The organism is Pseudomonas putida (assembly GCF_002906855.1).
Lineage (GTDB): Bacteria > Pseudomonadota > Gammaproteobacteria > Pseudomonadales > Pseudomonadaceae > Aquipseudomonas > Aquipseudomonas putida_N.
Genome location: NZ_MINI01000038.1, coordinates 226,144 through 282,610, shown reverse-complemented (window position 1 = coordinate 282,610; position 56,467 = coordinate 226,144). Strand labels below are relative to the sequence as shown.

Annotated in this window: 53 protein-coding genes (2 of these 53 running past the window's edge); 23 read left to right on the top strand and 30 right to left on the bottom strand. The window is 61.7% G+C overall.

The features are described from left to right. Nucleotides 1-19, top strand: partial view of a hemolysin family protein gene (locus tag BGP85_RS13780; protein ID WP_103448452.1) — the 3' end only. The gene continues 1,322 nt to the left of window position 1, outside the view; 19 of the gene's 1,341 nt are visible here — the last part of the coding sequence; its start codon lies off the left edge, out of view; the stop codon is at nt 17-19. A 2-nt stretch (nt 20-21) separates the two neighbouring features. Here BGP85_RS13780 and BGP85_RS13775 read toward each other — a convergent pair whose 3' ends face one another. The 8 genes from BGP85_RS13775 to BGP85_RS13740 all read right to left on the bottom strand — a co-directional run bounded on the left by BGP85_RS13775 (nt 22) and on the right by BGP85_RS13740 (nt 10,481). Beyond that, complete coding sequence (locus BGP85_RS13775; RefSeq protein WP_103448451.1) at nt 22-924, bottom strand: peptidoglycan DD-metalloendopeptidase family protein; 903 nt, start codon at nt 922-924, stop codon at nt 22-24. A 174-nt stretch (nt 925-1,098) separates the two neighbouring features. After that, a complete protein-coding gene (locus BGP85_RS13770) occupies nt 1,099-1,998 on the bottom strand; it encodes a response regulator (RefSeq protein WP_103448450.1) in 900 nt (299 codons plus the stop codon). A 164-nt stretch (nt 1,999-2,162) separates the two neighbouring features. Further along, nucleotides 2,163-2,930, bottom strand: a complete 768-nt coding sequence (phoU, locus tag BGP85_RS13765) for a phosphate signaling complex protein PhoU (protein WP_103448449.1) — start codon at nt 2,928-2,930, stop codon at nt 2,163-2,165. Nucleotides 2,931-2,995: 65 nt separating this feature from the next. Then, entirely contained in the window at nt 2,996-3,829 is an 834-nt protein-coding gene (gene pstB / locus BGP85_RS13760) for a phosphate ABC transporter ATP-binding protein PstB (RefSeq protein ID WP_103449859.1), read from the bottom strand. 73 nt (nt 3,830-3,902) lie between these two features. After that, nucleotides 3,903-5,573: a phosphate ABC transporter permease PstA gene (gene pstA / locus BGP85_RS13755; RefSeq protein WP_103448448.1), complete on the bottom strand. Its 1,671-nt coding sequence runs from the start codon at nt 5,571-5,573 to the stop codon at nt 3,903-3,905. Between the two features lie 17 nt (nt 5,574-5,590). Further along, a complete protein-coding gene (locus BGP85_RS13750; protein ID WP_103448447.1) occupies nt 5,591-7,879 on the bottom strand; it encodes an ABC transporter permease subunit in 2,289 nt (762 codons plus the stop codon). A gap of 139 nt (nt 7,880-8,018) precedes the next feature. Beyond that, nucleotides 8,019-9,017 carry a phosphate ABC transporter substrate-binding protein PstS gene (locus tag BGP85_RS13745; RefSeq protein ID WP_103448446.1) on the bottom strand — a complete coding sequence of 333 codons (999 nt, stop codon included), beginning with the start codon at nt 9,015-9,017 and terminating at the stop codon, nt 8,019-8,021. A 174-nt stretch (nt 9,018-9,191) separates the two neighbouring features. Beyond that, nucleotides 9,192-10,481 carry an MFS transporter gene (locus tag BGP85_RS13740; RefSeq protein WP_103448445.1) on the bottom strand — a complete coding sequence of 430 codons (1,290 nt, stop codon included), beginning with the start codon at nt 10,479-10,481 and terminating at the stop codon, nt 9,192-9,194. Between the two features lie 359 nt (nt 10,482-10,840). On the opposite strand from BGP85_RS13740, the gene BGP85_RS13735 reads away from it, so the two are divergent. Together BGP85_RS13735 and BGP85_RS13730 are read left to right on the top strand one after the other, a co-directional pair. Next, nucleotides 10,841-11,239 (top strand): acyl-CoA thioesterase, encoded by a 399-nt coding sequence (locus BGP85_RS13735; RefSeq protein ID WP_027917060.1) that lies wholly within the window; start codon nt 10,841-10,843, stop codon nt 11,237-11,239. Between the two features lie 72 nt (nt 11,240-11,311). Beyond that, nucleotides 11,312-12,208: a D-hexose-6-phosphate mutarotase gene (locus BGP85_RS13730; RefSeq protein ID WP_103448444.1), complete on the top strand. Its 897-nt coding sequence runs from the start codon at nt 11,312-11,314 to the stop codon at nt 12,206-12,208. A 62-nt stretch (nt 12,209-12,270) separates the two neighbouring features. On the opposite strand, the gene BGP85_RS13725 is transcribed toward BGP85_RS13730, so the two are convergent. The 4 genes from BGP85_RS13725 to purE all read right to left on the bottom strand — a co-directional run bounded on the left by BGP85_RS13725 (nt 12,271) and on the right by purE (nt 14,781). Then, nucleotides 12,271-12,804: a DUF3299 domain-containing protein gene (locus BGP85_RS13725; RefSeq protein ID WP_181004525.1), complete on the bottom strand. Its 534-nt coding sequence runs from the start codon at nt 12,802-12,804 to the stop codon at nt 12,271-12,273. Nucleotides 12,805-12,853: 49 nt separating this feature from the next. Then, nucleotides 12,854-13,099: a GlsB/YeaQ/YmgE family stress response membrane protein gene (locus tag BGP85_RS13720; RefSeq protein WP_060507722.1), complete on the bottom strand. Its 246-nt coding sequence runs from the start codon at nt 13,097-13,099 to the stop codon at nt 12,854-12,856. Between the two features lie 97 nt (nt 13,100-13,196). After that, nucleotides 13,197-14,279, bottom strand: coding sequence for a 5-(carboxyamino)imidazole ribonucleotide synthase (locus BGP85_RS13715; RefSeq protein ID WP_103448442.1), 1,083 nt, complete (start codon nt 14,277-14,279; stop codon nt 13,197-13,199). 10 nt (nt 14,280-14,289) lie between these two features. Next, a complete protein-coding gene (purE, locus tag BGP85_RS13710) occupies nt 14,290-14,781 on the bottom strand; it encodes a 5-(carboxyamino)imidazole ribonucleotide mutase (protein ID WP_103448441.1) in 492 nt (163 codons plus the stop codon). Nucleotides 14,782-15,051: 270 nt separating this feature from the next. Between purE and BGP85_RS13705 the strand changes: the two genes are divergently transcribed. Beyond that, nucleotides 15,052-15,669, top strand: a complete 618-nt coding sequence (locus BGP85_RS13705) for a hypothetical protein (RefSeq protein WP_103448440.1) — start codon at nt 15,052-15,054, stop codon at nt 15,667-15,669. A 10-nt stretch (nt 15,670-15,679) separates the two neighbouring features. On the opposite strand, the gene BGP85_RS13700 is transcribed toward BGP85_RS13705, so the two are convergent. Further along, the gene (locus BGP85_RS13700; RefSeq protein WP_103448439.1) at nt 15,680-16,585 is read right to left on the bottom strand and encodes a LysR substrate-binding domain-containing protein; all 906 of its coding nucleotides are present in this window, start codon (nt 16,583-16,585) and stop codon (nt 15,680-15,682) included. 182 nt (nt 16,586-16,767) lie between these two features. Between BGP85_RS13700 and aspA the strand changes: the two genes are divergently transcribed. The 4 genes from aspA to BGP85_RS13680 all read left to right on the top strand — a co-directional run bounded on the left by aspA (nt 16,768) and on the right by BGP85_RS13680 (nt 21,631). Continuing rightward, nucleotides 16,768-18,192, top strand: coding sequence for an aspartate ammonia-lyase (aspA, locus tag BGP85_RS13695; protein WP_027917067.1), 1,425 nt, complete (start codon nt 16,768-16,770; stop codon nt 18,190-18,192). A gap of 182 nt (nt 18,193-18,374) precedes the next feature. Then, nucleotides 18,375-19,367 (top strand): AraC family transcriptional regulator, encoded by a 993-nt coding sequence (locus tag BGP85_RS13690; protein WP_103448438.1) that lies wholly within the window; start codon nt 18,375-18,377, stop codon nt 19,365-19,367. A 117-nt stretch (nt 19,368-19,484) separates the two neighbouring features. Further along, a complete protein-coding gene (locus BGP85_RS13685) occupies nt 19,485-20,525 on the top strand; it encodes a histone deacetylase family protein (RefSeq protein ID WP_103448437.1) in 1,041 nt (346 codons plus the stop codon). Nucleotides 20,526-20,527: 2 nt separating this feature from the next. Continuing rightward, entirely contained in the window at nt 20,528-21,631 is a 1,104-nt protein-coding gene (locus tag BGP85_RS13680; RefSeq protein WP_103448436.1) for a polyamine ABC transporter substrate-binding protein, read from the top strand. 31 nt (nt 21,632-21,662) lie between these two features. On the opposite strand, the gene pdxR is transcribed toward BGP85_RS13680, so the two are convergent. After that, nucleotides 21,663-23,192, bottom strand: a complete 1,530-nt coding sequence (gene pdxR, locus BGP85_RS13675) for a MocR-like pyridoxine biosynthesis transcription factor PdxR (RefSeq protein WP_103448435.1) — start codon at nt 23,190-23,192, stop codon at nt 21,663-21,665. A gap of 89 nt (nt 23,193-23,281) precedes the next feature. Between pdxR and BGP85_RS13670 the strand changes: the two genes are divergently transcribed. The 3 genes from BGP85_RS13670 to BGP85_RS13660 are packed head-to-tail and all read left to right on the top strand — an operon-like array spanning nt 23,282 to nt 25,047. After that, on the top strand, nt 23,282-23,911 hold the full coding sequence (locus BGP85_RS13670) for an FMN-binding negative transcriptional regulator (RefSeq protein WP_103448434.1): 630 nt from the start codon (nt 23,282-23,284) through the stop codon (nt 23,909-23,911). Nucleotides 23,912-23,923: 12 nt separating this feature from the next. Next, nucleotides 23,924-24,370, top strand: a complete 447-nt coding sequence (locus BGP85_RS13665) for a GNAT family N-acetyltransferase (RefSeq protein ID WP_103448433.1) — start codon at nt 23,924-23,926, stop codon at nt 24,368-24,370. Nucleotides 24,371-24,375: 5 nt separating this feature from the next. After that, nucleotides 24,376-25,047 carry a GNAT family N-acetyltransferase gene (locus BGP85_RS13660; RefSeq protein ID WP_103448432.1) on the top strand — a complete coding sequence of 224 codons (672 nt, stop codon included), beginning with the start codon at nt 24,376-24,378 and terminating at the stop codon, nt 25,045-25,047. A gap of 50 nt (nt 25,048-25,097) precedes the next feature. Here the strand turns inward: BGP85_RS13660 and BGP85_RS13655 are convergent, their stop codons facing one another. The 4 genes from BGP85_RS13655 to BGP85_RS13640 all read right to left on the bottom strand — a co-directional run bounded on the left by BGP85_RS13655 (nt 25,098) and on the right by BGP85_RS13640 (nt 30,150). Next, a complete protein-coding gene (locus BGP85_RS13655; protein WP_103448431.1) occupies nt 25,098-25,376 on the bottom strand; it encodes a helix-turn-helix domain-containing protein in 279 nt (92 codons plus the stop codon). Next, nucleotides 25,373-26,698: a type II toxin-antitoxin system HipA family toxin gene (locus tag BGP85_RS13650; RefSeq protein WP_103448430.1), complete on the bottom strand. Its 1,326-nt coding sequence runs from the start codon at nt 26,696-26,698 to the stop codon at nt 25,373-25,375. The genes BGP85_RS13655 and BGP85_RS13650 overlap by 4 nt, the downstream gene beginning before the upstream one ends. A 216-nt stretch (nt 26,699-26,914) precedes the next feature. Continuing rightward, complete coding sequence (oadA, locus tag BGP85_RS13645) at nt 26,915-28,723, bottom strand: sodium-extruding oxaloacetate decarboxylase subunit alpha (RefSeq protein WP_103448429.1); 1,809 nt, start codon at nt 28,721-28,723, stop codon at nt 26,915-26,917. 11 nt (nt 28,724-28,734) lie between these two features. Continuing rightward, complete coding sequence (locus tag BGP85_RS13640) at nt 28,735-30,150, bottom strand: acetyl-CoA carboxylase biotin carboxylase subunit (RefSeq protein WP_016489867.1); 1,416 nt, start codon at nt 30,148-30,150, stop codon at nt 28,735-28,737. A gap of 189 nt (nt 30,151-30,339) precedes the next feature. Between BGP85_RS13640 and BGP85_RS13635 the strand changes: the two genes are divergently transcribed. After that, complete coding sequence (locus tag BGP85_RS13635) at nt 30,340-31,302, top strand: LysR family transcriptional regulator (protein ID WP_103448428.1); 963 nt, start codon at nt 30,340-30,342, stop codon at nt 31,300-31,302. Here the strand turns inward: BGP85_RS13635 and BGP85_RS13630 are convergent. Both BGP85_RS13630 and hexR read right to left on the bottom strand, forming a co-directional pair. Continuing rightward, on the bottom strand, nt 31,244-31,462 hold the full coding sequence (locus BGP85_RS13630) for a PA3496 family putative envelope integrity protein (RefSeq protein WP_103448427.1): 219 nt from the start codon (nt 31,460-31,462) through the stop codon (nt 31,244-31,246). The genes BGP85_RS13635 and BGP85_RS13630 overlap by 59 nt on opposite strands. Before the next feature lie 131 nt (nt 31,463-31,593). Next, complete coding sequence (hexR, locus tag BGP85_RS13625; protein WP_103448426.1) at nt 31,594-32,460, bottom strand: transcriptional regulator HexR; 867 nt, start codon at nt 32,458-32,460, stop codon at nt 31,594-31,596. A gap of 103 nt (nt 32,461-32,563) precedes the next feature. Here hexR and zwf point away from each other — a divergent pair, with 103 nt between their 5' ends. Continuing rightward, nucleotides 32,564-34,006: a glucose-6-phosphate dehydrogenase gene (gene zwf / locus BGP85_RS13620; RefSeq protein ID WP_103448425.1), complete on the top strand. Its 1,443-nt coding sequence runs from the start codon at nt 32,564-32,566 to the stop codon at nt 34,004-34,006. 13 nt (nt 34,007-34,019) lie between these two features. Here the strand turns inward: zwf and BGP85_RS13615 are convergent, their stop codons facing one another. Beyond that, entirely contained in the window at nt 34,020-36,248 is a 2,229-nt protein-coding gene (locus BGP85_RS13615) for a putative bifunctional diguanylate cyclase/phosphodiesterase (RefSeq protein WP_374755327.1), read from the bottom strand. A gap of 367 nt (nt 36,249-36,615) precedes the next feature. On the opposite strand from BGP85_RS13615, the gene uvrD reads away from it, so the two are divergent. From uvrD to BGP85_RS13600, 3 genes are all read left to right on the top strand, one after another. Beyond that, nucleotides 36,616-38,802 (top strand): DNA helicase II, encoded by a 2,187-nt coding sequence (gene uvrD / locus BGP85_RS13610; protein WP_103448423.1) that lies wholly within the window; start codon nt 36,616-36,618, stop codon nt 38,800-38,802. 110 nt (nt 38,803-38,912) lie between these two features. Then, nucleotides 38,913-39,770: a Tim44 domain-containing protein gene (locus BGP85_RS13605; RefSeq protein ID WP_103448422.1), complete on the top strand. Its 858-nt coding sequence runs from the start codon at nt 38,913-38,915 to the stop codon at nt 39,768-39,770. A 114-nt stretch (nt 39,771-39,884) separates the two neighbouring features. Then, nucleotides 39,885-40,292: an SMI1/KNR4 family protein gene (locus tag BGP85_RS13600; protein ID WP_103448421.1), complete on the top strand. Its 408-nt coding sequence runs from the start codon at nt 39,885-39,887 to the stop codon at nt 40,290-40,292. Between the two features lie 89 nt (nt 40,293-40,381). Here BGP85_RS13600 and BGP85_RS13595 read toward each other — a convergent pair whose 3' ends face one another. Next, a complete protein-coding gene (locus BGP85_RS13595; protein WP_103448420.1) occupies nt 40,382-42,142 on the bottom strand; it encodes a cation:proton antiporter in 1,761 nt (586 codons plus the stop codon). Between the two features lie 332 nt (nt 42,143-42,474). On the opposite strand from BGP85_RS13595, the gene BGP85_RS13585 reads away from it, so the two are divergent. Then, nucleotides 42,475-42,960, top strand: coding sequence for an acyl-CoA thioesterase (locus BGP85_RS13585; RefSeq protein WP_103448418.1), 486 nt, complete (start codon nt 42,475-42,477; stop codon nt 42,958-42,960). Here BGP85_RS13585 and pdxY read toward each other — a convergent pair. Further along, a complete protein-coding gene (gene pdxY, locus BGP85_RS13580) occupies nt 42,957-43,829 on the bottom strand; it encodes a pyridoxal kinase PdxY (RefSeq protein WP_103448417.1) in 873 nt (290 codons plus the stop codon). The genes BGP85_RS13585 and pdxY overlap by 4 nt on opposite strands. Nucleotides 43,830-43,949: 120 nt before the next feature. Here pdxY and BGP85_RS13575 point away from each other — a divergent pair, with 120 nt between their 5' ends. Then, nucleotides 43,950-44,342 (top strand): DUF3301 domain-containing protein, encoded by a 393-nt coding sequence (locus tag BGP85_RS13575; RefSeq protein WP_103448416.1) that lies wholly within the window; start codon nt 43,950-43,952, stop codon nt 44,340-44,342. Between the two features lie 3 nt (nt 44,343-44,345). Here the strand turns inward: BGP85_RS13575 and BGP85_RS13570 are convergent, their stop codons facing one another. From BGP85_RS13570 to zigA, 3 genes are read right to left on the bottom strand one after another with little or no spacing between them, the layout of a single operon-like run. Next, nucleotides 44,346-45,314, bottom strand: a complete 969-nt coding sequence (locus tag BGP85_RS13570; protein WP_103448415.1) for a CobW family GTP-binding protein — start codon at nt 45,312-45,314, stop codon at nt 44,346-44,348. A 39-nt stretch (nt 45,315-45,353) separates the two neighbouring features. Then, complete coding sequence (locus tag BGP85_RS13565) at nt 45,354-45,980, bottom strand: DUF1826 domain-containing protein (protein ID WP_103448414.1); 627 nt, start codon at nt 45,978-45,980, stop codon at nt 45,354-45,356. Then, a complete protein-coding gene (gene zigA / locus BGP85_RS13560) occupies nt 45,977-47,185 on the bottom strand; it encodes a zinc metallochaperone GTPase ZigA (RefSeq protein WP_103448413.1) in 1,209 nt (402 codons plus the stop codon). Before zigA ends, BGP85_RS13565 begins: the two co-directional genes overlap by 4 nt. Before the next feature lie 112 nt (nt 47,186-47,297). On the opposite strand from zigA, the gene BGP85_RS13555 reads away from it, so the two are divergent. After that, nucleotides 47,298-47,678, top strand: coding sequence for a glutamine synthetase (locus BGP85_RS13555; RefSeq protein WP_103448412.1), 381 nt, complete (start codon nt 47,298-47,300; stop codon nt 47,676-47,678). 22 nt (nt 47,679-47,700) lie between these two features. Further along, complete coding sequence (folE2, locus tag BGP85_RS13550; RefSeq protein WP_103448411.1) at nt 47,701-48,588, top strand: GTP cyclohydrolase FolE2; 888 nt, start codon at nt 47,701-47,703, stop codon at nt 48,586-48,588. A 3-nt stretch (nt 48,589-48,591) separates the two neighbouring features. Here the strand turns inward: folE2 and BGP85_RS13545 are convergent, their stop codons facing one another. Further along, complete coding sequence (locus BGP85_RS13545; protein ID WP_060483822.1) at nt 48,592-49,119, bottom strand: DUF3617 domain-containing protein; 528 nt, start codon at nt 49,117-49,119, stop codon at nt 48,592-48,594. A 130-nt stretch (nt 49,120-49,249) separates the two neighbouring features. Here BGP85_RS13545 and cls point away from each other — a divergent pair, with 130 nt between their 5' ends. Next, entirely contained in the window at nt 49,250-50,689 is a 1,440-nt protein-coding gene (cls, locus tag BGP85_RS13540) for a cardiolipin synthase (protein ID WP_103448410.1), read from the top strand. A gap of 47 nt (nt 50,690-50,736) precedes the next feature. Here cls and cfaB read toward each other — a convergent pair whose 3' ends face one another. Further along, nucleotides 50,737-51,921 carry a C17 cyclopropane fatty acid synthase CfaB gene (gene cfaB, locus BGP85_RS13535; RefSeq protein ID WP_103448409.1) on the bottom strand — a complete coding sequence of 395 codons (1,185 nt, stop codon included), beginning with the start codon at nt 51,919-51,921 and terminating at the stop codon, nt 50,737-50,739. Between the two features lie 219 nt (nt 51,922-52,140). On the opposite strand from cfaB, the gene lpdA reads away from it, so the two are divergent. Next, complete coding sequence (gene lpdA, locus BGP85_RS13530) at nt 52,141-53,541, top strand: dihydrolipoyl dehydrogenase (protein ID WP_103448408.1); 1,401 nt, start codon at nt 52,141-52,143, stop codon at nt 53,539-53,541. A 74-nt stretch (nt 53,542-53,615) separates the two neighbouring features. Next, nucleotides 53,616-54,524, top strand: coding sequence for a LysR family transcriptional regulator (locus BGP85_RS13525; protein ID WP_103448407.1), 909 nt, complete (start codon nt 53,616-53,618; stop codon nt 54,522-54,524). Here BGP85_RS13525 and BGP85_RS13520 read toward each other — a convergent pair. Together BGP85_RS13520 and BGP85_RS13515 are read right to left on the bottom strand one after the other, a co-directional pair. Beyond that, nucleotides 54,510-55,268, bottom strand: a complete 759-nt coding sequence (locus BGP85_RS13520) for a substrate-binding domain-containing protein (RefSeq protein ID WP_374755317.1) — start codon at nt 55,266-55,268, stop codon at nt 54,510-54,512. The two genes, BGP85_RS13525 and BGP85_RS13520, sit on opposite strands and share 15 nt — an antisense overlap. A gap of 8 nt (nt 55,269-55,276) precedes the next feature. Then, nucleotides 55,277-56,467, bottom strand: the 3' portion of a protein-coding gene (locus BGP85_RS13515) for an MFS transporter (RefSeq protein ID WP_103448405.1). The gene runs 108 nt beyond the window's last position; the window shows 1,191 of its 1,299 coding nt (coding positions 109-1,299); its start codon lies off the right edge, out of view; the stop codon is at nt 55,277-55,279.

The following is a 56,467-nucleotide window of genomic DNA, read 5'->3' as shown; positions in this document are numbered from 1 at the left end:
GGTTCTGAAACTCGACTGACCCTAGGGGTTGCCGGCGGTGAAGTCCGGCAACCCGCCAAGCGGCCGGTCGAACTGGAACGGTATCGATTCCAGCGCCAAGCCCACATTGCGCTGCACCACGAAATGCAGGTGGGGGCCGGTGCTGTTACCGGTATTGCCTGATTTGGCCAGGGCCTGCCCGACCACCACCTGCTGCCCTTCGCGCACCGCCACCGAACCACGCATCAAATGCAGATACACGCCCATGGTGCCGTCGGGGTGCAGAATCCGCACGAAATTGCCCCCTGGGTTGGTGCCCCGTCCACTCTGGCCATTCTCGACCTTAACCACCATCCCACCTCGGGCGGCGATGATCGGCGTGCCCTCCGGCATGGCGATGTCCATCGCATAGCGGCTCCTGGGGCCGAAGTGGCTGAAACGTCCGTTGGGCCCCTGGGTCAGGCGAAATGGCCCGCCCTTCCAGGGAAACGGGTAGCGGTAAGCCAAAGAACGCTGGCCAGGGTCGCCCATGGCGTACTGGAAGCTTGTGGCGTACTGCAACTTGCCACCGGGCGCGGCCAGCACCGAACTCAGCACCTTGCTCGAACGCGGCCCCACCACGGCGCGGATGTTGCGCGGCTGGTTGCCACCGAAAGCGTTGGTCAGCTTGTCGATACGCAACTCGACCTGCATCGGCACATACAAGTCATTGCGCACCATGAAGCGCACGCCGCCCGGGAAGGTTTCGGCCTGCAAGCGCACCTTGCCATCGATGTGATCGAGGATCGGCTCGCTGAGCTCGAAGGTTTTCGCCCCCGGGCTGTAGCGGTCGGAGTACGAGACCACGCCGGAGTTGTCGACGGTCTTGTAGATCGTCTTGCCCATGCTCGACGCCGAAGCTGAAAGCAAGGCACAGAAAAGCAGCAAGCGGGCGGCGGCTGGCATGATGGTGGCTTTTTGACAGGTATGGTCTGTCGAAGACTAGCAGCGGGATTTGGGAGCGGTATTGCAGCTGGTCGGAAGAACCCTGTAGAAGCGGGCAGCGCGGTGACTGGCACCGGCTTTGCCGGTGTTCGCGGGGCAAACACGCTCCTACAAGGGATCTGTTTATGGCCTTGATCAAGCGCCGGGGGTGAAGTGCTTCTGCTGGGTCCCGCGGGCAATCAGGCGCGACAGGTAGTCGAGTTTCTGCGCATCCTGGTCGACGAACTTGAAGGTCAGCTGCAGCCAGTCACTTTCTGGCTTGGGCTCCAGCGCCGCGATGGCGTGCAGATAGCCGTTCAGGCGCGCCACTTCGGCATTCTCGCCCTGCTCCAGGTCGAGCACTGCGCCCTCCAGCACCTGTGGCAACGCGGCACTGCGACGTACCACCAGCAACGCTTCCTTGAGGCTCAGCGCCTTGATCACGCAGGGCTGCGTGCCGCTGGCCAGGCGCAACTGGCCCTGCCCCCGCCCGGCCTGGGCCGCAGCCGCCGCAGTCTGCGGCTTCGGCGCATTGAGCAAAGGCTTGGCCGGCGCGGCAGCAGGGGCCGCCACCTTGGCCGCTTCAGGCTTGCCACCGGTCAGTGCACTCAGCGAGTCGTTGGCAAATGCCGAATTCACCCGTGCCGGTGCACCGGCCATCAGGCTTTCCAGCTTGCCGATCTTGCTCAGGGCTTTTTTCACCTTGGTCAACAGCTGTTCGTTGGTGAACGGCTTGCCGACAAAGTCGGAGACGCCGGCCTGGATGGCCTGGATCACGTTCTCCTTGTCACCACGGCTGGTCACCATGATGAATTGCAGGTCCTTCATCTCCGGCTGCTGACGGCACCAGGTCAGCAGTTCGAGGCCAGACATCTCTGGCATCTCCCAGTCGCACAGCACCAGGTCGAACGGTTCCTTGCCCAGCATGGCCATGGCCTTGCGACCGTTGACCGCGTCTTCGATGACCATGCCCGGGAAGGCATTGCGCAGGCACTTCCTCACCAGGTCACGAATGAACGGTGCGTCATCCACGACCAGCACATTGACTTTACTCATCGATACTCCTCTTGTACCCGACTAGCCTACCGCGCAATGGTGGCCACTTGCCAACTCTAGGGTCACGCCGGGACTTCTTCGCATCGTTCGCGGGTGCCTGCTGATTGCTCTGCCACACACGAAAACGCCCGGCACGGGCCGGGCGTCGATGCTCGGGAGCAATCTTATTTATCGTCAGGTTTGCCCGGAACATTAGCAATTTCGGCGTCACCCACAGTGCCTTCGACCTCTGCCTTCATGCGCTTGAGGCCCATGTGACGTACGTCGGTACCGCGCACCAGGTAAATCACCAGCTCCGAGATGTTGCGCGCGTGGTCGCCGATGCGCTCCAGCGAACGCAACACCCAGATCACGCTGAGCACCCGCGTGATCGAACGCGGATCTTCCATCATGTAGGTGACCAGTTCGCGAAGGGCGGTCTTGTACTCGCGGTCGATGGTCTTGTCGTACTGGGCCACCGCCAGCGCCAGGTCGGCGTCGAAGCGGGCGAAGGCATCGAGGGCGTCGCGCACCATATTGCGCACCTGGTCGCCGATGTGGCGCACCTCGACGTAGCCACGCGGCGACTCGCCTTCCTCGCACAGCTGGATGGCGCGGCGGGCGATCTTGGTCGATTCGTCACCGATACGCTCAAGGTCGATCACCGACTTGGAGATGCTGATGATCAGGCGCAGGTCGGAGGCCGCCGGTTGGCGGCGGGCGAGGATGCGCAGGCACTCCTCGTCGATGTTGCGCTCCATCTGATTGATCTGATCGTCGACTTCACGCACCTGCTGGGCCAGACCCGAGTCGGCCTCGATCAGCGCGGTAACGGCATCGTTCACCTGCTTCTCGACCAGGCCACCCATGGCCAGCAAGTGGCTGCGCACCTCTTCGAGTTCGGCGTTGAACTGCTGGGAAATATGGTGCGTCAGGCTTTCTTTGTTGATCATGTGTTCGCTCCGCGAAGCAGCTGCAAGCTTCAAGTAGTTCGTATCGTTCCCAGGGCAAAGCGGCCTTAGCCGTAACGACCGGTGATGTAGTCTTCGGTCTGCTTCTTCGCCGGGTTGGTGAACAGGGTGTCGGTATCACCGAATTCGACCAGTTTGCCCATGTACATGAACGCGGTGTAGTCCGAAACACGGGCCGCCTGTTGCATGTTGTGGGTCACGATGACGATGGTGTACTTGGATTTCAGTTCGTAGATCAGCTCTTCGACCTTCAGCGTCGAGATCGGGTCCAGCGCCGAGCAAGGTTCGTCGAGCAGCAGTACTTCCGGCTCGACGGCAATGGTACGGGCGATCACCAGGCGCTGCTGCTGGCCGCCGGACAGGCCCAGGGCGGACTCGTGCAGGCGGTCCTTGACCTCCTCCCACAGGGCGGCGCCCTTCAAAGCCCACTCTACGGCCTCATCGAGCACGCGCTTCTTGTTGATGCCCTGGATACGCAGGCCGTAGACCACGTTCTCGTAAATGGTCTTGGGGAACGGGTTGGGCTTCTGGAACACCATACCCACCCGGCGACGCAGCTCGGCCACGTCTTCGCCCTTGCGGTAGATGTTGTTGCCGTACAGGTTGATGGCGCCTTCCACGCGGCAGCCGTCGACCAGGTCGTTCATGCGGTTGAAGGTGCGCAGCAGGGTCGACTTGCCGCAGCCGGACGGGCCGATGAAGGCGGTCACGCGCTGCTTGGGGATGTTCATCTGCACGTCGAACAGGGCTTGCTTGTCACCGTAGAACAAGCTCAGGCCCGGCACTTCGATGGCCACGGTTTCTTCGGCCAGGCGCAGGCCCTGCTTGTCGCGACCCAGGGCAGACATGTCGATGCTGCGGGTGTGGGATTCGTTCTGCATGGTCAACTCCATACGCTTTCAATTCGTTTCAAAGGGCCGCCCGGCTGGCAGGCGGCACGCTTGCAATTCAGGTTCAGCTGTCGAGCGCCTTGTACTTCTCGCGCAGGTGGTTACGTATCCACACCGCCGACAGGTTGAGGGTGGCGATCACCAGCACCAGCAGCAGCGCGGTGGCATATACCAGCGGGCGCGCCGCTTCGACGTTCGGGCTCTGGAAGCCGACGTCGTAGATATGGAAGCCCAGGTGCATGATCTTCTGGTCCAGGTGCAGGTACGGGTAGTTGCCGTCCAGCGGCAGCGATGGCGCCAGCTTCACTACACCCACCAGCATCAGCGGCGCCACTTCACCGGCGGCGCGGGCCACGGCGAGGATCATGCCGGTCATCATGGCCGGGCTGGCCATCGGCAGAACGATCTTCCACAGGGTTTCGGCCTTGGTCGCACCCAAGGCCAGGGAGCCTTCACGCACGGTCCGCGGGATCCGCGCCAGGCCTTCCTCGGTGGCCACGATCACCACCGGAACGGCCAGCAGCGCCAGGGTCAGCGAAGCCCACAGCAGGCCTGGGGTACCCAAGGTCGGTGCCGGCAGCGCTTCAGGGAAGAACAGGCGGTCGATCGAGCCGCCCAGCACATAGACGAAGAAGCCCAGGCCGAACACGCCGTAGACGATCGCCGGTACGCCGGCCAGGTTGTTCACCGCGATACGGATCAGGCGGGTCACCGGGCCTTGCCTGGCGTATTCGCGCAGGTAGACCGCAGCCAGCACGCCAAACGGCGTGACGATCACGGCCATGATCAGGGTCATCATCACGGTGCCGAAAATCGCCGGGAAGATACCACCCTCGGTGTTGGCCTCACGCGGGTCATCACTGAGGAAATCCCAGACCTTGGTGAAGTAGGTGCCCATCTTGCTGAAGCCAGACATGCCGTTCGGCTGGATGGCGTGTACCACCTTGCTCAGGTTGATTTCCACTTCACGGCCGTTGCCGTCGCGGGCCACCAGGCTATCGCGGGCGAAGGCCTGGTGCAGGCCCAGCAGGCGGTCCTCGATGGCCTTGTAACGGCTGTTCAGTTCGGCGCGTTCGGCGTCCATGTCGGCCTGGGCGGCGGCGTCCAGCTTGCCGTCCAGTTCCAGCTTGCGACCGTGCAGGCGCAGGCGTTCGAGGCCATGGTTGATGGCACCGATGTCTTTCTTTTCGAGGGTTTGCAGTTCGCTGTTGAGCTGGTTGGCACGCTTGAGACGGGCTTGCAGCTCGCTCCAGGCCTCCGGGCCTTGGGCAACCACGCGGCCCTCTTCCTTGACGCTGACCAGGTAGCCGTAGTAGTTGCCCCACTCGCGGCGCTCCAGGGCGATCAGGTCGGCCGGGCTCTGCTCGTCGACCAGCCAGTCGCCGACCACCCAGGTGAAGTCGTTGCCATTGAGGTCACGGTTACCCACCTTGATCAGCTCGCGGGTCATGAACTCCGGGCCGTCGTCCGGCACCGGCAGGCCGGCGCCCTTGAGCCGGGCACGCGGCACTTCTTCCTTCTGCACCACTTCGCCGATGACGACATGGTCGGCCTGGCCAGGCACCTTGTAGGTGGCCTGGATCAGGTCGGCCGGCCAGAAGTGGCCCAGGCCGCGCACGGCGATCACCGCCAGCAGGCCGACGGTCATGATCACCGCCATGGCCACCGCGCCACCGCTGATCCAGACGCCTGGGGCGCCGCTCTTGAACCAGCCTTTGAGGGAATCCTTTTTCACGGATCGCTACCTTTCTATCAAAGCGACGAGTATTTCTTGCGCAGACGCTGGCGAATCAGCTCGGCCAAGGTGTTCATGACGAAGGTGAACATCAGCAGCACGAGGGCGGCGAGGAACAGCACGCGATAGTGGCTGCCGCCGACTTCCGACTCAGGCATTTCCACCGCCACGTTGGCGGCCAGGGTGCGCATGCCTTCGAACAGGTTCAGTTCCATCACCGGGGTATTGCCGGTGGCCATCAGCACGATCATGGTCTCGCCCACCGCACGGCCCATGCCGATCATCAGCGCCGAGAAGATGCCCGGGCTGGCAGTGAGGATGACCACGCGGGTCAGGGTCTGCCACGGCGTGGCACCCAGGGCCAGAGAGCCCAGGGTCAGGCTGCGCGGCACGCTGAACACGGCGTCTTCGGCGATCGAGTAGATGTTCGGGATGACCGCGAAGCCCATGGCGATACCTACCACCATGGCGTTGCGCTGGTCATAGCGCAGGCCGAGGGTGTGCTCGATCCACAGACGCATGTCACCGCCGAAGAACCAGCTTTCCAGGTACGGGCTGACAGCCAGGGCCATCCAGCCGATCGCCAGGATCACCGGGATCAAGATTGCCGCTTCCCAGCCATCCGGGATGCGCAGGCGGATCGACTCTGGCAGGCGGCTCCAGGTATAGCCTGCCAGCAGAATGCCGATGGGCATGATCAGGAACAGGCTGAATACGCCGGGCAGGTGGCCTTCCAGGTACGGGGCTAGGAACAGGCCGGCGAAGAAGCCGAGGATCACCGTCGGCATCGCTTCCATCAGTTCGATCACCGGCTTGACCTTGCGGCGCATGCCCGGGGCCATGAAGTAGGCGGTGTAGATGGCAGCGGCAATGGCCAGCGGGGCCGCCAGGATCATTGCGTAGAACGCGGCCTTGAGGGTACCGAAGGTCAGCGGCGACAGGCTCAGCTTAGGCTCGAAGTCGGTGTTCGAGGCGGTCGACTGCCAGACGTATTTAGGCTCGTCGTAGTTTTCGTACCAGACCTTGCCCCACAGCGCACTGAAGGAAATTTCCGGGTGCGGGTTGCGCAGGCTCAGCGGCAGCAGCTTGCCGCCTTCTTCGATGATGATGCGGTTGGCTCGCGGCGACAGGGCCAGGATGCCTGCACCTTCGGCAGCCTGCTCGACCAGCAGTGTGCGGTGCGCGGTACTGTGGAACACGCCGAGCTTGCCGTCGGAGTCCAGGGCGATGAAGCCCTTGCGGCGCTCTTCGGCGTCGATCTGCGCGATCGGTGCCTTGCCCAACTGGAAGGTCCGGATCTGCTTGAAGCGCTGCTCGCCATCCGGGTCGCGGGCCATGAACCACTGGGCCAGGCCGCCCTTGGAGTCACCGATGATCAGCGAGATGCCGCCCACCAGCTGGGCGGTGGCGGTGACTTCGGTGTCGGCGCTTTCGGCCAGCTTGTAGCGGCCATTGAGGCTCTTGTCGCGCAGGCTGAAGACATCGGCGGTGGCGCGACCGTTGATCACGTACAACCACTGCTGACGCGGGTCGATGAAGATGTTCTTCACCGCTTCGGTCATCTGCGGCAATTCGATGCGGTTCTGCTCAGTGCTGGTCTCACCGGTCAGCATGTTTTCAGTCTGCGACAGCTCGACCACTTGCAGGTGCGCACCGGTGGAACCGGCCAGCACCAGGGTTTCGCCGTTGACGTTGACGCTCACGTGCTCCAGCGCACGGCCCTGCTCATCGAGCACGAACGGCGCCTGGCCGTACGGGTAGTCGATACCTGGGGTGATGGTCTTCTTGTTGTCCGGGTAGGTGATCTTGTAGGTGTGGTGGAACACCAGTGCCTGACCATTGGACAGGCCGAGCACGATCAGCGGGCTACCCGGCTGGTCGGCGCTGATCGAAGTGACCTGGGTACCTGCCGGCACTGGCAGATCGACATGCTTGAGTTCTTTACCGCCTTTGGTGTCGAAGAAAATGGCCTGACCCTTGTCCGAAACGCGCATGCCAACCAGGTTCTGCTCTTCAAGGGCGATCATCAGTGGCTTGCCGGCATCCTGTTGCAACCAGGTCGGCTCCAGGGCTTTTTTGCTGGTCAGCTCGGCACCCTGGAACAGTGGCAGCACCACATAAGCCAGGTAGAAGAAGATCAGCGTGATAGCTGCCAATACGGCTAGCCCGCCCACCAGTACATACCAGCGGGTCAGGCGATCCTTGAGGGCGCGCATCCGGCGCTTGCGTTGCAGCTCGGGCGTATTGAAGTCAATCCGCACGGGCGGGGAGTTTGGGGTCATTGTGGAATTGGCCAGATCATTCATGCGCACACCCTAGCGGTCCCGTATGACAAAAACATGACAGTGAGTTGACGCAAAAAAGCCCGCCGCACAGGAACCCTGGCACCGGACTGGAAAGTCGTGGAAGAGGCCGGGCATCAGCACCGGCCTCATCCTCAGTTAGTTACTTCTTTGCAACATTGTCCGAGTGGGACAGGCCCAGGTCAGCCAGGGTCTTGTCGACCACTTTGGCCGGCAGCGGGATGTAGCCATCCTTCACCACGACCTGCTGGCCAGCTTGCGACAGCACCAGCTTGACGAACTCGGCTTCCAGCGGGGCCAGAGGCTTGTTTGGCGCCTTGTTGACGTACACATACAGGAAGCGCGACAGCGGGTACGAGCCGTTCAGGGCGTTGGCTTCGTTGTCTTCGATGAACTCGCCGCCTTCTTTCTTGGCCAGGGCCACGGTCTTGACGCTGGCAGTCTTGTAACCGATGCCCGAGTAGCCAATGCCGTTCAGCGAGGAGCTGATCGACTGCACGACCGAAGCCGAGCCAGGTTGTTCGTTGACGCTAGGCTTGAAGTCGCCTTTGCACAGGGCTTCTTCCTTGAAGTAGCCGTAGGTGCCCGATACCGAGTTGCGGCCGAACAGCTGAACCGGCTTGTTGGCCAGGTCGCCGGTCACGCCCAGGTCACCCCAGGTCTTGACTTCGGCTTTGGCGCCGCACAGGCGGGTGGACGAGAAGATGGCATCAACCTGGGCCATGGTCAGGCCTTTGATCGGGTTGTCCTTGTGCACGAACACAGCGAGGGCGTCGACGGCAACCGGGATGGCGGTTGGCTTGTAGCCGTACTTCTGCTCGAAGGCCTGCAGCTCGACATCCTTCATCTTGCGGCTCATCGGGCCGAGGTTGGCGGTGCCTTCGGTCAGCGCGGGTGGCGCAGTCGAGGAACCGGCAGCCTGAATCTGGATGTTTACGTTCGGATATTCCTTTTTGTAGGCCTCAGCCCACAGAGTCATCAAGTTCGCGAGCGTGTCGGAACCGACGCTGGAGAGGTTGCCCGATACACCGGTGGTCTTGGTGTAGGTCGGGATTGCAGGGTCGACAGCGGCTACCGCGTTGGCGGTCGCAACGCCAGCGGCGACAAAGGTCAGGGCCGCCATCAAACGCTTCAGTTTCATGCCTTGCTCCTAGCAGGAATATTTGGGGTGTTGGATGGAACGGGGCCAAGTATCTGCAGGCCGCATGAATACGATATGACTCAAATGTGACAAATGGATGAAAGGCCATCACTGAAAACAGGAGTGGCCTCTTCGCGACTGAAGCCGCGAAGAGGCCAGCAGTCTCGGTGCAGATCAGCGCTTGTTGGCGAGCAGGTACAGACCCACCATCAGACCAACGGCACAAAGACCTGCCACATAGTAGGCAGGTGCCATCGGGCTCACCTTGAGGAGCGCCGTCACGACCATCGGCGTCAGGCCACCAAAGATGGCGTAGGCCACGTTGTAGGAGAACGACAACCCGCTAAAGCGCACCACCGCCGGGAACGCCTTGACCATCACGTACGGCACCGCGCCGATCACACCCACGCACAAGCCGGTCACTGCATACAGCGGGAACAGCAGCTCAGGATGGGTCGGCAGGCTGTGGTAGAAGGTCCAGGAGCTGGCCAGCAGCAGCAGGCTGCCGATCACGAACACCCGGCCCGCACCGAAGCGGTCGGCCAGGCTGCCGGCGCCGATGCAGCCGAAGCTGAGCAGCACGATTGCCAGGCTGTTGGCCTTGAGCGAATCGGTGGGGCTGACGTGGTAGATGCTCTGCAGCAACGCCGGGGTCATCAGGATCACTACGACGATGCCGGCAGACAGCATCCAGGTCAGCAGCATCGACAGGATGATCGGGCCACGGTGGTCGCGCAGCACCGCGCGCAGCGGCAGCTCTTCGGCCAGGGCCTTGCGCTGCTGCATCTCGGCGAACACCGGGGTTTCGTGCAGCCAGCGGCGCAGGTACACCGAGAACAGGCCGAACACACCGCCGAGCAGGAACGGGATACGCCAGGCGTAGTCAGCCACTTCCTCGGCGCTGTAGAGGGTGTTGATCAGGGTCGCCACCAGCGAACCGAGCAGGATGCCCGCCGTCAGGCCCGCGGTCAGGGTCCCGCAGGCGTAGCCGGTGTTGCGCTCCGGCACATGCTCGGAGACGAACACCCAGGCGCCCGGTACCTCGCCACCGATGGCCGCGCCCTGGATCACCCGCATCAGCAGCAACAGGATCGGCGCCCACAGGCCGATCTGCGCATACGTCGGCAGCAGGCCCATGATCAGGGTCGGCAACGCCATCATGAAGATGCTCAGGGTGAACATCTTCTTGCGCCCGAGCAGGTCGCCGAAGTGGGCCATGACGATGCCACCCAGCGGTCGTGCCAGGTAGCCGGCGGCGAAAATGCCGAAGGTCTGCATCAGGCGTAGCCACTCAGGCATGTCGGCGGGGAAGAACAGCTTGCCGACCACCGTGGCGAAGAACACGAAGATGATGAAGTCGTAGAACTCCAGGGCTCCGCCCAGGGCGGACAGTGAGAGGGTCTTGTAGTCACTGCGGGTCAGCGGCCGCGTGGGCTGCTCGATACTGCTCGGCACGGAGGTCATCGCTCTTCGTTCTCTTGTAGGTCATGCAGGCCGCTTGGCACGCGGCTTCTGGATTGGGGCGAGGAGCGAAGATAGCAAATTGCCGAGCTGCGCTGAAAGCGATACAAAATCCATACACATATTCATAAATACGCGGTCGTCGCTGGGCGATTGGCTATATATACTGGCCGTTCGTAGGAAAAGGTTGCCTTAACCCTGGGAAGTTGTGCGAAAACGCCGGTCGTGATGTCAGACGGTTTCGCAGAGTTTCCCTACGGCCGCCCAGCGAAACGGAATCGGCGTAGTATGTTGTCAGCTGAATCGTTTTCCCGGCCTTGCGCCACACCAACGAAAGCGTCACGGGTCAGAGGCCCCATCGCATGATTGAGCTCGAACAAGAAGATCCTATCCCGCAAGGCGACCTGGCCTTGCAGATCACCGCGCTGCCGCGCGAAACCAATGGCTTCGGCGACATCTTCGGCGGCTGGCTGGTCGCGCAGATGGACCTGGCCGGCACCGCCATGGCCAGCCGCGTCGCCGGTGGCCGAGTGGCCACGGTATCCATCGACCGCATGGCATTCCTGGTGCCGGTGGCCGTTGGCGCACAACTGTCGTTCTATACCCAGACCCTGGAAATCGGCCGCAGCTCGATCCGCATGATGGTCGAGGTGTGGAGTGACGACCCGCTGTCCAGCGAGTGGCGCAAGGTTACCGAAGCGACATTCGTGTTCGTCGCCATCGATGGCAGTGGCCGAACCCGCTCGGTGCCTCGTCGCTGAGCCTCGCGAGCGGTAAACTCATTGCACGTCACCGGGTCCAAGGGCCCACAGGCAATCAATGAGACGAGCGTAATGGCTACCTTCAAGGTCGAATCCGAGCAACACGGCGAACTCAACTGCTGGCGCATCAGCAGCGACCGCGCCGAACTACTGATCGCCCAGCAGGGCGCGCAGATCCTCAGCTACCAGCGTGTTGGCGAGCCACCGCTGCTGTGGCTGAGCGACCAGGCCATCTTCCGCCAAGGCAAATCGGTGCGTGCCGGTGTGCCGGTGTGCTGGCCGTGGTTTGGCAACTTGCAGCGCAATCCCGCATCCGTGCAGGACATGTACTGTGGCAAGCAGGCTCCCGCCCATGGCTTGGCGCGTACGCGTGACTGGCAGTTGCTGGGCGTCGAAGAAAAAGGCGATGACCTGCACATCGAATTCGAGCTGCCCCAGGCCCAGGGCGAGCTACTGGGCTGGTCACATGATGTCGAGCTGAAGCTGCAGATCGTACTGGGTGATGAGCTCAGCGTATCTTTGAATAACCGCAACATGGGCAACAGCCCCGTGACCATCAGCCAGGCCCTGCACAGTTACTTTGCCGTCAGCGACGTGCGCCAGGCGTGGGTCGAAGGGGTAGAAGGGCTGCAGTACATCGAAACCCTGGCTGACTGGGAACAGCGCCAGCAGCAGGGTGCGTTGGGCTTTGCCGGGGAAACTGACCGGATCTACCTGGATACGCCGCAGAAGCTGAGCATTGTCGATCCGTACTGGGAGCGGCGGATCACCCTGACCTGCACCGGGTCGCGCTCAGCGGTGATCTGGAATCCTTGGACCGAGCGGGCCAAGGAGCTGGCGGACATGGCCGATGACGGCTGGCAGCGGATGCTGTGCATCGAGACGGCGAATGTCTGGGATGATGTACTGGAGCTCAAGCCCGGGGCCAGTCATTCGCTGCAGGTCAGGATCGCTAGCACAGCGATTTGATTGCTGCTTTGGCAGGCCTGGCCTCTTCGCGGGCTTCCCCGCGAAGGGGCCGGTACAGGCGATCAGAGGTCGGCGTCTTCCACCACCCTCACCTTCCCCGCATCCAGCGCATAGGCCGCATCGGCCAGGTCATTGCTGACCTTCTCCACCTTCAGTTTGCCGCTGACCCAAAGCGGCGTATAGATGTCATCGATCTTCAGGCCCTTCGGATACCGCACCAGTACCAACTGGTTGGGCGGCGGCGGCGGCACGTGGATGCATGCGCCTGGGTAAGGCACAAGGAAGAACAACGTGCTGTTGCCCTTGGCATCGCTTTCCAGCGGCACCGGGTAGCCGCCCAGGCGGATGTCCTTGCCGTCCATGGCGGCCACGGTCTTGGTCGAATACATCACCGCCGGCAGGCCCTTGCTCTGCTTCAGGCCGCCCTTGGCGGTGAAGGTGCCATTGGCTTCCGGCGAGTTGTGGTCGATTTCGGGCATCTCTTCGAGCGCCTTCTGGTCCGACTTGGGCATCAGCTCCAGCCAGTCGGTTTCGGGCAGTTCGGCATGGGCCAAGGTACTGGCCAGAAGCAACGGAATAAGGAAAAAGGCACGCATGGAAATGCTCGGCAACTCGGGATGAATTGCCGGGCATTCTAACCAGTATTCAGCGTTTCTTGATGAATCCGTAGATCACCAGAAGGATGATCGCACCAACCAGCGCACCGATGAATCCTGCGGCCTGGCCCGCCTGGTAGATCCCCAGTGCCTGGCCGCCATAGGTGGCGAGCAGGGAGCCGGCGATACCCAGCAGAATGGTCATGATCCAGCCCATGCTGTCGTCGCCCGGCTTGAGGAAGCGAGCCAGCAGGCCGACGATGAGGCCGATGAAGATGGTTCCAATGATGCCCATGGCAATCCCTCTGAAGTGAAGATGGAACAAGCCAAAGCCTAGACAGCGGTTTGGCTTGTTGCCATTTTCAGAGGGCAGACCCCGAGCAGAAGTTCGATCAGTTGCTGATCAATGCTTCCACTTCGGCAATCTTGGCGTTCAGGCTGACCATGTCCTGGCAGCGCAGGGTGGCGTGGCCAACCTTGCGCCCGACCTTGAAGGCCTTGCCATAGTGGTGCAGGTGGCAGCCATCAATGGCCACGACCTTTTCAACCGCCGGCACTTCGCCGATGAAGTTGAGCATGGCGCTTTCACCGACCTTGGCAGTCGAGCCCAGCGGCAGGCCGGCCACGGCGCGCAGGTGATTCTCAAACTGGCTGCACTCGGCGCCTTCGATGGTCCAGTGCCCGGAGTTATGCACACGCGGGGCGATTTCGTTGGCCTTCAGGCCACCGTCGACTTCGAAGAACTCGAAGGCCATCACGCCGACGTAGTCCAGCTGCTTGAGCACGCGGCCGACATAGTCTTCGGCCAGCCCCTGCAGCGGGTGCGCCTGGCTGGCCACCGACAGTTTCAGGATGCCGCTCTCGTGGGTGTTGTGCACCAACGGATAGAAACGGGTTTCGCCATCGCGGGCACGCACCGCCACCAGCGATACTTCGCCAGTGAACGGCACGAAGCCTTCCAGCAGGCAAGGTACGCTGCCCAGCTCGGCGAAGGTGCCAACCACGTCTTCCGGCGAGCGCAGAACCTTCTGGCCCTTGCCGTCGTAGCCCAGGGTGCGGGTCTTCAGCACGGCCGGCAGGCCGATGCTGGCGACCGCTGCGTCGAGGTCCGCCTGCGAGAGGATGTCGGCGAAGGCCGGGGTCGGGATGCCCAGGTCGCGGAACATGCTCTTCTCGAACAGGCGATCGCGGGCGATGCGCAGCGCTTCGGCACTCGGATAGACCGGGACGAACTGCGACAGGAAAGCCACGGTCTCGGCCGGGACGCTCTCGAATTCGAAGGTCACCAGGTCGACTTCGTCGGCCAGCTGGCGCAGGTGGTCCTGGTCGCCATAGTCGGCACGCAGGTGCTCGCCCAGCGGGGCCGCACAGGCGTCCGACGCCGGGTCGAGGAAGGCGAAGTTCATGCCCAGCGGGGTGCCCGCCAGGGCCAGCATGCGGCCCAGCTGGCCGCCACCGATTACACCGATCTTCATGGGTTCAGCCTCAAGCCTGGCGCGGGTCTGGATTGTCCAGCACGGTGTCGGTCTGCTCGCTGCGGAACTGCTTCAGCGCCGCGTGGTACTGCGGGTACTTGGCACCGAGGATGCTCGCCGACAGCAGTGCGGCGTTGACGGCGCCAGCACGGCCGATGGCCAGGGTGGCAACCGGCACGCCGGCAGGCATCTGCACGATCGACAGCAGCGAATCGACGCCCGACAGCATCGACGACTGGACGGGCACGCCCAGCACCGGCAGGTGGGTCTTGGCGGCACACATGCCTGGCAGGTGGGCAGCGCCACCGGCACCCGCAATGATCACCTCGATGCCACGCCCTTCGGCCTCTTCGGCGTACTGGAAAAGCAAGTCCGGGGTGCGGTGGGCGGAAACCACCTTCACTTCGTAGGGAATGCCGAGTTTTTCCAGCATATCGGCGGTGTGGCTAAGGGTGGACCAATCGGACTTGGAGCCCATGATCACGCCAACCAGTGCACTCATCGTCGAGCCTCTCCTGCAAGCGCCTTCTGGCGCGCTAAAAGCAACAAGCCACGCAGGTGGACCGGCGTGGCTTGTCATACGGATTCTGAATCGACCGGGTCGGTCGAAGGCGCGGGATTGTAGCGTATTTCTGGGCGGGCCGCCCACCCCCATAAGCACATGTCGGATCAAAGGGCAAGCTGTCTCGCGGGACAAGTTTTTCCCACTGCTGTACGAATCGGCGGCTGCAAGAGGATAGGACTTCGATGTTCAACTTTTCAGGAGCTGGAAATGACCAAACGATTCCTTGCTGCACTGACTTTCAACATAACGATGGCACTGCAGGCAGCCCCTGCCTGGGCGGCGAAATCACTGATAGTAACCCTCTATCCCCATGATGAACTGGGAGACATCAGTGACAACAAGATACGTCAGGATTTCGTACAGCCCTGGCTGAACGAAATGCGCGAATTAAGCAACCATTCGATTGAGGTAATCTTCAAACGCAATATTGCTGGCATCACTGATATCCGGTACCGGGAGATGTCTCCAGAAGACACTTACCGAACCTTCAGCAATGCCACTCCACCGCAGTTCAGTGGACAGAAATCGGTTTTGCTGGCGCGCAACACTTTCGGCCTTAACCGTGAAGGCACAGATACCCTTGGTTTGGCGAAATTAGGCTACCCCGACGGAATCGCTTCGCTTGCTACCTACACAGCTCTGGCGCACGAACTGGGTCATATGATGAACGCAACACACAAAGCGGCAGAACTACGCTACAACCCCTGGCGTTGCGAGACTTATGTGTTCCCGCTCCGCAATTCGCTTCGGTCTAATTGCTACCGCTACAGCGACGAGAACAGAGCAAGCATTTCCAGTTACTTGAACGAAACGCTCGGTCAATGAAAAGAAAGGTTCACTCCGACGTCGGTGTGTTTTCCAGCTTGCGCCACAACAAGCGCACGTTGGCCTTACGCACCAGTGCGCAGCGATACAGGCGAATCTCCAATGGCACGTGCCACTGGCTCCCGCCACAGATCGCAAGTTCCCCGCGCTCCAGCTCGCCACGCATCGACAAACGGGGCACCCAGGCGACGCCCATGCCTTCCAGCGCCATGCTCTTGAGACTGTCAGCCATGGCAGTCTCATAAACGGTGGTGTATCGCAGATTGCGTTGACGCAGCAGCAGGTTCACCGAACGCCCCAGGAAGGCACCAGCGCTATAGGCCAACAACGGCACGCTGCTGTCGGCTTCAAGGTCGAATAGCGGCTTGCCGTTGGCATCCACTGCGCACACCGGAAGCATTTCGGTGGTGCCCATGTGCAGCGAAGGGAAGATCTCGGCATCCATCTGCAGGGCAGCATCAGGGTCATAGAACGCCAGCATCAGGTCGCAGCCCCCTTCCCTTAACGCATGCACCGCATCTCCGACGTTGGTCGCGACCAGTCGGGTGGCGATGTTCAAACCATCATTGCGCAACTGGGCTACCCAGCGTGGGAAAAAGCCCGATGCCAGCGAGTGCGCGGCAGACACCTGGATCACCTCACCCTGGCCACCTTCGAGGTGATGCAAATGGCGAAGAACTTCGCTCAACTGGTCGACAACGGTACGTGCAGTGACAAGAAACAGCTGCCCTGCCTCGGTCAGCTCGATCGGTGTGCGGGAACGATTCACCAGAGTCAACCCCAGCGCCGCTTCCAGGCTACGTATACGCCGGCTGAAGGCGGGCTGGGTGACGAAACGTCGCTCGGCCGCCTGGGAAAAACTGCGGGTGGAGGCCAGGGCACTGAAGTCCTCCAGCCACTTGCTTTCGAGGTTCATGAAGCAGATCTCCCAGAGCGCACCAAAATGGAACACGCTCGAATGTCAATTGGCGTCACATGAAACACTATGCCGTTTGTGCATAGGTTAGCGTGCAACAGCATTGGCCGCAAAATCCGCTTCAGGCCTAGGATTGGCGCCATTCCGGCATGTGCCGGGTCAAAATCGAGATGATATCCATCATGTCCTCCGCTGCATCGTTCCGCGTCGAAAAAGATCTGCTTGGTACCCTTGAAGTCCCTGCCGATGCCTACTACGGCATCCAGACCCTGCGCGCTGCCAACAACTTCCATCTCTCCGGTGTTCCGCTGTCGCACTACCCGAAGCTGGTCGTGGCCCTGGCCATGGTCAAGCAGGCCGCTGCCGACGCCAACCGTGAGCTGGGTCACCTGAGCGATGCCAAGCACGCTGCCATCAGTGCAGCCTGCGCCCGCCTGATCAAAGGCGATTACCACGACCAGTTCGTGGTGGACATGATCCAGGGTGGTGCCGGTACTTCCACCAACATGAACGCGAACGAAGTCATCGCCAACGTCGCACTGGAGGCCATGGGCCACCAGAAGGGTGAGTACCAGTACCTGCACCCGAACAACGACGTGAACATGGCGCAGTCGACCAACGACGCCTACCCGACCGCCATCCGCCTGGGCTTGCTGCTGGGCCATGACGCCCTGCTGGCCAGCCTCGACAGCCTGATCCAGGCCTTCGCTGCCAAAGGCAAGGAATTCGACCACGTACTGAAGATGGGCCGTACCCAGCTGCAGGACGCCGTGCCAATGACCCTGGGCCAGGAATTCCGCGCCTTCGCCACCACCATGACCGAAGACTTGCAGCGCCTGCGCTCGCTGGCTCCGGAACTGCTGACCGAAATCAACCTGGGCGGTACCGCCATCGGTACCGGCATCAACGCCGACCCGGGCTACCAGGCCCTGGCCGTACAACGCCTGGCCACCATCAGCGGCCAGCCGCTGGTACCGGCTGCCGACCTGATCGAAGCCACTTCCGACATGGGTGCCTTCGTACTTTTCTCCGGCATGCTCAAGCGTACCGCGGTCAAGCTGTCGAAGATCTGCAACGACCTGCGCCTGCTGTCCAGCGGCCCACGCACCGGCATCAACGAGATCAACCTGCCAGCGCGTCAGCCAGGCAGCTCGATCATGCCAGGCAAGGTCAACCCGGTTATCCCGGAAGCGGTCAACCAGGTGGCCTTCGCCATCATGGGCAACGACCTGGCCCTGACCGTCGCCGCCGAAGGTGGCCAGCTGCAGCTGAACGTGATGGAGCCGCTGATCGCCTACAAGATCTTCGACTCGATCCGCCTGCTCCAGCGCGCCATGGACATGCTGCGCGAGCACTGCATCGTCGGCATCACTGCCAACGAACAGCGCTGCCGTGAACTGGTCGAGCACTCGATCGGCCTGGTCACCGCCCTGAACCCTTACATCGGCTACGAAAACGCCACCCGTATCGCTCGCGTTGCCCTGGAAACCGGCCGCGGCGTACTGGAACTGGTGCGTGAAGAGAAGCTGCTGGACGACGCGATGCTCGACGACATCCTGCGTCCGGAAAACATGATCGCTCCACGTCTGGTTCCGCTGAAGGCGTAACTCAGACCGCTGCAAACAGTCTCACCAGGTCGAGGGACTAGACACCTCTCAACCTTTCAAAGGCCCGAGCGCACGCTCCGGGCCTTTTTTTTCGCCTCATGAATGCCGCGCCAGCCATGCCGTGCCGGTATCGGCACACAACTTGCTCCATAATGCCTCCCAGGCCCACGGGATGACCGAGCATGCTGCACAGCCACCTGACCACCCTCAACGCGGTTTCGCTGATCCTCAACCTGTTCCGGGAAGAAGGCTGCGAGGCGACGACGTTGCTCGCCGGCAGCGGCATAGGCCCGGCCGACCTGGGCCATAGCGACGCGCGCATCACCACCCAGCAAGAGTTGCAGGTGTGCGCCAATGCCGTGGCCCGGCGCGAAGAGATCGGCCTGGAACTGGGCCGTCGCATGCATGTGTCGTGCTACGGCATGCTCGGTTACGCCCTGCTCTCCAGTGCCACTTTGGGTGACGCCCTGCGCCTGGCGCTGCATTATCCGGCACTGCTGGGAACAGTCTTCAAGCTGCGCCTGGTCGACGATGGCCAGCGCGTCTGGTTCAGCGCCAGTGAATGCCATGACAGCCCAGCCCTCGCCGCCTTCAATGCCGAGTTCTGCCTGGTGTCGCTGAAAGTGATCTGCGATGACCTGCTCGGCCGCACTCTGCCGCTGCTCGGCGCCCGCTTCGAGCACCCACGCCCCGGCTACCACGGTCTCTACACCAGCGCCTTCCAGTGCCCACTGACCTTCGACGCCGAGGACAACGCCTTTGCCTTCGAACGGCGCTGGCTGGACATGCCATTGCCGCTGGCCGATCCGATTACCCACAAGGCCATGAGTGAGCGCTGCCGGCGCCTGAACCTGGAATTCACCGGGCGCCAGGCCTGGCTTGGGCGGATCCGTCAGTTGTTGCTGCAACAACTGGACGCGGCGCCGGGCCTGGAGGGGCTGGCGCGACAGATGAACTGTTCGTCGCGGACCTTGCGTCGACACCTACAGGCGCTGGGCTGCAGTTATCAACAACTGCTCGATGAACTGCGCTTCGATCGGGCCAAGCAATTGCTGGCCGACGAACAGATGCCCATCTACAGGATCGCCGAGACCCTGGGGTTCAGCGAGACCGCGAGTTTCCGCCATGCATTCCAGCGTTGGAGCGGGGTCGCCCCCAGCCACTTCCGCGGTTGACCCGCAGTGGCCAACGAGCTTGGCCATATCGATCCCCTTTTGGCCGTTTGCGTCGTTCTCTGCCACCTGGCCGCCCGTGAAAATGGGCCCACGCCAGTCCCCCCCGGAGAACAACAAATGCTGACGATCTATTCCGATGATCACCGCCTGCACCATGGCCGCTGCGAGCTGATCGACGGCAAGCTGATGCCTTGCTTCGAAATGCCCTCACGCGCCGACCACGTCCTCGAACAAGTGAAAAAGCGCAACCTGGGCGACGTCCAGGGCCCGACCGACTTCGGCCGTGCGCCGCTGCAGCGCATTCACAGCGCCGACTATCTCGACTTCTTCCAGGGCGCCTGGGCACGCTGGGCCGCGCTCGGCCACGACGGCGACCTGCTGCCCTTCACCTGGCCCGCGCGCACCCTGCGCCAGGTCAAGCCAACCGGCCTGCATGGCGAACTGGGCTACTACAGCTTCGACGCCGGCGCACCGATCACCGCTGGCACCTGGCAAGCCGCCTACAGCGCCGCGCAGGTCGCCCTGACCGCCCAGGCTGCCATCCAGCAAGGCGCTCACTCGGCCTTCGCCCTGTGCCGGCCACCAGGGCACCACGCCGCCGCTGAAGTCATGGGTGGCTATTGCTACCTGAACAATGCTGCGATCGCCGCCCAGGCCTTCATCGACCAGGGCCGCGCCAAGGTGGCCATCCTCGACGTCGACTACCACCACGGCAACGGCACCCAGGACATCTTCTACCAGCGCAACGACGTGTACTTCGCCTCGATCCACGGCGATCCAACGGACGAATTCCCGTTCTTCCTCGGCTATGCCGATGAAACCGGTGAAGGCGCAGGTGAAGGCTGCAACATCAACTACCCACTGCCCGCCGGCAGTGACTGGGCAGCCTGGAGCGGTGCACTGGAAGACGCCTGCCAACGCATTGCCGCCTATGACGCCGACGTGCTGGTGATCTCCCTCGGCGTGGACACCTTCAAAGACGATCCGATCTCCCAGTTCAAACTGGATAGCCCGGATTACTTGGAGATGGGCAAGCGCATCGCCCAGCTCGGCAAGCCCACCCTGTTCGTGATGGAGGGTGGCTATGCTGTGGAAGAAATCGGTATCAACGCAGTCAATGTGCTGGAAGGCTTCCAGCGCGCCCAGCCAGGAGCCTGATCATGGTCCGACTCAAGCGTCTGCTCGCCCCGTTCATCGCTGCCACCCTGTTCACCGGTGCCCTGCAGGCTCACGCCGAGCAGCGCACCCTGCGTGTGTATAACTGGTTCGATTACATCACACCGCAGACCTTGAGCGACTTCCAGAAGGATAGTGGCGTCAAGCTGATCTACGACATCTTCGACACCAACGAAGCGCTCGAGGCCAAGCTGCTCACCGGCAACTCCGGCTACGACGTGGTAGTACCGTCCAACGTGTTCCTCGCCAAACAGATCGAAGCCGGGGTGTTCCAGCCGCTGGACCGCAGCAAGCTGCCGAACTGGCAACACCTGGACCCGGCGCTGATGAAGCTGATCGAGGCCAACGACCCGGGCAACAAGTTCGCCGTGCCTTACATGTACGGCACCATCCTGATCGGCTTCAACCCGGACAAGGTCAAGGCCGTGCTCGGCGACAAAGCCCCGGTCGACAGCTGGGACCTGATCTTCAAGGAAGAGAACATCGCCAAGCTCAAGCAGTGCGGCGTCGCGCTGCTCGACTCGCCGTCGGAGATCTTGCCGCTGGCCCTGCAGCACCTGGGCTTGCCCCCCAACAGTGACAAGCCGGACGACTACAAGAAGGCCGAAGCACTGTTGCTGAAGATCCGCCCGTACATCACCTACTTCCATTCCTCGAAGTACATGGCCGACATCGCCAATGGCGATATCTGCGTGGCGGTGGGCTACAGCGGCAGCTTCTCGCAGGCCGCCAACCGGGCGAAGGATGCGAAGAATGGCGTGGTGGTGGACATGCGCCTTCCCAAGGAAGGTGCACCAATCTGGTTCGACATGCTGGCGATCCCGAAGAACGCGGCAAACCCGGAGGATGCCCATGCATTCATCAACTACCTGCTGCGGCCTGAGGTGATCGCGCCGATCAGTGATTTCGTCGGCTATCCGAACCCGAACAAAGATGCTACTGACAAGGTGAGCCCGGCGATTCGCAACAACCCGAACCTGTACCCGACGGCGGAGGCGATGGCCAAGCTGTATACCCTCAAGCCGTTGACGCGTGAGGCTGAGCGGGCGCGGACCAGGGCCTGGACCCGGATCAAGTCCGGAACCTGATTTAGCACCGGGGGCCGCTGCGCGGCCCCATTCACGCTTTCCAGACCCTGCGCAATTTCAACAAGGACCCGGCAATCTCCCCTTCAGGCACCGCCGCAAACCCCAACACCAGCCCAGCCCGCTTATCCACAGGCGCCTCGCTATCCTCCAGCCAGTAACTGCTCAGCGGGTTCACCTCCACCCCCACCGCTTCAGCTCTGGCCACCAACTCCTGCTCCCGCGCAAAGTTATCCACATCCACCTTCACATGCAGGCCCGCCGCCACCTCAGGCATCGCAGCCAGCCCAGGCACATCCACAGGCCATCCGGCCTTGAGAACATTGCGCCGGCTCAGCGCCGCCTTGCGCATGCGCCGGATGTGCCGCTGGAAGTGCCCTTGGGCCATGAATTGGGCCATCACGCACTGGGTGCCCACTTCCGAATGCCGTACCGCCAGTGCCCGCCCCTGGCTGAACGCCTGAACCAGCCGTGGTGGCAGCACCAGATAGCCCAGGCGCAATGCCGGAAAGGCGATCTTGCCAAAGGTCCCGACGTACAACACCCTCCCCTGGTGGTCGAGCGCTGCCAGCGGGGTCAAGGGCGCGCCGCTGTAACGGTATTCGCCGTCGTAGTCATCCTCGATGATCCAGCCATCGTTGCGCTCGGCCCAAGCCAGCAAGGCCAGGCGCCGCGGCAGGCTCATGGTCACGCCGGTCGGGTACTGGTGCGCCGGGGTGACATAGGCCAGCCGGCAGTCCGTCAACTGCTCCAGGTGCTGGCAATCCATGCCCTCCTCGTCCACCGGCACGCCAGTCACCTTGCCACCGGCGACGGCGAAGGTATGCCCAGCGGCCCGATAACCCGGGTTTTCCACAGCCACGCCGTCGCCCGGTTGCAACAGCAACTGTGCACAAAGGCTGATGGCCTGTTGCGCACCACTGGTGATCACAATTTGTTCAGCCGTGCAGGAAAGACCGCGCGATCGACGCAAGTAGGCGGCTATCAGCTCGCGTAACACTGGCTCACCGGCTGGGTCACCATAGCCCAGCTGCGCAGGCGAAGGATTGCGCCAGAAAGCCGCCTGCAGCTTGGCCCAGACGTCAAACGGGAACAAATCGAACGCCGGAATTCCGACTCGAAATGCCCTCGGCACACCGCTTTTTGGCGGCGGCAGATGGTTACTTTTCAACCGTTCCAATGGCTCACTGGAACGCTTGTTGCTGGATAAAACCTCAGTGCTTTCCGAAGAAAATGTGGATAAGTCTGTTGATAACCCTAGGGATAACCCTGTGGACAGTTGTGTGGATAGTTTTGGCAGACGGCTCACATAAGTGCCATCCCCCACCCGGCTTTCGATGTAGCCCTCCGCATATAACTGGTCATAGGCACGCACCACGCTGTTGCGCGACAGCGCCAGCACGTTCGCCAGCTCACGCGTGGCCGGCAACCGAGTACCACTGCTCAAGCGACCATCCAGCACCCGCGCACGCAGGGCCTGGTAAAGCTGCTGGCTAAGACCACGACGACGATCAAGAACGATCCCGGCAGGATCGAAAGGCATTACGAGGGGGCGCTCGCTCATGAAATTGGACCTATCAAAACAGCCATAAATGGCTCTTACCCAGAACCAATAGCCTGCCTAGGATGGAAGCATTCGACAAGGACCCCCGCATGTACAACAGCAAACCCCATCAGGAACATGACCTTGAGCGCTTGCACCAGCACATGCGCGAAACCCGTCTGGCCGTGTTGGTCAGCCACGGTGAACAGGGCTTGCTGGCCACGCACCTGCCGGTGTTGCTCGACACCCAAGAGGGCGAGTTCGGCACCGTCTATGCCCACCTGGCGCGGGCTAACCGCCAATGGCAGGACCTGGAGCAAGGTGCCGAAGCACTGCTGGTGTTCCCGGGTGCCGACGCCTACGTCAGCCCCAGCTATTACCCGAGCAAGGCCGAAACCCCCAAGGTGGTACCGACCTGGAACTACCTTGCCGTGCACGCCTACGGCACGGCCAAAGTGATCCACGACGCCGCGCCACTGCTGCAGATCGTCAGCCGCCTGACCGACCGCCACGAACAGGGCCGCAGCGCGCCCTGGAAAGTCGCCGATGCCCCCGCCGACTACCTCGACGGCATGCTCCGCGCCATCGTCGGCATCCGCCTGCCCATCGCCCGTCTGCAGGGCGCGCGCAAGCTCAGCCAGAACCGCACGGCCGAAGATATCGCTGGGGTGCGTGATGTCCTGGGCGCCAGCCCGGATTACCTGGATAACCAACTTGCGGCGCACATGCGCCAACTCTGAAGGAAAAGCCCCATGCCCAGCGTTACCCTGCGCCCTGTCAGCGCCCAAGACCACGCCGCCTGGCTCGCCCTGTGGCAAGCCTACCTGCGCTTCTACCAGACCGAGCTGGCAGAGGAAGTAAGCCTCAGTACCTGGCAACGCCTGCTCGACCCTAACGAGCCAACCCATTCGACCCTTGCCTGGGTCGATGGCAAGGCAGTGGGCATGGTCAACTTCATCTACCATCGTTCCAACTGGAGCATCGAGAACTCCTGCTACCTGCAGGATCTCTACGTCGACAGCAGCCAGCGGGGCCTGGGCATCGGCCGCCAGCTGATCGAACACGTGTACGCCACGGCCAAGGCCGCCGGCTGCATCAAGGTGCACTGGCTGACCCACGAAACCAATGCCACCGCCATCAGCCTGTACGAGCAGGTTGCCGAGCGCCCGGGCTTCATCCAATTCCGCAAAGGGTTGTAGGCCACATGACTGACACACTGAACTGGAAACCTGCTGCATCGCCCAAGGCCGAGCCCATCGACGGCCGCTTCATCCGCCTGGAGAAACTCGACCCGGCGCGCCACGGCGACGACCTCTGGCTCGCCCTGCAAGGCCCGGACTCCGACCCGGTGCTGTGGGACTACCTGCCCTATGGCCCGTTCACTGAGCGTGCGGCCTTCGACCGCTGGCTGCAAGGTAACGCCGCCAGCCACGATCCGCTGTACTACACCGTGGTCGATCGCACCAATGGCCAGGCTCAGGGCGTGCTCACCCTGATGTCTATCGTGCCCGACCACGGCCGTATCGAGATCGGCCACGTCGCCTTCGGCGCACCGATGCAACGCACCCCCAAGAGTACCGAGGCTGTCTACCTGTTGGGCAAGCTGGGCTTCGAGCTGGGCAACCGCCGCCTGGAGTGGAAGTGCAACAACGCCAACGCCCGCTCCAAGCGCGCAGCGGAGCGGTTCGGCTTCACTTTTGAAGGCGTGTTCCGCAAGCACCTGGTAGTGAAGGACCACAATCGGGATACGGCGTGGTATTCGATTACCGATGATGAGTGGCCACAGGTGGCGGCCGGGTTCGAGCGGTGGTTGAGCGCAGAGAATCAGAAGCCAGAAGGCCAGGCACGAACACTTGAAGACTGCCGCAGAGGCTGATTCGTCGAGATCGATCACGGACCAGCGGGCCTGTGATCGGCCTGAGAGGATTACCTGATCTGGCTCACGCGCCTGACGACACCCATCTGCAAACCAAATGGCTTAAATACGGCGTTTAACGACTTGAGCGTGGGATTACCATCCCCCTGCTCAATCTGAATGAGCGTACGCACGGAAATCTTGCACATCCGCGCAAACTGGGTCTGCTGCATCTTCGCCACCTCCATACGGAGCCGTCGCACGGCAGCCCCCAGTTCAAGGCTGCCTTCGGCAATACCTTCGCGCACGCCGTCGATCATCAGCCCGCGTGCATCGATGGAAACTGTCATGCCAACCCCCACTCCGCCATTCGGCGCTCAAGCTTGCCCAGCGCAATCGCCGGGTGATTCATCACTGCATCGGGGAGCCCAAGACCGGACAAGATATCCGGCAATGCCAACAGATGCTGGGCATCCTGCCGTAGACGTTGATAAGCCTCGCCCGGATCAACGAATTCAGCCAGCGCATCACAGGCCGCCTGCCAATCGATTTCGCCTGCTCGTTCGATCGAAGCAGGCCACTTGGTGGTTCGTGTTATCCCTTCCTGATCCATCACCATCGGCGCAAGGTCATAGATAGGTGCGAGACGCACCGTGTCGCGGGTACGAATGATCGCCGTATTGCGCCCGTGGTTATCGGCGTTACCCAGGATCTTGTTGATCAGATCGCGTCGCAGATAATCCGCAATCAGGTCAGGCACCTCTTTGCCTTGTCCGGCCATCTTCCACAGCCCGGCGAGCGCCTTGATTACATCGCGGTGCCCCATCCGGCTACCTGGCTCGGTAACCCCACACAGCGAATACACCGACTCCACGGCAAAGCGCTGCACACCCTGAGCGCAAACCTGACGATCGAAGCGTTCCATCCACAGGCTGGGCTTTCTGCCTTCTTCCAGCGCCATGTGCTCACTGGCCACCGTGTCGATGCCAAGCTGCTGCAACGCCTTATAGTAGAGATACTCGGTCCGCAGGATGTCCTGATCATCGGCCAGGGCCTGATTGCGGGCGAACTTGATGAACCAATGTCGTCGGGCACGTTCATCCGCTAGCACCGCGTCTGGATACAACTGGCCGTTCTCACCTTCGGTCATCAACAGCTTTGGCGCCTCGCCGCCGGCGCCTGTCGCGCCCCCAATGGCCGCGCCTTGCTCATAGGCGTATTCGAGAAAACGTTGATCGCGAGTGATGACGTCTTGGCGGGAAAACCCGATGGGGTCCGCAAGGTCCAGTAGCTCGACCGACTCCTTGATGCGCAGATTGCCAACTGGGGCCGGGGTGGAGCGCCCGAGCAAAAACAGGTCCTCACCCATGCCTTCCGGTTTCTCCCGGCCAATATGCCTGAGGAGAAAGCGCTTCGCGGCCCCTGCGGGCGCGATGTCGTAAAGGAATGCGGGAGCGTGCTGCAGACGATGGGAGCCGAAGTCCACCGGCAGCCTGGCGCTTGCGGCCTGGCAGAACAGGCTATCATAGGCATCCAGATTGGTTTTGACGTACTCGGATGTATATCCAAAATCGCAGGGACTGGAGAGGCTCTTTTCGGGCTCGGCAAAAGCGATGGCAACAGCATCATGCCACCGACCTTTGTCATGGAGTTGGAGCGTGAGTCTGAACATGGGTCACCTGCAATTTACTGCATGTTGTCGATCACTTCAGATGATCTATCTGCAGCATAGTGCAGATCCTCATCAGTCTCCCATGTATTTCTGCAATTTAGTGCAGATAAACGGAGTATGTCTTCGCATTATCTGCAATAAAATGCACTAAATACAATTAAAAAAAGGGGAGCATCCGCTCCCCAGAGGTTAACCGCTTGTAGATGAGGGCTTATCTCAGCCCTCGATCTCGATCAGGATCTCGCCCGGCGTCACGCGATCGCCCTTGGCCACGTGGATGGCCACGACTTTGCCGGCGATGGCCGCCTGCACTTCGGTCTCCATCTTCATCGCTTCGGTGATCAGCACGGCCTGGCCGGCCTTGACCACGTCGCCTTCCTTGACCAGCACATCGACGATGTTGCCTGGCATGGTGGTGCTGACATGGCCCGGTGCGCTGGCCTGCTTGCGCTTGCTGCCACCGCCGCCGACGAATTCGTTGAGCGGCTCGAACACCACTTCTTCCGGCATGCCATCGATCGACAGGTAGAAGTGACGCTTGCCTTCGGCCTTGACACCCACACCGGTGATGTCGACGCGGTAGGTTTCACCGTGCACGTCGATGACGAACTCGGTCGGTACACCTTCACCGCCATGGGACGCCACTGCACCGGCCTCGGGAATCGGCAGCAGGGCTTCTGGAGTAAGGGTGCCGGCTTCGCGTTCTTCGAGGAACTTGCGGCCAATGTCCGGGAACATGGCGAAGGTCAGCACGTCTTCTTCGCAACGGGCCAGGGCGCCGATGTCGCCACGCAGCTTGGTCATCTCTGGCTTGAGCAGGTCAGCCGGGCGCACGTCGATCACTTCTTCGTTACCAATGGCCTGGCGGCGCAGCTGCTCGTTGATCACACCCGGCGCCTTGCCGTAACCACCTTGCAGGTACAGCTTCACTTCGTTGGTGATGGTCTTGTAGCGCTCACCGGCCAACACGTTGAAGAACGCCTGGGTACCGACGATCTGCGAGGTCGGGGTAACCAGCGGCGGGAAGCCGAGGTCTTCACGCACGCGTGGGATCTCTGCCAGCACTTCGTTCATGCGGCTCAGCGCGCCCTGCTCCTTGAGCTGGTTGGCCAAGTTGGAAATCATCCCGCCCGGGACTTGGTTGACCTGCACGCGGGTGTCCACGGCGGTGAACTCGCTCTCGAACTGGTGGTACTTCTTGCGCACGGCGTAGAAGTACAGGCCGATCTCCTGCAGCAGCTCCAGGTCCAGGCCGGTGTCGAACTCGCTGCCCTTGAGCGCAGCGACCATCGACTCGGTACCCGGGTGGCTGGTGCCCCAGGCGAAGCTGGAGATCGCGGTATCGATGTGGTCAGCACCGTTTTCCACGGCCTTGAGCTGGCACATGGCGGCCAGGCCGGCGGTGTCATGGGAATGGATGAACACCGGCAGCGACTGCTCGGCCTTCAGCGCCCGGACCAGCTCGCCAGTGGCGAACGGCGTCAGCAGGCCGGCCATGTCCTTGATCGCAATCGAGTCGCAGCCCATGGCTTCCATCTGCTTGGCCTGGGCGACGAAGGCGTCGATGGTGTGCACGGGGCTGACGGTGTAAGCGATGGTGCCCTGGGCGTGTTTGCCGGCAGCTTTCACTGCTTCGATGGCAACACGCAGGTTACGCACGTCGTTCATGGCGTCGAAGATGCGGAACACGTCGATGCCGTTGACCGCAGCCTTGGCGACGAAGGCCTTGACCACGTCGTCGCTGTAATGGCGGTAGCCCAGCAGGTTCTGGCCGCGCAGCAGCATTTGCAGACGGGTGTTCGGCAGGGCCGCACGCAGTTTGCGCAGGCGCTCCCACGGGTCTTCCTTGAGGAAACGCACGCAGGCGTCGAAGGTGGCGCCACCCCAGACTTCCAGCGACCAGTAGCCGACCTTGTCGAGCTTGTCGCAGATCGGCAGCATGTCTTCGGTGCGCATGCGGGTAGCCAGCAGGGACTGGTGGGCGTCGCGCAGGATCGTGTCGGTTACGTGAATTTTCTTGGACATTATGGGGTTCCTCACAGGCCTGCGTGGGCGGCGATGGCGGCGGCGATGGCCAGGGCCAGCTCTTCGGGTTTGCGCTTGATCGAGTAGTTGGTCAGTTCCGGGTGGCTTTCGACGAAGCTGGTATTGAACTGGCCGCTACGGAATTCCGGATTGCGCAGGATTTCCTGGTAATACGCGGCAGTGGTCTTCACCCCTTGCACGCGCATGTCGTCCAGGGCCCGCAGGCCGCGGTCCATGGCTTCTTCCCAGGTCAACGCCCAGACCACCAGCTTCAGGCACATGGAGTCGTAGAACGGCGGAATGGTGTAGCCGGTGTAGATCGCCGTGTCGGTGCGCACGCCCGGGCCGCCGGGGGCGTAGTAACGGGTGATCTTGCCGAAGCTGGGCAGGAAGTTGTTCTTCGGGTCTTCGGCGTTGATGCGGAACTGCAACGCGTAGCCACGGTGCTGGATGTCTTCCTGTTTCACCGACAGCGGCAGGCCCGATGCGATGCGGATCTGCTCGCGGACGATGTCGATCCCGGTGATTTCCTCGGTGATGGTGTGTTCCACCTGCACCCGGGTGTTCATCTCCATGAAGTACACCTCGCCATCGGCGAGCAGGAACTCCACGGTACCGGCGTTCTCGTAGTTCACCGCCTTGGCCGCACGCACCGCCAGGTCGCCGATGTAGGCGCGCTGCTCGGGGGTGAGCTGTGGACTCGGGGCGATTTCGATGAGCTTCTGGTTGCGGCGCTGGATCGAGCAGTCTCGCTCGAACAGGTGCACGACGTTGCCGAAGCTGTCACCGAGGATCTGCGCCTCGATGTGCTTGGGGTTGACGATGCACTTTTCCAGGAACACTTCGGCCGAACCGAAGGCCTTGGTGGCCTCGGAAATGACCCGCGGGAAGTTCTGTTCCAGCTCTTCACGGCTGTTGCAGCGGCGAATACCACGGCCACCACCACCGGAAGTCGCTTTGAGCATCACCGGGTAACCGATGCGCTCGCCTTCGCTCAGGGCTTCGTGAATGTCGGCAACGTTGCCTTCGGTGCCCGGGGTTACCGGCACACCGGCTGCGATCATGGTGCGGCGCGCTTCGGTCTTGTCGCCCATGCGGCGGATGACGTCGGCGGCCGGGCCGATGAACTTGATCCCACGTTCGGCGCAGATCTCTGCCAGTTCGGCGTTTTCCGACAGGAAACCGTAACCCGGGTGCAAGGCATCACAGCCGGTTTCCACAGCAAGGTTGACCAGCTTGCGCGGGTTCAGGTAACCGGCCAGTGGCTCGGCACCAATGCTGTGGGCCTCGTCGGCGCGCTTGACGTGCAAGGCGTGACGGTCGGCATCGGAATAGATCGCGACAGAGCGAATACCCATCTCGGCGCAGGCACGCACGATCCGAACTGCGATTTCACCCCGGTTGGCGATCAGGATTTTTTTTATCACTGGAGTCTTCCCAAAGCCGTAGGAACTGACGATCCGGTTCTACCGGTCGGCGCGTGACCAGAGGTTGCTGGCCAGTCGCATATTCACCCTAGCGCTGAAGGTCGATAAACAAAAATCAATATTTGTTAGGGGCTGTATTAGCAAAAGCTTATAGTTCGGTAACAAGGTATTGCCGATGAGCCGACAAAAATGCGTAAGTCCTTGATGCGTATGACATTGCGTCAATTGCAGATCTTCAACGAGGTGTGCGATTTGCGTTCGTACAGCCGGGCTGCGGAGGAGATGGCACTGACGCAACCCGCCGTTAGTCTACAGATCCGTCAGCTCGAAGAGCTGATCGGCCAGCCACTGTTCGAGTACGTCGGCAAGAAGCTCTACCTGACCGAAGCGGCCGAAGCGCTGCAGCGCGCCAGCCACGACATCTTCGGGCGCCTGGAGAGCCTGGACATGCAGCTGTCGGACATGCAGGGCTCACTGCAGGGGCAGCTGAAACTGGCGATCGAGTCCAGTGCCAAGTACTTCGTGCCACACCTGTTCGCCGCCTTCAAGCAGCGTCACCCGGAGGTCAACCTGACCCTCACGGTAGTCAACCGGGCCCAGGCGATCCGTCGGCTCTCCGACAATCGCGATGACCTGATCATCATGTCGATGGTGCCGCAGGACATGGGCCTGGAATTTCTGCCGTTTCTGAACAACCCGATCATTGCCGTGGCACCACCGCAGCACCCACTGTACAAGCTCGAACACCTGCGCCTGCAGGACCTGGAGCCTCATACCTTGCTGGTTCGCGAGCAGGGTTCGGGCACGCGCAAGGCCTGCGAGGAGTACTTCAAGGACAAACGCGTGCACTTTACCCAGACGCTGGAGGTCGCTTCGGCCGATGCCCAGCGAGAATGCGTGATCGCCGGCCTGGGTATTGCCCTGTTGACCCGCCATGCCGTGAACCTGGAGCTGGCCACGGGGGTGCTCAGGGAGCTGCCGGTAGACGAGCTGCCGCTGTACCGCAGCTGGTGCGTGGTGCAGGCCAAGGCCAAGCGACAATCGCCGGTGGCCTTGGCCTTTCTGGCGTTCATCCGCAGCGAACGAGCGCTGATCAGCGCGCTGGTTGAGCGTTTTTCGGGGAAGTTGCCGCCGATGCCTGCCACACCGTGAGTGCTTGCAGTTCGGGGTAGTCGGCCAGATCGCGGAGCAGTTGGCGCTGGTCGCAATAGCTCTCGATCGCGCGGCGGTACTCCATGCGGCGCTGATCCTTTTCCTGCTGCTTGCGAGCCTTGGCGCTGGGTTGGTACGTACCGTCGAAGTCACGAGCCATTGCCTGTCTCCCAGATAGGATGCGGGAGTTTCAGACTGGCCTTGAGGGTTTACGGTTTAGCTGTGGAATGGTGACAAAACCGTGAAATCTGCTTTTCCTGTCCCGCGAAGAAGCCTGAACAGGAGAAAGATTCAGTCGTCGGTAGCCTTGATCGACTTGGGCGACAACCGCAGGCTGCGCAAGCTGCGCTTCACGCTCTTGAGGTGATTGACCAGGCTCGGCCCACGGGCCATGGCCACGCCCATGGCCAGCACGTCGATCACCACCAGGTGAGCGATACGCGAGGTCAGCGGGGTGTAGATCTCGGTGTCTTCATGCACGTCGATCGCCAGATTGACCGTCGACAGCTCCGCCAGCGGCGTCGCGCTCGGACACAGGGTGATCAGGTTGGCGCCGCTTTCACGCACCAGGTTGGCGGTGATCAGCAGGTCCTTGGAGCGTCCGGACTGGGAAATGCACACCGCCACGTCACCCGGCTTCAGCGTCACCGCCGACATGGCCTGCATGTGCGGGTCGGAGTAGGCCGCGGCGCTGAGCAGCAGGCGGAAGAACTTGTGCTGGGCATCGGCCGCTACCGCACCGGATGCGCCAAAGCCATAGAACTCCACGCGTTGAGCCTGAGCCATGGCAGTCACGGCCTGTTGCAGAGCCTGCGGGTCCAGGTGCTCACGCACTTCCATCAGCGTGTGCAGGGTAGTGTCGAAAATCTTCAGGCTGTAGTCGGCAACCGAGTCGTCTTCATGAATCGCGAACTGGCCGAAACTGGCACCGGCCGCCAGGCTCTGCGCCAGCTTGAGCTTGAGATCCTGGAAGCCTGAACAGCCGATCGCCCGGCAGAAACGCACAATGGTCGGCTCGCTGATACCCACGCTGTGCGCCAGGTCAGCCATGGAGCTGTGCATCACGGCAGCCGGGTCTAGCAGCACGTGGTCGGCCACTTTGAGTTCCGATTTGCGCAGCAGGTGGCGCGATTGGGCGATATGTTGCAACAGATTCACGGGCTGGACTCGGTTATGATCGGCTGGCCGGGATGTAGCTTTCTTGTAGTTATACTACATGGACGCCAACCCGCCCAGTTAAACGAACGTGGAGAGTGGTGGTTTGACTATTCCTTGCGACATTCTGGTGTTCGGTGGTACCGGTGACCTGGCCCTGCACAAACTGCTGCCGGCGCTCTATCACCTGTATCGCGAGGCACGCCTGAACAACGCGGTGCGCATCATTGCCCTCGCCCGCCGCCACATAAGCCGTGACGAATACCTCAAGCTCGCCGAGCGCCATTGCCGGGCGCAGATCGCCCGCCACGATTTCGATGAAGATGTGTGGCAACGCTTTTCCGCACGTCTCGACTACTTCCCGATGGATGCCGCGCAAAGCGCCGATTTCGGCCGCCTGGCGCGCTACCTCGGCGAGCCTGGAGGGCTGACCCGCATCTACTACCTGGCCACTGCGCCCAACCTCTTCGTCCCGATCGCCAACCATTTGCGGATTGCCGGGCTGGCCGACAGCGAAGCGCGCATCGTGCTGGAGAAGCCGATCGGCCACTCGCTGGCATCTGCCACCGCCATCAACGAAGCGATCGGCGCGGTGTTCGACGAATCGCAGGTGTTTCGCATCGACCACTACCTCGGCAAGGAAACCGTGCAGAACCTGATGGCCCTGCGCTTCGCCAATGCCCTGCTGGAACCGGTGTGGCGCAACGGCCAGGTCGACCATGTGCAGATCAGCGTCTGCGAGACCCTCGGTGTGGAAAACCGCGGCGGTTACTACGACCGCGCCGGGGCGACCCGCGACATGCTGCAGAATCACCTGCTGCAGCTGCTGTGCCTGGTGGCCATGGAGCCGCCCGCGCAGTTCGAGGCCGAAGCCGTACGCGACGAGAAAGTGAAGATCCTGCGCGCCCTCAAGCCCATTACCGGCCAGGATGTGCAGGACAAGACCGTGCGTGGCCAGTACGGCGCCGGCCACATCGGCGGCCAGGAAGTGCCGGCCTACTACTTCGAGAAGGACGTCGACAACGACACCGACACTGAAACCTTCGTCGCCGTGCACGCCCACATTGACAACTGGCGCTGGGCCGGCGTGCCCTTCTACCTGCGGACCGGCAAGCGCATGGCCCGGCGCTCATCGCAAATCGTCATCCAGTTCAAACCGGTGCCCCACGAGCTGTTCAGCGGTGGCCAAGTCAACCAGTTGCTGATCCAGTTGCAGCCCGAGGAGCGCATCAGCCTGCGCATGATGACCAAGAGTCCCGGCAAGGGCATGCGCCTGGAGCCCGTCGATCTGGATCTCAACCTTGCCCAGGTATTTGGCCAGACGCGCCGCTGGGACGCCTATGAACGTCTGCTGCTGGACATCCTGGAGGGCGATTCGACGCTGTTCATGCGCCGTGACGAAGTGGAGGCCGCCTGGGCCTGGATCGACCCGATCATCGAGGGTTGGGAAGAACACTTCCAGGCGCCCCGCCACTATGCAGCCGGCAACAACGGCCCGGAACAGGCCAACAGCCTGCTGGCCAGGCATGGCAGGCACTGGCATGGCTGAGTGAAAGGTGCGCTCAATGCCCCCACGGGCGGGCAATCATCTGCCTGAACTCAGGCTCCGGGACGGGCCTGCTGATCAGGTAGCCCTGGGCCTCGTCACATTCCTGTTCACGCAGGAACGCCAACTGTTCGGCCGTTTCCACCCCTTCCGCCACCACCTTCAGGCCCAGGCTTCTGGACAGGGCGATGATCGCCCGGGTAATGGCCGCATCCTGACTACCCTCGTGCAAGCCACGGATGAATGCCTGGTCGATCTTCACGTAGTCCACCGGCAGGCGCTTGAGGTAGCTCAATGACGAATAGCCGGTGCCAAAATCGTCTATGGCCAGTTTCACCCCCAGTGCGTGCAGTTGCTCGAAGGTCGAGATGATGTGTTCGACACTGTCCAGCAGCTGGCTTTCGGTCAGTTCCAGCTCCAGCTGATGAGGCGCGAGCCCGGTTTCCTCCAGCACCTGACGCACCAGGCTGACCAGCTTGCCCTGGCGCAATTGGTAGACCGACAGGTTGACCGAAACCCGCACCTCCAGCCCTTCCTGCAGCCATTCGCGCGCCTGCCTGCAGGCATGGCGGAGCACGAACTCACCGATAGGGGCGATCAGCCCGGTTTCTTCCGCCAGGCCAATGAATTCTCCCGGCGGCACCATGCCCCACTGTGGATGCTGCCAGCGCACCAGTGCCTCGGCGGCATGCAAGTGCCCACTGAGCAGGCACAGCTTGGGCTGGTAATAGACCATCAGTTGTTCTTCTTCGATGGCCTTGCGTAATTGGTTCTCCAGCTGCAGGCGCTCGAGCGTGCTGGCGCGCAGGCTCTCGGTATAGAACTGGAAGTTGTCTCCCCCCAGATGCTTGGCATGTTGCTTGGCCATGTCGGCCTGGCTGATCAGGGCATCGGCATCGAGCGTGGCGTCGGACAACACACTGATGCCCACCGAAGCGCTGACCACGACCTCATGCCCATCGAGCCGCTGCGGCTTGCGCAACTTGTTCAACAAGCGGGTGGTGACCCGCACCAGGCTCGACAGGTTGCTATAACCATCGAACAGCACGGCAAACTCATCGCCGGAAAGCCGCGCCACGGTATCTGCCTCGGGAACGGTGCTGACAATGCGCCGGGCAATCTTGTGAATCAGCTGATCGGCCAGTTCATGGCCCAGGCTTTCATTGAGCAGCTTGAAACGGTCCAGATCGACATGCAGCAGGGCCAGGCTTCGGCCGTTGCTGCGCACACGTTGCGCGGCTTCCTGCAGGCGCAGCCGGAACAGTGTGCGGTTGGCCAACCCGCTCAGTTCATCGTAGTGCGCCAGGTAGCGCAGGCGCTCCTCGGATGCCCGACGGGCAGACAGGTCGGTGAAGAAGCCGACTACCTGGCTCAAATGGCCTTGAGGGTCGCGCACAGCCGTCAGCTGCAACCTTTGCGGGTGCAACTCGCCATGCTTGCGGGCCTCTACCAGCTCGCCCTGCCAGCCGCCTTGCTGCGCCAGCGCCGACTCGATGGCCTGGCTGTGCCGGCGCGCATCGCTGTGGCATGGCAGGTCGAACAGTTCGCGCGCCAGTAGCTCGGAGCGGTTGTAGCCAGTCATCTGGCAGTAAGCCTGATTCACTGCCAGCACCACGAAATCGGCACTGAGAATCGCCACACCCTCATTGCAGGCCTCGAACACCGTGGCAGCAAGGCGCTGCTGCTCTTCGAGCACCTTCTGCGCCGAAACCCGTTGCAGGTCCTGGTTCAACGCCTGATTCTGGAAACGCCGCAGCAGGCTGCGGTCGAGCAGCCGGTTGACCTGCCAGGCCACTACCAGCAGCGCTGCCAGCAGGATCAGGCCGAGCCAGCCCCAACCGCGCTGCTGCCCCGCCTCGAAGTGGAACAGGAACAGGATGGGGGGCAACAGGCAGGGCAAGGCAAAACTGAGGAAAGCCGGCAGGCTCACTGCATAGGCAATGCTCGCGCTCAAGGTGGCCATCCCCAGCAGCCCGAATACCCAGGCCTGCTGCAAGAAATTGTCTTCCGGCACCAGCGCGATCGCGGCACAAGCCAAGGTCAAGCCGCTGAACGCCGAACCGAACAGAAACATGCGGCGCCAGCCGGGGTTGGCCTGGCGTTGCGCCGTGGCTGCGTCGAACGCCGCCACCTGGATCACCCGCAGGGCCACCAGCGCGAGCACCCACACCAGCCACGCGCCCACCAGCAGGTAACGCCCAGGGTTCCACAACAACCAGGCGCACAGCAAGCCATTGAGCAGCATGAACAATGTGGGTAACAGTGAGCCTTGATACAGCAGACGGGTTCGCTCGACAGAGAGCTGAGTGGCGAACTGCCTGCGCACGTTCCTTGTCATCTCCAGCGATACGTCGATCGCCGTGCAGTCCTGGGTCATAGCGCTGGTTCTTGTAGTGTTCTTGTTATGTTTGGCACTAAACGAGCTGCGATCTTACACAAACGGCAGACTTGGCCAAACTGCTGTCGGGCATCCTTCTCCCATTCATGCGGTTCAGACATTTGGTATAGCTGAAATGTTGCGGCGACCAGAACCCGATGAGCGACTGCCCAAGAGGTGAATATTTATACAGTAGACGTTTGCCCGTTGCCCGGCCTGCCCCTAGAATGGCCGGATGCACACAGATGACCTCTCCCTCCTGCTGAATTCCCTCAACGATGCCCAACGCCAGGCCGTCGCGGCCACGCTTGGGCGTCAGCTGGTGCTTGCTGGCGCCGGTTCCGGTAAAACCCGCGTGCTGGTGCACCGCATCGCCTGGCTGATCCAGGTCGAGCAGGCCTCGCCGCACTCGATCCTGTCGGTGACCTTCACCAACAAGGCTGCCGCCGAGATGCGCCAGCGGATCGAGCAGTTGCTGGGTATCAACCCGGCCGGCATGTGGGTGGGCACCTTCCACGGCCTGGCGCACCGCCTGCTTAGGGCGCACTGGCAGGAAGCACGCTTGGTGCAGAACTTCCAGATCCTCGACAGCGATGACCAGCAGCGGCTGATCAAACGCGTCATGCGTGAACTCGGCCTGGACGAGCAGAAGTGGCCAGCGCGCCAAGCGCAGTGGTTCATCAACGGGCAAAAGGACGAGGGCCTGCGCCCGCAACATATCCAGGCCAGCGGTGACCTGTTCCTGCAGACCATGCGTGATGTCTACAGCGCCTATGAACAAGCCTGCGAGCGCGCCGGGGTCATCGACTTCTCCGAATTACTGCTGCGCGCCCTCGACCTTTGGCGCGACCACCCCGGCCTGCTGGAACACTACCAGCGGCGCTTCCGCCACCTGCTGGTGGACGAGTTCCAGGACACCAACGCGGTGCAGTACGCCTGGCTGCGCCTGCTGGCCGGCAAAAGCGGTGGCAGCCTGATGGCGGTGGGCGACGACGACCAGTCGATCTATGGCTGGCGCGGCGCCAAGATCGAGAACATTCACCAGTACACGGCCGACTTCCCCGACGCCGAGATGATCCGCCTGGAGCAGAACTACCGTTCCACCGGCGGCATTCTCAAGGCCGCGAACGCGCTGATCGCCAACAACAGCGGGCGCCTGGGCAAGGAACTGTGGACCGACATGGGCGAAGGCGAGCCGCTGACGCTGTACGCCGCCTACAACGAACACGATGAAGCGCGCTATGTGGTCGAGACTATCGAAAGCCTGATCAAGCAAGGCAACGCGCGCAGCGATATCGCCATTCTGTATCGCTCCAACGCCCAATCGCGGGTGCTGGAAGAAGCCCTGCTGCGCGAACGCATCCCCTATCGCATCTACGGTGGCCAGCGCTTCTTCGAACGCGCCGAAATCAAGAATGCCATGGCTTACCTGCGGCTGATCGAAGGCCGCGGCAACGATGCGGCATTGGAACGGGTGATCAACGTGCCACCCCGTGGTATCGGCGAGAAGACCGTCGAGGCCATTCGCGAGCATGCCCGCCACAGCCAGCTGTCGATGTGGGAAGCCATGTGCCAGCTGCTGGCCGCCAAGGCGTTGAAAGGCCGCGCTGCTTCTGCCCTGGGTGCCTTTATCGAATTGATCGAGGGCCTGGCCAGCAAGGTCGCGGACATGCCGCTGCACACCATGACCCAGACGGCCATCGAGCAGTCCGGCCTGATCATCTATCACCAGGAAGAAAAGGGTGAAAAGGGCCAGGCACGGGTAGAAAACCTTGAGGAACTGGTCAGCGCCGCACGCAACTTCGAAACCAGCGAAGACGACGCCGACCTGTCGCCGCTGTCGGCCTTCCTTGGCCATGCCTCGCTGGAGGCCGGCGATGCCCAGGCGGACGAGCACGAAGACAGCATCCAGCTGATGACCTTGCACAGCGCCAAGGGTCTGGAATTCCCCTACGTGTTCCTGGTCGGCATGGAAGAAGGCCTGTTCCCGCACAAGATGAGCCTGGAAGAGCCCGGCCGCCTGGAAGAGGAACGCCGCCTGGCCTACGTGGGCATTACCCGTGCCATGCGCCAGCTGATCATGACCTATGCCGAGACTCGCCGCCTCTATGGCAGCGAGACCTACAACAAGGTATCTCGATTCGTACGCGAGATTCCGAGCGGCCTGGTTCAGGAAGTACGCCTTTCCAACAGTGTCAGCCGACCGTTCGGCGGTTCGACGAGCACGAGCAGCAACCTGTTTGCCAATGCCAATATTCCGCAGACCGCCTTCAACCTTGGCCAGCGCGTGCAGCACGCCGTGTTTGGCGAAGGGGTGATCCTCAACTTCGAGGGCTCCGGTGCCCAGGCGCGAGTGCAGGTGAACTTTGCCGAAGGCAGCAAATGGCTCATGCTGGGGTACGCCAAGCTCGAAGCTATCTAAAAGCCTCGAAACATTCAGGCAAAAGCTGGAAACATCTTGTCGCTGGTCATGTGCACAGGAACCTGTGCACCATGGCGCGCGTGCAATCCACAACAGGGGAAATCCCATTTATGCAACGTTTTCTTAGCATCGCACTGGCGCTCTGCGTCGGCCTGACGCTGAGCCTGGACGCCAACGCCAAGCGTTTTGGCGGCGGCAAGAGCTCGGGCGCCGCACCTATCCACCAGACCCGCCAGGCTACGCCAACCACGCCTGCCGCCGCGCCGACCGCTCCAGGTCGCGCCCCAGCCGCCGCCAGCGGTGCTTCGCGCTGGCTGGGCCCACTGGCCGGCCTCGCCGCCGGTGGCCTGCTGGCGTCCATGTTCATGGGCGACGGATTCGAAGGCTTCCAGATCATGGACTTCCTGATCGTGGCGCTGATCGCCTTCCTGGTGTTCCGCTTCATTGCCGCACGCCGTCGCCAGCAGCAGCCGCAAATGGCCGCTCCGGGCCACGCGCCGTTCCAGCGTGAAGCCCATGGCCAGCAGCCTGCCCAGCCGTCGATCTTCGGTGGTTCGGCCGCGCCTGCCGCTGCAGCCGCTCCGGTGATCAACGCACCGGCCTGGTTCAACGAGCAGAGCTTCCTGGCCGCCGCCCGCAGCCACTTCCAGTCGCTGCAGCAGCACTGGGATGCCAACGAAATGGACAAGATCGCCGAGTTCGTCACTCCGCAGATGCTCGAGTTCCTCAAGCGCGAGCGTGCCGACCTGGGTGATGGCTTCCAGTCGACCTACATCGATGACCTCGATGTGCAACTGGACGGTGTCGACGATCGCGCCGACCGCACCGACGCCACCCTGACCTTCCGTGGCGTGTCGAAGACCTCGCGCTTCGACCAGGGCGAAGCCTTCAGCGAAAGCTGGCACATGGTTCGCGCCCAGGGCGAGAACCAGCCTTGGCTGGTCGCCGGTATCCGTCAAAACGGTTAACCGCCGCACGTTGCACAAAAAACCCCGGGCCTGTCCCGGGGTTTTTGCTTTTGCCAAAGCAGGCTACTAGGGTATAACGCGCAGCGTTGTCATCAAGGTCAGAGGATGTAAACCGTGGAAGAAGTGATCGAACAACTTCGTGAAGCCAATGAACCCGTGCCGGTGCCCTTGGAGCTTCCCGACGAAGACCAACTGGTAGAGATCGAGGAAGAACTGTTCATCAACATTCCGTTCGTGTTCAAAGAGTTTCTGCTGACCGTCAGCGATGTCGTGTACGGTTCGCTGGAGCCGGTAACCGTCACTGATCCCCAATCGCACACATACCTGCCCGATGTCGCGGCCAATGCCTGGGATGCCGGCGTGCCACGCGACTTGATTCCACTGTGCCAAGACGGCGACGACTACTACTGCGTCGAAGAAGACGGTACCGTGGTGCTGTGGGTTGCGGAAGAAGAGGCTACCGCCGAGGACAATTGGGAATCGGTGTGGCATTGGGCACGAGACGTGTGGCTGGAAAGCTGACACACAGGAGAAAAATGGCTTGGTGCCATCAAGGTAGTTAAAATCGCCAGGCTTTTTGCGCCTGGCGACATCGCTACCGCTCCATCCCCTCAGTGCGAATGATCGCGGCTGTTCTCCAGCGTCTCCAGCAAGGCAATCTGCATCCGCGAATGCACGCGGATAAACCAGCGCCACAGCAACGCCACCACCACCGCCGCTACGACTGCGATCACCAGCAACAGCTCGCTGGTCGGCAGGATGCTCGCCGACAACGCCGACAGCAGCAGGAAGATCACCAGCAGCGACAGCAGCGGAATCACCTCGGCAACCACGCGACGCACGCGCTGGGTATGCCGCCCGGCCATTTCCGGTTTCACCCCCATCTCCGCCAGCAGCATCGACAGTGCCTTGAGCTTGCGATAAGCGGCAATCAGGAACGGCAACGACAGCAGCAACGCCGCGCCCCAGATCAGCGCCTTCTGCTGGCTGACATCCGTCACCCACTCATTGAGCCAATCGCCGATGCGCCCGGCGAAATAACCGCCACTGAAGAAGATCGCGATCACCAGCGCCAGATTGACGCCCACCTGCAACAGGATGCGCCGGATCATTGCCGCCAGCATGGCGCTTTCACCTTGCGGCTGAATGTTGCGCAACCATTCTCCATAGAGTGACAGCACTCGCGCCAAGCGCCGTGGCACGACGTTGCCGAGCTTCAGTGACAGCGGATCGGCGGCGCGGATCAGGTAAGGCGTCAGCAGCGTGGTAATGGCCGAAACCGCCACCGCCACCGGGTAGAGGAAGTCGCTGGTGACTTGCAGGGTCATTCCCAGGGCCGCGATGATGAAGGAGAATTCGCCAATCTGCGAAAGCCCCATGCCTACCCGCAGCGAAGTACGCCCATCGTTGCCGGCAATGAATGCGCCCATGCCGCACGACAGCATCTTGCCCAATACCACTGCCACGGTGATGACCATGATCGGCCAGGCATAGTCGATCAGCACCTGTGGGTCGATCATCAGGCCGATGGCGACGAAGAATATCGCGCTGAACAGGTCGCGCACCGGCTCGATCAGGCGTTCGATCTTCAGCAGCTGGCGCGACTCGGCCATGATCGCACCGATCAGGAAGGCCCCCAGCACCATGCTGTATTCCAGCTTGACCACCAACAGGCAGAAGCCAAAGCACAAGCCTAGCACCGTAATCAACAACATCTCGTTGCTTTCGAATTTCGCCACGTAGGCCAACAGTCGGGGCACCAGCAGAATGCCGATGACCAGCGCGACGATCATGAACAACGACAACTTGCCGATCGTCGAAAACACCTCGCCGGAGCTGACCGTGCCACTGACGGCAATGCCTGAAAGCAAGGCGATGATGCCGATGCCGAGGATGTCCTCGACGATCAGCACGCCAAAGATCAGCTGGGCGAAGCGCTCGTTCTTCATCTTCAGGTCGTTCAGCGCCTTGACGATGATGGTGGTCGAGGAAATCGCCAGGATCGCGCCAAGGAACAGCGAGTCCATGGTGTTCCAGCCAAACCAGCGGCCAATCTCGAAACCGATCCAGATCATCAGGACGATTTCCAGGAATGCCGCAATGAATGCCGTGGCGCCGACTTTGAACAGCTTGCGCAGGCTGAACTCCAGGCCCAGGCAGAACATCAGGAAAATGACCCCCAGCTCGGCCAGGGTCTTGATCGTGTCTTCATCGTGGATGAGGCCGAACGGTGGCGTATGCGGGCCGATGATGAAGCCGGCGACGATGTAGCCCAGTACCACGGGCTGCTTGAGGCGATGAAAGAGGATCGTCACCACACCGGCGACCAGCATGATCACTGCCAGGTCCTGGATGAAGCTGATGGCATGCATGGCGCGATACTCCTTTTCGACTTTGCTGGATGCCGGGCAGACCGCTCCTCTGCCAAGGCAAAGCTGAGCGAGCAGCAAGTACATACTGTATTGAATGCAGAAACGCCCACGTTGCATGGGCGTACTCAGGTTAACATCGCACCCCGCCGCAAAAAGCCGGTGCAATATGTAGAAACAGATCGGCCGAACAGCCGCTTCTGATGACGTAATTGGCGTGACGAGTGAGCGTCCGGCAACGTCCCGTAATTCAGGAAGGCAAACCTTCTAGAGGGGAAACAGAAGTGTCAGCAGATACCCGCCCCGATTCAGCGCAATCTCACCGTGAGCACACTATGGAACCTGGAAACGCCGAGCTGAGCATGACCGTCCTGATGACACCGGACATGGCCAACTTTTCTGGCAACGTACACGGCGGCACCCTGCTCAAGTACCTCGACGAAGTGGCCTATGCCTGTGCCAGCCGCTATGCCGGCAGCTATGTGGTGACCCTGTCGGTCGATCAGGTGATCTTCCGCGAGCCGGTTCACGTCGGCGAGCTGGTAACGTTCCTCGCCTCGGTCAACTACACCGGCAACACCTCGATGGAAGTGGGCATCAAGGTGGTCACCGAGAACATCCGCGAGCGCTCGGTACGCCATTCCAACAGCTGCTTCTTCACCATGGTCGCAGTCGATGACAACCGCCGCCCGGTGCCGGTGCCGCCTCGCCAGCCGCATTCCAGCGAAGAGAAGCGCCGCTTCCTGCAGGGCCAGCAGCGCCGTCAGATCCGTCAGGAACTGGAAAAGCGCTACCAGGACCTTAAAACCGACGCGATCTAGTAAGCCAGGCGCTGCGCCTCGAAGCGCACGCGCGGGTGGGCAATGCGATCCTGGGCCCGCACCAGCTGCAGTTCGTAGCTGGTGCAAGCCTGGGTTTCCAGCAGCACCTCATGCACGGCCGCCGCAGTGAATTCAAAGGCCTGTAGCCAGCTGTCGCCCAGCAGCACACGGGCCAGGAACATCCCCGACGTCAGGTCACCTACGCCAACCGGTTGCCGCGGGAAGGCCAACAGGGGGCGACGCAGGTGCCAGCTCTGTTCACGGGTCACCAGCAACATCTCGAACATATCCTCAGCACGCCCCGGATACGACAGGTGCTTGACCAGCACCACTTGTGGGCCGCGCTCGAGCAGGCTGCGCGCCATGCTGACGCAGTTCTCTAGCGATTGCGCACGGCGGCCGCAGAAGCTGTCCAGCTCCAGCTGATTGGGGCAAAGGATATCCGCCTTGGCGGCTGCTTCATCGAGCAGGAACTCGCTGACCTCCTGGGGAACGATACAGCCCTTTTCCGCATGGCCCATGACCGGGTCACACAGGTACAGTGCCTTCGGGTTCACAGCCTTGATGCGTTCGACCCCAGCCAGAATTGCCCGGCCCTGCTCGGCGCTGCCCAGGTAGCCAGACAGCACGGCGTCGCAGTGGCCCAGTTCGCCGATGTTGGAAATACCCTCCACCAACGCAGGAATTTGCGCTGGAGCGAGCACTTCGCCCGCCCACTGGCCATACTGAGTGTGATTGGAAAACTGTACGGTATTGAGGGGCCAGACGTTGACCCCGATACGCTGCATGGGGAACACCGCAGCGCTGTTGCCGGCGTGGCCGAAGACCACGTGGGACTGGATGGCGAGCAGATGCGGGGTACGTTTCATGCGGGAGGATTCCAAAGCTGTTTCAAGGATTGTGCAGCGCGCAGTATGGACTCGATTGCCACCTGTACGACAGGCCAGGGACGCAGTTAAGCTGGTTTGACCTGTTTGGAGCATACGTAAATGTTGACCCTGGAGAATCTCTTCGTCCTGATGTTGTTGGCCACGGCAGGCGCTTGGTTATGGCACAACCATGGGCTGCGCGAGAAGGCCCTGGAGCGGGTCAAACAGCACTGCGCAAAGCTCGACCTGGAACTGCTGGATGACGCCGTTGCGCTCAAGCGCATCGCGTTCATCCGCGATGCCAACGGCCGCAAGCGCCTGGCCCGGGTCTATGCCTTCGAGTTCACCGTGACCGGGGAACAACGCCACCCTGGGACCGTGACCCAGTTCGGCGCCCACAGCGCCCAGATTGAACTGGCACCCTACCCGTTCGAGATCAAGACGCCGCCACGGGCTGACAATGTGATCGAGATGCAGCAGTGGCGCCAGGAGCACAACCGCTGGCGCAACTGACAATCAGATCAGGCATTTCGCCAGAGCCGCCTTTAGCAGCGGCTCTGGCTGCGCCTGCTCGAAGATCAGTTCGATGCGCGAGTCCTTGCGCCAGCCGCTTGGCTGCCACTGCGGCAAGTCACCTTCCAGCCCATTGAATGACTGCCATCCATCGACACTGTGGATAACTCCCTTGGCGCGCCGCCATGGCCAGGCCCCGAGAAACGCCTGCAAGCGCTGTGGCTCGAATCGCTGACTGGGGTGCCAGCGCCAGCCTATGCTCCAACCCCCCTCACCTTCCTGAGCCGAACAAATCGGCAGAGAAGGATCTATCCACAGGGCTGAAGGCGCTGTGGATAGACTTGCTTCAGGCAAGCTATTCACAGAACTGTCACTGATTTGACTTGTGGATGAAACAGGCAGCATGTTGAGCTCGACCAAACCCTGCCGGGTCCAAACCTTGTGGATATTTAAAAAATCTTTATTTATCAACAACTTAATATCTTCATCCACAGCGTCGGCCTTGTTCAGCAGAACCAACGCTGCCGCTTGCAAGGCCTGTTGCTGAGCCTCGGGTAATGGCTCACCTCGGGCCAGTGCCTGAGCATCCAGCACCATCACCAACGGCTGCACTGCCAGCACCCCAACCCAGGGTGCCTGCTGCAACTGGTTCAGCAACTGCACGGGATGCCCCAGCCCGGAAGGCTCGATGAACAACCGGTCGGGCCGAGCCTTGCGCAGCAGGCGGCCAAGCCCGACCTGGAACGGAGTGCCGTTCACGCAGCACAGGCAGCCGCCGGCCACCTCGCCAATGGCGATACCGTCCTCGTCACGGCTGAGCAACGCCGCATCGAGCCCGACCTGGCCAAACTCGTTGACCAGCACGGCCCAGCGTTCGTTTGCCGGGCGCTGGGCCATCAGCTGGCGGATCAGGCTGGTCTTGCCGGCCCCCAAGGGGCCGGCGATGACGTGGGTGGGGATGTTCTGCAGCATGCCAGGGCTTCTATGGGGAATTCACCCCACTATGCCCCGTCATGCCAGCCAGTCAAGGCTGAGCAACAGCCGCCGCTGCCCACTGGCTGGCGAGCGGTGGATAAGTCCCGCGCCTTCATTGCCCAGCCATTTTTCCCCTTTGAGGACAGCCACCTCACCCGCCTGCAAGGTGCGAATGTTATCCACAGGTGCCGGTGCCAGGTGCAGGCCCACCCGCTCTAGTGCGCCTTCTTCCAGCCATTCGCTGCCAGGGCCCACGTAGGTAGTCAGCAAGCGCAAGGGCACGTTATCCACATGGAAGCGCGGGCACATGGCACCTTGCAGCACCCGCAGCCGCAACCCCACCCGCCGTGCGCCGAGCAGGCAGGTGTAGGCAGATACCAGCCACTTCACATCGGCCACAAAGCCCTCGTAGCCATGCAGGTCCGCAGCCTCCTGCAGCAGGTCAGGCAATAGCGGCGGTTCGTGCTCGCTCACATCGAGTACGCGCTGGTCAGCCAGGGACTGCCCGAGGCTCACCACCAAGGCAGCAAAGTCTTCCACCTGTGCTGGCAAGCGGCGCTGCCAGACGGCCAGGTTCACGCCATCCTGAAAGATCTCGGTGAGCACCTTTGGCGATTCCGCGAAGGCCTGGCGGATATCCACAGGGCGCAACGCCGGGCTCATGCTGCTTCCTCGACATGCCAGGCGCCGAAAGGATCCGGCAGGCGAAGCCAGGCCATCGGCCCGAGCGCCATTTCCTCATCACTCAGCAAACAAGCATCCAACTCTGTGGATAACCTTGCGAAGTCGATGTTCTGCCCGATGAACACCAGCTCCTGACGGCAGTCACCAGTTTCGGAGTGCCAGTGCTTGAGAATGTCTGCCGTGCTCTGCTCATCCTGCGGCCAATGCTCCCGTGGAACAAAACGCCACCAACGCCCGGCCAGACCATGGCGCATCATGCCGCCAGCCTGCGACCAGCTGCCAGCTTCCTGGAATTTGCTGGCCAGCCAGAAAAAGCCCTTGGAACGCAGCAGCCGACCATTGCTCCAGGTGTTGTGGATAAAGTCGAAGAAGCGCTGCGGGTGCAGTGGCCGGCGAGCTTCCCAGGTAGTCGCCGCGATGCCGTACTCCTCGGTTTCCGGTATATGCGCCCCACGCAACTCCTGCAGCCAACCTGGCGCCTGCGCAGCCTGGTCGAAGTCGAACAGCCCGGTATCGAGAATCCGCGCCAGCGGCACCTGGCCCATGACCATGGGCACGATCTGCGCACGGGCATTGAGGCTGCGCAAAATGGCGGTGAGTTCTTCGCGCTCGTGCTGGCTGATCAGGTCGATCTTGCTCAGCAGCAGCACATCGGCGAACTCGACCTGTTCGATCAACAGGTCGCTGATGGAACGCTCATCGTCTTCACCCAGCGTCTCGCCACGGCTCGCCAGGCTTTCGGCTTGCTGATAATCGCGCAGGAAGTTCAGGCCATCGACCACGGTGACCATGGTGTCCAGGCGCGCCATGTCGGACAGACTGCGGCCTTGCTCGTCGCGGAAGGTAAACGTCTCGGCGACCGGCAGCGGCTCCGAAATACCGGTGGACTCGATCAGCAAATAGTCAAAGCGGCCTTCCTCAGCCAGTCGCGCGACCTCCTCCAGCAGGTCTTCACGCAGGGTGCAGCAGATGCAGCCGTTGCTCATCTCGACCAGTTTTTCTTCTGCGCGGTTGAGGCTGACGTTGCGCTGCACTTCGCTGGCGTCGATGTTGATTTCACTCATGTCGTTGACGATCACCGCGACCCGAAGGTTGTCGCGATTACGCAGCACATGGTTGAGCAAGGTGCTCTTGCCGGCGCCGAGGAAGCCGGAAAGCACGGTGACGGGGAGGCGATTGAACATGGTGAAACCTCTTCAGGCGGACGCACTCGAAACGATGCATTGCATAATGTTATAAAGTAACAATACAATTTCGCCAAGCTGTACTCGTCGGAAGGGTAATTCGGAGATGGAAATGAGCCTGCCACGTGCTGCCCTGTTGCTGCTGCTTCTCGCGCCTCTGCCAGCCTTGGCATTGGCGCAAGGCAGTTCGCTCGCGCTGTGTACCCGCAGCGCAACGCTACTCGCCTGCCAGGACGGCAATGGCAATTACTACAGCGTGCGCACCGAAGGCAGCCATCTTTACCTGCGCGGCTTCGACACGACGACGAGTCGACTCTGGTCGCAAACCAACAGCCGCTATGGCGCACTGACATTCTTCACCGGTTTGGCCAGCGATGGTGAAGCCTGGTTCGGATACAGCCGCCGTGTTGGCTGGACCACGTTCAACCGCGTGTCCAGCTCCAGTGGCCAACGTTTCAACTTGCATTGCAGCCTGGTCGGCGGATGTCGCTGACCCTTTTTGCCTGGTATCCCCCATGACTAGCCTGACACTTCCGGACATTGCCATACAGACCCAAGAGCACGCCCTCCCATTGGATTGGGTCGGCATGTGCTGCATCGCCTTACCCATCCAGATCGATGGTCGTCAGGTTCCGGCCATGGCCAATGCCGGTGTCAGCTTGGTGGATAGCGCTTCGCGGGGCATTCATATGTCTCGCCTCTACCTCGCATTGGAATCGCTTGAACCGCAGCCATTGACGCCCTTGGCCATTCGCCGTCTTCTGGCGGACTTTATCGCCAGCCACGAAGGGCTCTCCAACGCGGCTTATCTCAACCTGGCTTTCGAGCAACTGCTGAAACGACCAGCCTTGATCAGCCCACTCGCAGGTTGGAAGAGCTATCCGATCACCCTGGAAGCGAAGATAGAAAATGAAATGTTCCACGTGGAACTATCTGCTCGTGTGCCTTACTCCTCAACTTGCCCGTGCTCGGCAGCGCTGGCCAGGCAACTGATTCAACAGCAGTTCGAGACTGATTTCGCTGAGCAGCACCTGGAGCGCAGCGCGGTACTGGAGTGGTTGGGCAGCAGCCAGGGCATCGTCGCAACGCCGCATAGCCAGCGCAGCCAGGCACTGGTCAGCGTGCGCCTGCAGGAGAATCTGGCGTCGATACCCATAACCGAATTGATCGACCAGATTGAGCTCAGCCTGGGTACGGCTGTGCAGACCGCCGTAAAGCGTGCAGACGAACAGGCGTTCGCCTTAGCCAATGGGCAGAACCTGATGTTCTGTGAGGACGCCGCGCGGCGATTGCATCGGTCGCTGCGGCAGTTGCAGTGGGCTACCGCCTTCAAGCTCCGCGTGGAACATGCAGAGAGCCTGCATGCCCACGATGCGGTAGCCAGCAGCCAATGGCGGTGGTGAAACTCAGGTACGGGGTTTGACTGTTCCACAGTCGTTGCCAAGCCATACGGCCCGGGTGTTCATACTGCCCTGCTGCTGAACGCCCGAGGCATTGAAGGTGCCGTTGACCTGCGTAGTGAATTCCTTGTCGCTGAGGAATGTCGCCTGGCCAGTACCCTGAGCCTTCGGGCAGCTGAACTGGAACTTCCAGACATTGCCGGTGCGATCGGTAATTTTCTGGGTACAACCCGACTTCGGGTCCTGCAACGGAATATCGTTGGTCTGGACCTGCTCAGGCGTCAGGCACGAACGCACCCCGTTGCCACCAATCGTGACCCCCTGCTTGGCCAGTACCCCTTCCATCATGGCCCGCTGTTCCGGTGGCAGGTTCTTCAACTGCCCGAGCATGAACTGCATATCGGGTAACGGCTTGCCATCGACCTGCATGTTGCTGGTAGTCAGCTCCCACAGACCGGGCTGCAACATCTGCGCATGCACCAGTGGGCTGCTCAGGCCCAAGGCCAGAGCCAACAGTGGCAGACGAATCTTCATGTACGAACGCTCCTCGAAAAACCGGCCAACGGGCCGGGCTCAGCCTTAGACGCCAAATCCGCTTTCAGGTTGCAAGGCGGACGTGGAACGTGTTCTGTTATCCGCTGTGTATTCGGCAAGCAGGATGCGTATGGATTACCACAGCCCCTACTTTTTCGGCTACGTGCTCGGCCTGATTCATTTGCTCGGCATGATCGCCGCGTTACATGCAGTGTTCACCGTGCGTACCGCCCAAGGCGCAATTGCCTGGGCCATGTCGCTGTTCTTCATTCCTTACTTCACGCTGATTCCCTACCTGATCTTTGGTGCACGATCCTTCTACGCCTACATCCAGGCCCGGCGCCAGGCCAACCAGGAAATGCACGTGGCCATGGCCAACCTCAACTGGCGGCCGTGGGTTGAGGAAGCCCTCACCGCCAGAGAGTCGGAAAGCTACGCGGCCTTGCGTGCCATGCCGAAACTCGGGCGAATGCCTTGCCTGGCCAATAACCAAGTGAAGCTGCTGATCAATGGCAAAGCCACTTTTGACGCCATCTTCGCCGCCATCGAGCAGGCACGCGAAGCAGTACTGGTGCAGTTTTTCATCATCCACGACGATGTCCTTGGCAAAGATCTGCAGCAGTTGTTACTGCGCAAGGCGGCCGAGGGGGTAAAGGTTTTTGTGCTGTATGACCGTGTCGGCAGCCATGCCCTGCCGGCCAGCTACAGCCAGGTACTGCGTGATGGCGGTGTGCAGATCCATGCCTTCGCGACCCGCCGCGGATGGTTCAACCGCTTCCAGGTCAACTTCCGCAACCACCGCAAGATCGTCGTGGTCGATGGCCTGCTCGGCTTCATCGGTGGGCATAACGTAGGGGACGAGTACCTCGGCAAGAATCCACACCTGTCACCTTGGCGCGATACTCATGTGCAGATCAGCGGCCCGGTGCTGGCCTGCCTACAGGAGTCGTTTGCCGAAGACTGGTACTGGGCCACGCGCGAGCTGCCACCTTTGATCCTGCCGGACACCTACCCCGACAACGGCGTGCTCTGCCAAGCCCTGGCCAGTGGCCCGGCAGACCCGCAGGAAACCTGTTCGCTGTTCTTCATCGAAGCCATCCACTCGGCAAGCAAACGGGTATGGATCACCAGCCCTTACTTCATTCCGGATGAAGCCGTGTTCGCCGCCTTGCGCCTGGCGGTGCTGCGCGGGGTGGATGTGCGCGTGCTGATACCGTCTCGGCCCGATCACAAGATCGTCTATGCGGCCTCCAGCCTGTTCGCATTCGAGGCAGTACGTGCAGGGGTAAGGATGTTCCGTTATCAGCCTGGCTTCCTGCACCAGAAGGTGGTGCTGGTGGATGACGAGGTCAGCGCGATCGGCAGCGCCAACCTGGACAACCGCTCGTTCCGGCTCAATTTCGAGATCACCTTGCTGACGGTAGACCGCCCGTTCGCCGACCAGGTGGAAGCGATGCTGCTGGACGACTTCGAACAGGCCCGCGAGATCACTGCTGAAGACAGCCGCGATACCCATCGTGTCCAGCAGCTGGGGATGCGCATTGCGCGCCTGATTTCACCCATCCTCTGAATGAAGAAAGGGCCGCTTATGCGGCCCTTTCTTCATTCGGTGCATGATCAGCGATAAAGGTCTTCCCGTGTCCACGGCAGATCGTGGTGCCCATCGGCATACGGCTTCACGGCCAGAATCTGATGCAGGTTGATCCAGCCCTTCTGGAACGCATAGGCACAGCCGGCCAGGTACAAGCGCCAAATGCGCAGGGTCTTCTCTGGCACCAGCGCCGCCGCTTTATGCAACTGGTTCTCCAAGTTCTCGCTCCAGTGATGGAGTGTCTTGGCGTAGTGCAAGCGCAGGCTCTCGACGTCCACCACCTCCAGCCCCGCCTCACAGATGCTGGCTGTGATCATGGACAGGTGCGGCAGTTCGCCATTGGGGAATACATAACGGTCGATGAAGTCCCCCGCCCCTCGTCCAACCGGGCGGCCATCAATGTGTTTGGCGGTGATGCCATGGTTCATCACCAGGCCACCTTCGCGCACCGCACCGAACAGCTTCTGGCAATACAGGGGCAGGTTGGCATGCCCTACGTGCTCGAACATGCCAACACTGACTACCTTGTCGAAACGCCCATCCTGGGGCAGGTCGCGGTAGTCGAGAATCTGCAGGTCGACACGCTCGGCCAGGCCTTCGGCCTTGACCCGTTGACGTCCGAGTTTCAGCTGTTCCTTGCTCAAGGTGATGCCGAATACCTTGGCGCCATATTCACGTGCCGCAAAACGAGACAACCCGCCCCAGCCGCAACCCACGTCCAGCAGATAGTCACCGGCATCCAGGCGGAGCTTGCGGCACAAGTGGTCGAACTTGTCCTGCTGGGCCTGATCGAGGGTATTGTCCGGCTCGCGGAAGTAGGCGCAGGAATACGCCATGTCCTGATCCAGCCACAGCTGATAGAACTCATTGGACACATCATAGTGGTAGGAAATGGACTGGGCGTCGGTGCTCTTGTCGTGGGCCAGACGCTGCGGCGGAGCTTCGTCCTCGTCGGTCAGCAGTGCTTCGCTGAGTTCGTCGCACACGCGGATGGCTTCTCCGATGTCACCTTCCAGCTCCAGCTTGCCCTCCACGAACGCGGTGCCCAGCTGGTCCATGCTTGGATGCGTCAACTGAGCGATCAGCTGTGGGTCCTTGACCAGGATGGTGACCTGCGGGCTTGGGCCCAGATCGAACTGGTTGCCGTCCCACAGTTTAAACCGCAGTGGCAGATGCAGGCTTTGCAGTGCCGGTGGAAGTTGAGCAAGCATGAACACTCCTCCTATCCCTATAAGGCCACGACGCCTGATATTTCGAACGTCGCCGGAACAGAGTAGTTCATTCGTGGGAGGTTTCCTCAAGATCAGACCTAAACGCGACCAAGGTCTAGAACCAACTGATCTGATGAAAGCAACGGATTGTATACAATCTACCCTTCTCAGCTTAACCTTATGCCCCTCTCGCGCTTCCTCATCTGGAGTACAAAACCCATGAAATCCTATGACGTGGTGATCATCGGCGGCGGCCCTGGCGGCTACAACGCAGCGATCCGCGCCGGCCAACTGGGCCTGAGCGTCGCTTGCGTGGAAGGCCGTTCGACCCTCGGTGGCACCTGCCTCAACGTCGGTTGCATGCCGTCGAAAGCGTTGCTGCACGCCTCCGAGCTTTACGAAGCGGCCAGCGGCGACGAGTTCGCTCACCTTGGCATCGAAGTGAAGCCGACGCTCAACCTCGCCCAGATGATGAAACAGAAGGACGAGAGCGTGACTGGCCTGACCAAGGGCATCGAGTACCTGTTCCGCAAGAACAAGGTCGACTGGATCAAAGGCTGGGGCCGCCTGGATCGCGTTGGCAAGGTCATCGTCAAGGCCGAAGATGGCAGCGAGACCGCACTGCAGGCCAAGGACATCGTCATCGCCACAGGCTCCGAGCCCACTACCCTGCCCGGCGTGACCATCGACAACCAGCGCATCATCGACTCCACCGGCGCCCTGGCCCTGCCGCAGGTACCCAAGCACCTGGTGGTGATCGGCGCCGGCGTCATCGGCCTGGAACTGGGCTCGGTATGGCGCCGCCTGGGTGCACAGGTCACCGTCATCGAGTACCTCGACCGCATCTGCCCGGGCACCGATGAAGAAACCGCCAAGACCCTGCAGAAAGCCCTGGCCAAGCAAGGCATGGCCTTCAAGCTCGGTAGCAAGGTCACCCAGGCGAAGACTGAAGCCGACGGTGTCAGCCTGACCCTGGAGCCGGCAGCTGGTGGTGCCGCCGAAACCCTGCAGGCCGACTACGTGCTGGTCGCGATCGGCCGTCGTCCTTATACCAAGGGCCTGAACCTTGAGAGCGTAGGGCTGGAAACCGACAAGCGCGGCATGCTGAGCAACGAGCACCACCGCACTTCGGTTCCAGGCGTGTGGGTGATCGGCGATGTCACCTCTGGCCCGATGCTGGCGCACAAAGCTGAAGACGAAGCGGTCGCCTGCATCGAGCGCATCGCCGGCAAGCCGCATGAAGTGAACTACAACCTGATCCCAGGCGTGATCTACACCCGTCCGGAACTGGCCACAGTCGGCAAGACCGAAGAGCAACTGAAGGCCGAAGGCCGCGCCTACAAGGTCGGCAAGTTCCCCTTCACCGCCAACAGCCGCGCCAAGATCAACCATGAGACCGAAGGCTTCGCCAAGGTCATCGCCGACGCCAACACCGATGAGGTGCTCGGCGTGCATCTGGTCGGCCCGAGCGTCAGCGAGATGATTGGCGAGTTCTGCGTGGCCATGGAGTTCGCCGCCTCGGCTGAAGACATCGCCCTGATCTGCCACCCGCACCCGACCCGCTCCGAAGCCCTGCGCCAAGCCGCGATGAATGTGCACGGCATGGCGATGCAGATCTGACCCAGCTGGCTCCGCCGGTTTTTTCGAAATACCATTGATGCACGCTTTCGATCAAACCAGCGGGGCCCCACCGGGTGAGCATCAATTTCGATCTGAACGACCTGCAGGCCTTTCGTGCCGTGGTCGAACAAGGCAGCTTTCGCCGCGCCGCCGATACCATTCTCATCACCCAGTCGGCGTTGAGCCGGCGTATCGAAAAACTCGAGTCGGCGTTGGGCGTGAAGCTGCTCGAACGCACCACGCGCAAGGTGTCGCTGACCAATGTCGGGCGCGCCTTCCTGCCCCAGGTCGAACGCCTGCTGGACGACTTGGATCTGGCGCTGCTCAGCGTCGGTGATGGTGGCTCGCTGCGCACCGGCACCATGACCATTGCCTGTGTGCCGTCGGCGGCCTACTACTTCATGCCCCATGCTATTCGCGCCTTCCATGCGCAATACCCGAAAGTGCGTATCAACCTGTACGACGCCGCTGCCAACGAAGTCAGCGCCGCCGTGGCCTCCGGCGAAGCGGACTTCGGCCTGAGCTTCACCGGCAACCTTGCCCCGGAGATCGAGTTCAGTGTCCTGCTCGAAGAGCGTTATGTCATCGCCTGCCGGCAGGACCACCCGCTGGCCAAGCTGGAGAAGGTGACTTGGGCACAAGCCTACGAACACGACTACATCACCCTGGGTAAATCGTCAGGCAACCGTCTGGTACTGGATCGGGCGCTGGCCGGGATGCAGGTCAGCAAAGAGAGTGTGTGCGAAGCCAGGCATGTGACCACCCTGCTCGGCCTGATCGAAGCAGGCCTGGGTATTGCGGCGGTGCCATCGATCGCGCTGCCGATAACGCCGCATCCGATCCTCGCCAGCGTTGCACTGGTCGAACCCGAGGTCAGCCGCAAGATGGGCCTGCTCAAGCGCCGCGGCCGTACGCTGACGCCTGCGGCACTCGAGATGGTAAGGCTGATTCGGGAACTGCCCGGCGTATTACCGGGCGACTGAATCCAGGCCGGTGGCACGTACGTCAGGCTGCACGGCAGGTGAAGCCAGGTATTGCAGAAGCTGTTTCGCCTCGGCTGGGTGCTCGGCGCCTTTTGGAATAGCGGCGGCGAAGCGGGTCACCGACTGCAGGCTTTCCGGAATCTTGCCAACGAAGGTCACACCCGGCACGGGCAGCAACTCGGCAACCTGCTGGAAACCCAGCTCATAGGTGCCCTGAGCCACCTGCGAGGCCACCGGTATGCGCTCGACCATGGTGCTCTTGCCGACCAGGCGGTCCTCGATACCCAGCTTCTTGTACAGCTCCTTCTCGATATACACGCCACTGGCGCTGTCCGAGTAGGCCACCGATTTGGCCGCCAGCAGTGTCTGCTTAAGCTGGTCGGGAGTGGCGATATCAGGCTTGGCCTGGCCCTGCTTGACCACCATGCCGATGCGCGAGTCCGCCAGCTCGACCCGTGAAGCCGGGTCGACCTTGCCCTGGCGGATCAGCTCATCCAGCGCATAGCCAACCATGATCACCACATCGGCGTGCTCGCCACGAGCGAGGCGATTGGGGATCGCCTCGGGGGCCTTGCCCATCGAGGGCCCGAGCACAGTGACCAGTGTATCGCCGCTCTGCGCGGCATACTTGGGCCCCAGTTGCTTGTAGGCGGCGGTGAAGCCGCCCGAGGTCATCACGGTCAGTTCGGCAGCCTGGGCAAGGCTGCAGCCAGCCAGGAGAGCAACAGCCAGTAACGCTTTCATCGAGGTCCTCATACAGCCACCGGAGCGCGGTTGGCCAGGCGACGGTACAGCATCCAGGTGGCGACGAATGCACAGAGCGCGGCAAACATCATCCAGTAGGCGGGTGCCGCCTTGTCATTGGTGACATGGATCATCCAGGTCGAGATTGCCGGCGTGAAACCGCCGAACAGTGCAGTCGCCAGGCTATAAGCCAGCGAAAAACCTGCCACCCGCACTTCCACCGGCATGATTTCGGTCAGCGCCGGGATCATCGCACCGTTGTACATGCCGTACAGGAAGGAGAACCACAGCAGCACTTCGAGCATGTGGCCAAAGCTCGGCGCCTGGGCCAGATAGGTCAGTGCCAGGTAGGCGGTGATCATCGTCATCAGCGACATGGCCAGCAGCAGCGGCTTGCGCCCCAAGCGATCGCTGAGCGCACCGCCGATGGGCAACCAGATGAAGTTCGACACCGCCGTCAGCAAGGTCACCAGCAGCGCGTCACCGGTACTCAGTTGCAAAACTGTCTTGCCGAAGGTCGGCGCGTACACCGTAATCATGTAGAAGGCGGTGGTGGTCATGGCGACCATCAGCATGCCGAACAGCACCATGCCGGAATTGGCGGCCAGCGTCGCCAGCACCTGCTTCATGGTAGGGCGATGCTCGCGTGCGGCGAACTCCTCGGTTTCCTGCAAGCTGCGACGCAGCAGGAAGATCACCGGGATGATCATGCAGCCCACAGCAAACGGCACGCGCCAGCCCCACTGGGCGATCTCGGCGGCAGACAGCCATTCGTTGAGCGCAAAGCCCAGCGCCGCAGCGACGACAATTGCCACCTGCTGGCTGGCGGACTGCCAGCTGGCGTAGAAGCCCTTGTGCCCAGGCGTTGCCATTTCGGCCAGGTACACCGAAACACCGCCCAGTTCAGCACCCGCCGAGAACCCTTGCAGCAAGCGCCCGATCAGCACCAGAGCCGGGGCCAATAGCCCGATGCTGGCGTAGCCGGGCACCAGCACGATCAGCAAGGTCCCGCTGGCCATGATTGCCAAGGTGACGATCAGCCCTTTGCGTCGGCCCACGTCATCAATGTACGCCCCCAGGATCACCGCACCCAGCGGGCGCATGAGGAAGCCGGCGCCGAACACGGCGAAGGTCATCATCAGCGAGGCGAATTCATTGGACGCGGGGAAGAAGGCCGCCGCGATGTGCGTGGCATAGAA

Excerpts from the sequence above, each read along its gene's own strand:
- oadA (WP_103448429.1), bottom strand. The coding sequence starts at position 28,723 with ATGTCCAAGAAAATTCACGTAACCGACACGATCCTGCGCGACGCCCAC.
- BGP85_RS13720 (WP_060507722.1), bottom strand. The coding sequence starts at position 13,099 with ATGGGCATCATTGGAACCATCTTCATCGGCCTCATCGTCGGCCTGCTG.
- BGP85_RS13585 (WP_103448418.1), top strand. The coding sequence starts at position 42,475 with ATGGAACCTGGAAACGCCGAGCTGAGCATGACCGTCCTGATGACACCG.
- lpdA (WP_103448408.1), top strand. The coding sequence starts at position 52,141 with ATGAAATCCTATGACGTGGTGATCATCGGCGGCGGCCCTGGCGGCTAC.
- uvrD (WP_103448423.1), top strand. The coding sequence starts at position 36,616 with ATGCACACAGATGACCTCTCCCTCCTGCTGAATTCCCTCAACGATGCC.
- BGP85_RS13655 (WP_103448431.1), bottom strand. The coding sequence starts at position 25,376 with ATGACAGTTTCCATCGATGCACGCGGGCTGATGATCGACGGCGTGCGC.
- folE2 (WP_103448411.1), top strand. The coding sequence starts at position 47,701 with ATGACTAGCCTGACACTTCCGGACATTGCCATACAGACCCAAGAGCAC.
- BGP85_RS13565 (WP_103448414.1), bottom strand. The coding sequence starts at position 45,980 with ATGAGCCCGGCGTTGCGCCCTGTGGATATCCGCCAGGCCTTCGCGGAA.
- BGP85_RS13700 (WP_103448439.1), bottom strand. The coding sequence starts at position 16,585 with ATGAACCTCGAAAGCAAGTGGCTGGAGGACTTCAGTGCCCTGGCCTCC.
- BGP85_RS13575 (WP_103448416.1), top strand. The coding sequence starts at position 43,950 with ATGTTGACCCTGGAGAATCTCTTCGTCCTGATGTTGTTGGCCACGGCA.
- BGP85_RS13630 (WP_103448427.1), bottom strand. The coding sequence starts at position 31,462 with ATGGCTCGTGACTTCGACGGTACGTACCAACCCAGCGCCAAGGCTCGC.
- BGP85_RS13715 (WP_103448442.1), bottom strand. The coding sequence starts at position 14,279 with ATGAAGATCGGTGTAATCGGTGGCGGCCAGCTGGGCCGCATGCTGGCC.
- BGP85_RS13725 (WP_181004525.1), bottom strand. The coding sequence starts at position 12,804 with ATGCGTGCCTTTTTCCTTATTCCGTTGCTTCTGGCCAGTACCTTGGCC.
- BGP85_RS13770 (WP_103448450.1), bottom strand. The coding sequence starts at position 1,998 with ATGAGTAAAGTCAATGTGCTGGTCGTGGATGACGCACCGTTCATTCGT.
- BGP85_RS13635 (WP_103448428.1), top strand. The coding sequence starts at position 30,340 with ATGCGTAAGTCCTTGATGCGTATGACATTGCGTCAATTGCAGATCTTC.
- BGP85_RS13650 (WP_103448430.1), bottom strand. The coding sequence starts at position 26,698 with ATGTTCAGACTCACGCTCCAACTCCATGACAAAGGTCGGTGGCATGAT.
- BGP85_RS13665 (WP_103448433.1), top strand. The coding sequence starts at position 23,924 with ATGCCCAGCGTTACCCTGCGCCCTGTCAGCGCCCAAGACCACGCCGCC.
- BGP85_RS13775 (WP_103448451.1), bottom strand. The coding sequence starts at position 924 with ATGCCAGCCGCCGCCCGCTTGCTGCTTTTCTGTGCCTTGCTTTCAGCT.
- BGP85_RS13690 (WP_103448438.1), top strand. The coding sequence starts at position 18,375 with ATGCTGCACAGCCACCTGACCACCCTCAACGCGGTTTCGCTGATCCTC.
- BGP85_RS13615 (WP_374755327.1), bottom strand. The coding sequence starts at position 36,248 with ATGCTGCTCAATGGCTTGCTGTGCGCCTGGTTGTTGTGGAACCCTGGG.
- BGP85_RS13685 (WP_103448437.1), top strand. The coding sequence starts at position 19,485 with ATGCTGACGATCTATTCCGATGATCACCGCCTGCACCATGGCCGCTGC.
- BGP85_RS13545 (WP_060483822.1), bottom strand. The coding sequence starts at position 49,119 with ATGAAGATTCGTCTGCCACTGTTGGCTCTGGCCTTGGGCCTGAGCAGC.
- BGP85_RS13670 (WP_103448434.1), top strand. The coding sequence starts at position 23,282 with ATGTACAACAGCAAACCCCATCAGGAACATGACCTTGAGCGCTTGCAC.
- pdxY (WP_103448417.1), bottom strand. The coding sequence starts at position 43,829 with ATGAAACGTACCCCGCATCTGCTCGCCATCCAGTCCCACGTGGTCTTC.
- purE (WP_103448441.1), bottom strand. The coding sequence starts at position 14,781 with ATGAGTGCACTGGTTGGCGTGATCATGGGCTCCAAGTCCGATTGGTCC.
- zigA (WP_103448413.1), bottom strand. The coding sequence starts at position 47,185 with ATGTTCAATCGCCTCCCCGTCACCGTGCTTTCCGGCTTCCTCGGCGCC.
- pdxR (WP_103448435.1), bottom strand. The coding sequence starts at position 23,192 with ATGAGCGAGCGCCCCCTCGTAATGCCTTTCGATCCTGCCGGGATCGTT.
- BGP85_RS13735 (WP_027917060.1), top strand. The coding sequence starts at position 10,841 with ATGATTGAGCTCGAACAAGAAGATCCTATCCCGCAAGGCGACCTGGCC.
- BGP85_RS13745 (WP_103448446.1), bottom strand. The coding sequence starts at position 9,017 with ATGAAACTGAAGCGTTTGATGGCGGCCCTGACCTTTGTCGCCGCTGGC.
- BGP85_RS13680 (WP_103448436.1), top strand. The coding sequence starts at position 20,528 with ATGGTCCGACTCAAGCGTCTGCTCGCCCCGTTCATCGCTGCCACCCTG.
- BGP85_RS13595 (WP_103448420.1), bottom strand. The coding sequence starts at position 42,142 with ATGCATGCCATCAGCTTCATCCAGGACCTGGCAGTGATCATGCTGGTC.
- BGP85_RS13740 (WP_103448445.1), bottom strand. The coding sequence starts at position 10,481 with ATGACCTCCGTGCCGAGCAGTATCGAGCAGCCCACGCGGCCGCTGACC.
- pstB (WP_103449859.1), bottom strand. The coding sequence starts at position 3,829 with ATGCAGAACGAATCCCACACCCGCAGCATCGACATGTCTGCCCTGGGT.
- cls (WP_103448410.1), top strand. The coding sequence starts at position 49,250 with ATGGATTACCACAGCCCCTACTTTTTCGGCTACGTGCTCGGCCTGATT.
- BGP85_RS13520 (WP_374755317.1), bottom strand. The coding sequence starts at position 55,268 with ATGAAAGCGTTACTGGCTGTTGCTCTCCTGGCTGGCTGCAGCCTTGCC.
- BGP85_RS13730 (WP_103448444.1), top strand. The coding sequence starts at position 11,312 with ATGGCTACCTTCAAGGTCGAATCCGAGCAACACGGCGAACTCAACTGC.
- phoU (WP_103448449.1), bottom strand. The coding sequence starts at position 2,930 with ATGATCAACAAAGAAAGCCTGACGCACCATATTTCCCAGCAGTTCAAC.
- BGP85_RS13555 (WP_103448412.1), top strand. The coding sequence starts at position 47,298 with ATGAGCCTGCCACGTGCTGCCCTGTTGCTGCTGCTTCTCGCGCCTCTG.
- BGP85_RS13660 (WP_103448432.1), top strand. The coding sequence starts at position 24,376 with ATGACTGACACACTGAACTGGAAACCTGCTGCATCGCCCAAGGCCGAG.
- BGP85_RS13570 (WP_103448415.1), bottom strand. The coding sequence starts at position 45,314 with ATGCTGCAGAACATCCCCACCCACGTCATCGCCGGCCCCTTGGGGGCC.
- cfaB (WP_103448409.1), bottom strand. The coding sequence starts at position 51,921 with ATGCTTGCTCAACTTCCACCGGCACTGCAAAGCCTGCATCTGCCACTG.
- aspA (WP_027917067.1), top strand. The coding sequence starts at position 16,768 with ATGTCCTCCGCTGCATCGTTCCGCGTCGAAAAAGATCTGCTTGGTACC.
- BGP85_RS13605 (WP_103448422.1), top strand. The coding sequence starts at position 38,913 with ATGCAACGTTTTCTTAGCATCGCACTGGCGCTCTGCGTCGGCCTGACG.
- BGP85_RS13750 (WP_103448447.1), bottom strand. The coding sequence starts at position 7,879 with ATGAATGATCTGGCCAATTCCACAATGACCCCAAACTCCCCGCCCGTG.
- BGP85_RS13705 (WP_103448440.1), top strand. The coding sequence starts at position 15,052 with ATGACCAAACGATTCCTTGCTGCACTGACTTTCAACATAACGATGGCA.